Here is a 57671-nt window from a genome sequence, read left to right as displayed (position 1 = left end):
CGCCGAGTCCGCCCGCGATGCGAAGTGTAAAGGTTCCATCCGGGTTTGCCATAAATCCCATATCGCGGAAGGCGCTGTGTACGGAATCATCCGCACCGTTGCTGAAGGCTACTTTTAACTTTCTCGGCATGTGGATCTCGCCAGCAATAGAGAGCAGGTACTCTGCCGCTGCCTCCGCATACGGTTTTACATCGAATGCCTCACCTTTCTGCACGCCGGAGAGAGGACTCATCATGATATTTCTCGGATTGTCTCCACCGCCGCCTCTGCTGTAAATCTCACTCGCGATGGCTTTCTCCATGAGGACCGGAACCTGCTCTGCTTTCAGGTTGTGGAGCTGCACGGTCTCACATGTAGTGAGCTTCATAAGCTCCACACCGTAATCTTTCACTGCCTCGGTAAGAAACTCCAGACGTTTTTCCGTCAGGTTCCCGCCTGCCATTCTGAGACGCAGCATGTGCTTTGACGGATCATGCTGTGCATAGCTTCCGAATCCACCGGAGATTCCCTTGTATGCCTTACGGTCGATCTCTCCCTTATCGAACTTCTCGATCGTTCCAACAAATTCATGGATCTGTTCACGGAACTGTTCTTCCCATTTTTCGTTCATCATAGTTGTTTTCTCGCTTTCCCCTTTTTATAAAACGCTTATCTCTTCCACAGTTGTCTCAAAAACATGCCGGAAATCCACGGCGGAACAGCTTCGTATCTTGTATACAATAAGCGCTCTATCATTTTTTAATTTTTCAATTATTCTTTCCAGTGTAAATGATGCAGATGTCCTTCCATCGTCATCTTCTCAAATCCGTTCTGCCGTAACGCCTCATAGAGCACGATCGCAACTGAATTCGAGAGATTCAGTGACCGGATATCGCCCCACATCGGGATCCGGATGCAGTTTTCACGGTTTTCAATCAGGATCTCCTCCGGAATCCCACGGCTCTCCGGCCCGAACATGATGTAGACATCCGGGTCATAAGGAACGTCCGTGTATACATGCTCGCCCTTCGTGGTCGCCATATAGATCTTCGCCCCCGGATTTCTCTTTAAAAAATCCTGATAATCGCTGTACACTGTTACGTCCAGCTTATCCCAGTAATCCAGCCCTGCCCGGACTAAATGCTTCTCGCTGAGCTTAAATCCCAGCGGCTCGATCAGGTGCAGCTTCGTGTTCGTCGCCACACAGGTGCGCCCGATATTTCCTGTATTGGCCGGCATTTCCGGCTCGTATAATACGATATTCATTGTTGATCTTCTCCTGTCATGTCTGCCGCTTTCCGCTTTCCACGATCACTCAGAACTAATGTCAGCAATCCGGATTTTCTCACGAAATATAAGGTGCAGACATATAAAACCCCGGCCCGACCACCTTCATGATCAAGCCGGGGAACTGTATTTTACATGACCGTCCGCTCAGCGCACAATCACAGCATCCATTTATTTCGCATCATTCAGATGTCTCTTCACGAACCGCTCCATTCTCTCGAGGGCACGTTTCAGATCATTTAAGGAGTATGCATAGGAAATTCTTAAATATCCCTCGCCGCAGTCACCGAATGCGGTACCCGGAACAACGGCAACCTTCTCCTCCTCCAGCAGCTTTAACGCAAACTCATCAGAGGTCATTCCGAACTTCTTGATGCTCGGGAACACATAGAATGCGCCCTGCGGTTCATAACAGTCAAAGCCCATATCACGGAGTGCCTTCACGAGATAACGTCTTCTCTGGTCGTATGCGCTCCGCATCTCAGCTACATCTTTGTCTCCGTTTTTTAATGCCTCGACCGCAGCATACTGGCTTGTCGTCGGTGCACACATGATCGCAAACTGGTGGATCTTTAACATCTGCTTCAGGATCAGCTCCGGCGCACACGCATATCCAAGACGCCATCCGGTCATCGCGTAGGATTTTGAAAAGCCGTTGATCAGAACGGTGCGCTCCTTCATTCCCGGGAATGCGGCGATCGTACAGTGCTGTCCCTTATAAGTAAGCTCTGAATAGATCTCGTCGGAGATAACAAACAGGTCTTTTTCGATACAGATCTTCGCGATCTCCGCCAGATCCTCCGGCTCCATGATGGATCCGGTTGGGTTATTGGGGAACGGAAGGATCAGAACCTTCGTTTTCGGTGTGATCTTCTCGAGTAGTTTTTCCTTTGTAAGACGGAATTTATCTTTTTCTTCGAGCTGGATCGTAACCGGCACACCGTCAGCCAGAACCGTACACGGAGTGTAGGAAACATAGCTCGGCTGAGGGATCAGAACCTCATCCCCCGGATTTAACATGGCACGGAGAGCAATATCGATGGCTTCACTGCCGCCGACCGTGACCATAACTTCCTTATTATAATCATACTCTACATCAAAACGTCTCTTTAAATAATTACAGATCTCGATCTTTAATTCCTTTAAACCTGCATTTGAGGTATAAAAAGTCCGTCCCTTTTCCAGAGAGTAGATTCCCTCGTCCCGGATGTGCCACGGAGTATCAAAATCCGGCTCACCGACACCAAGGGAGATCGCGTCCTTCATCTCGCTCACAATGTCGAAAAATTTACGGATTCCGGATGGCTGGATCGATACGATTTTATCTGATAATGGGTTTCTCACGGTGTAATCATCATCCTTTCATCTTCTGCCTTACCGCACATAACTGTTCCATGATCTTTATACTTCTTGAGGACAAAGTGTGTCGCTGTGCTGAGGACCGAATCCATCGGTGACAGCTTCTCCGATACGAACTGCGCGACCTCTCTCATCGTTTTGCCCTCAATGATCACGGTAAAATCAAAGGCGCCGGACATCAGATATACAGAAGTCACCTCACTGTACTGGTAGATGCGCTCCGCGATCTTATCAAAGCCCATTCCTCTCTGCGGGGTTACCTTCACCTCGATCAGAGCGATCACTTTCTCATCACCTGTGTTATCCCAGTTGATCATCGTGTGATAACCGCAGATAATGTTCTCCTTTTCCATCTCCGCGATCTCATTCGCGACGGCTGCTTCACTCTCACCCAGAAGGGCGGCCAGATCCTTTAAATCAATTCGGCTGTTCTTTTCAATGATCGCCAAAATTTTTTCACGCATAATTGTTCCTCCTCATTGCATCTATCATTCTTTTCCAGAAGCTGCATCCGTAAGCTTCCGGATCTCATCTGGTGCCGGTCGTTCCAGAAATCCGGTCGTTCCGATCCCGACCATTTTTCTGGCGATCCCTTTTTCGACTTTACCGATCACTGCAGACGGGATTCCGGCTTCACTCAGGAGCTTCACGGCATCCCCGCCGTTTTCCACTGCCATCAGGAGACATTCCCCCGATGAAAGTCTGTACGGATTCAGGTCAAAGAGTTCACAGATCTCAATCGTCTCCTGAGCCACCGGGATCTTCCTCAGTTCAAAGGAAATCCCCTGCTCGTAAGCTCCCGATATGGCCCAAAGGGCGGCCAGTATGCCGCCCTCCGAAATCTCTTCCCATTCTCCTGCACCGCAGGCGTTCAGCATCTCCGGAGTCAGCTCTGATTTTTTATCTGCCTGCTCCCGGATCCGTTTGACAAACCACTCCGGGAATCGGGCTGATATCTCTTTTTCTTTTGCCGACAGAGCCGCCTTCACACCGTTTTTTCCGACAGTTCCTGCAACTACCAGATCCTGTCCCGGCTTAAAGATCCCAGCTCCGTTGGGTTCGCGCTCAATTTTTCTCATGATTCCGGTCTCTTTTCTATGCGGCCTAAGCCGCGTTCTCTCCCGCCTGGGCACTCATTCCCGGGCCGTAGTTCTCGCCCGGCTGCGGTCCGGCTGTCTCCGGGGCCGCGGTTTCAGGCGCCTGTGTCTCCGGCGCTGCTGTCTCTGCCGGGGCCGCAGCTTCCGTTTCCGCAGGTGCTGCCGGGGCCACAGGTGTTGTCTCTGCCGGAGCCGCGACTCCTGTACCTACGCGGTAAACAGTCTTTGACGCGTTGTATGTGTCAGAATTCAATAAAGTGCGTTCCTGTAACTGTCCATCTACATAGACGCACTTATATAATTTCGATTTTAATCCCGTATGTCCGGATTCCACCTTCACGCGCTGGCCTGCCGGGAGACTCGGGTCCTGGATCTCCTGGGTAGGGGACGGTGTCGTGGAAAGCGTCTCAGACTCAAATGCCAGAGTCCTGTTCGACGGTCTCGTCTCTTTTCCGTAGATCGTAAAGGTCAGGGTCTTTCCCTTGGTATAGCCCTCGACGTAGATCGGAGTATCATATGGGTTCTTTACCTTAAGGTCTTTATAAGTTCCGGCGATCGCCGCGTCCATGGACGGCTTTACATAGCTGACGGACATGGAGTGGTTCTGTCTCTGGACGATCTCAAGCTCCGCATATAAGGACGCGTTGTAGAGTGTCGTTGAGATCTGGCAGACACCGCCTCCAATGCTGTCAACGGACTTGCCATTTTCGTAAGCAGTTGCCGTCTTGTATCCATTTTCCAGTGTAAACGGATGCATGCACTCATATCCGGAGAGCACTTCGCCCGGCATCAGCACATGTCCGTTGATCTTTCCTGCACCCACCGCAAGGTTTGTGGAACGGGACGCACCGCTTGTCGCAAAGCTGGTGGAGAATGTTCCGAGAACATCCTTGATCGTCGCGAGATCTTCCTCTGTCACCTTCGGCTTTTTAACGGTCACAGACGCCTCCACCCGGATCGCATCCGTATTTTCGCTGTTTAACGCCTCGTTGAGAGCCGCTTTTGTCGCATCCATATCGACAGCCAGACCTTCTTTTGAAGGAGTGATCTCAAATTTTCCGTCTTTTCTTGTGATCGTCGCGTCAACGGCACCCGCCACCGCGGAACCGCATTTCTCGGATACAAAGGAAGATACCTTATCCTGGTCCACGGAGAGATCCAGCTCGATCTTCACCGGATTTACCTCCAGGTCTTTCTTTTTCATATACCGCTTTACAAGGTTTCCCTTGAGCTCCGTCCCCTGAATGGCCTCAGCTACCTCATCCTGGTTATCCCAGGCGACGCCAAGGGTCTGCGCGTCGGACTTCGCCTCCGCGCCGTTTACCACAAGCGTGATATCCTGATTTAATTTTTCATTTACATAACTCTCAATCTGCTTTTCGGCTTCCTCTTCCGTAAGTCCGGAAAGACTGACGGCTCCAACAGAGACCCCGTCCGGGATCCGTTCATCTGCCAGTGTGAAAACCGGGGCAAGCCAAACAAGTCCGGCGCTTAAAATCGCCGTCATGCCTGCGATCCACACATTTTTCTTCATTCTTTTCTCCTCACTGATATCTTCCTGATGCCTGATAGATTTTGGGGCTTCAGCCCGTCACGATTAAAAAATAGAAAGAAGGGAGCCGAGGACCATCGGCACTACCATTGCGAGTACAACTAATACGATTACGATGGTAGAGAAAATCTTTCTTGTCTTTTTATTATTCATGTTAAACACAACATTCACCTCTTCTTGCTTTCCATTCCGGTTACAGCCCATGCCCTGAGCAAACTGCATCAGATTTTACTGATGTTCCGCATTCCAGATCAAAAAGTCCTGGCTGCCATATGCTGTAACTCATTCCGAACTATATTCACTAATATTCATTTTCTCAGGGTTCCGGAAAACTATCCCTGTTTTTTCGCATTTTCCGGGATTCTTCCATACTGGAAAATAATCTTGTCGATCATCCGGGATATCTCATTTCCGGACATGTGATCGATCTCGACAGTTATGTCTATTCTATGATATTTTAGTAAATCCTGCAAGTGTTCTTTTTGCCTTTTCGACGCCGTCCGTTCCTTTTTTGCCTTATATTGGAGCATTTTGGCAGTGAAGAGTTCCGGACGTTCTTTGCCAAACCTTTTTTTCAGTTCCTGGTATAGATTGTGGGCGGCATAGGCATCGGAAAGTGCCCGGTGTGCCGTATCCTGGGTAACCTCAAAGTACGCGCAGGCGGCACTCAGATTCTTCTTTTCCTCCCCCGGCATCAGATACCGGCAGAGTTTCAGTGTATCGACCCCGTATTTCTCGAATTTCCGTTTCTGGTTCACTGCGGCCTGTACGAGGAAGCCGTAGTCAAAAATGATCTGGTGGCCGAGAAGCGGGAGGTCTTCGGTGAAGGCCAGGACCTCATCCAGGATCTCCTCGATTCCCGGTGCATCCTTCACCATATCATCAGTGATCCCCGTCAGCTCCACGATCCGCTTCGGGATCTCCCGGTGCGGATTTACCATAGTGTGGTAAGTGTCCGTCGTCTCACCGTCGATCACCTTCACCATGCCGATCTCCGTGATCTTTTCGTGACGGGCACCGATGCCCGTCGTCTCAAGATCCAGGGCGACATAAGAATTTATCATTTCATCTGCCATGTCTGTTCTCCATCTTTACTTTCACTGCATCATCACATATCTGCACAATTTTCTTCATATCCGTGCTCGTTTTGCTGGCACCATCCGGCTTCCCTTCCGGTCATACCGGAAGCGGACTGCTCTGGCGTTTCCTGACAACGGATCCCGATTTTTATAATCAAACAATACAAACGTTCCATCTTCCATATGTTCCAGATGAGCCATTTTCGCCATCTGCTTCGAATCAAATCCCGCATAGTCCGTAAGCCACTGAGGACTCTCTTCCTCCGCCATGAAGAATTCCCGCACTTCTTTCTTGTATGGGGACTGGTCACTGGCAAAGGACGGGCGGCTCTTGATATTTTCGCGGACATAGAGGTCGTACATCAGGCTGTCGCGGAAGTCAGCTAGTGTCAGTTTTACTGCTGTTTCTGCAGCTATCACGCCGGTTTTCTGCTCCATTCCTGCCGGTTCTTCTGCCGCAGGCGTGCTCTGTTCCACTTTAACCTCTTTTTCCTCTAAAAATCTATAAAGGATCTCATACCTTGCCAGCCTGCTGTGACTGATCCCTGTCAGTCCGTTCTTCTCATAATATTCCGCCAGACTCGTAAAAATTTCCGACGGCCGCGCAAATTTCTTTTCCAGCAGTTTCATGGTTGCCGGGAACTGTCCGCTGTTGTAGTAGACCTCCACCATGTCCTCCACGCCCTTCAGCCGGATCACATCGCTGTAGGGCAGCCACTTCGTGGAAAGGACTTCGTATGGCGGAATTCCCCGGTATTTCAGATCATATGCCGCGACCTGCTCTTCCATGTAAGAGCCCTTCAATACTTTTAAGAATCCCATCTGAAGCTGGTCCGGACGCATCCGGTAGACATCGTCGAAGGAGCGCATGAAAGACTCATAATTCTCATAGGGAAGTCCCGCGATCAGATCCAGGTGCTGATGGGTGTTCCGGTAATCGTAGACCCGGTCCACCGCCTGTTTTAGTTTCACAAGGTCCATGTGTCTGTGGATTTCCTTGATCGTATCCGGGTTTGTGGACTGGACACCGATCTCAAGCTGAATCAGCCCCGGGCGCATCTTTCCGATAAGTTCCAGTTCCTCCTCATCGAAGATATCCGCGGAGACCTCGAAATGGAAGTTTGTGATCCCATTGTCATGTTCCACGAGATAACGCCAGATTCCTAACGTGTGATCCCGCTTACAGTTGAAGGTTCTGTCCACAAACTTGACCTGTGGAACCTTGTGGTCCAGGAAAAACTGCAGTTCCGGGAGTACCAGGTCCAGACTCCGGAAACGCACGGTTTTATCAATGGAAGACAGGCAGTAGCTGCAGGAGAACGGGCAGCCGCGGCTGCTCTCGTAGTAGACGATCCTGTTCTCGAATCCAGCCATATCGTCATAGTAGAACGGGATCTCATCCAGGCTCAGAAGGCGCTGGGGACCACGTTCCACGACCTCGCCGCTCTCAGCGCGGTAGGTAATTCCCGGAATGTGATCTAAGTCTAAGCTTGCTGCACACAGTTCTTCCCTTTTCAGATACGCCCGCACAAGCTCCGTAAACGTCAGCTCGCCTTCCCCGCGCATCACGCCGCAGACATCCGGCTCCCTGGTCAGCACTTTTTTCGCGTCATAGGACACTTCCGGTCCGCCGAGCCAGATCTCCACCTCCGGCAATACTTTCTTCACGTCACGGACGATCTCCATGATGTAGGAAATATTCCATATATAACAGGAAAAGCCGATAAAATCCGGCTTTCTCCTGTAGATATCCTGTAAAATTAAGTCCATCTGGTGATTGATGGTGTATTCTCCGATCTCGATATCCGCCCACGGGATCTTCGTCCTAGCAAAGGCGCGCAGACTGTAGACACCCGGATTCGAGTGGATATATTTGGCGTTGATCGCCGCCAGCAAAAATTTCATTCGTTCCTCCGTTATACCCGGTACTCGATCTTACGGCCTGTCGGGTTGTACTGGTAATAGCGCACACCCGCCGCATTCAGCATTCTCTTGGATGCCCGTGTGGACGCGTCGTTCGCGTACTTATCGCTCTCGTAGACGATGGTCTGGATGCCCGCCTGGATGATCGCCTTCGCGCACTCGTTGCACGGGAACAGTGTTACATAGAGCTTGCTGCCTTCCAGACTGCCGCCGCGGTAGTTTAAGATCGCGTTCAACTCACTGTGTGTCACATAGAAATATTTTCTATTATACGGATCCTCGTCTATCTTATCCCACGGGAACTCGTCGTCGGAACAGCCCTTCGGGAATCCGTTATAGCCCATGGACAGGATCTTGTTGTCCTCGCTCACGATGCACGCGCCGACCTGTGTGTTCGGATCCTTGGAGCGCATGGCAGAAAGCTTTGCAACTCCCATGAAATACTCGTCCCAGGTAATGTATCCGTTTCTCTTTTCTGACATAGATCGTCCTCCATTTCATATATGTAACTGCCCAACGCTCTCACAGTTACGGGTAAAATCCATTTCTCATTTTAATTGATTGTACTTTTGCCTTTACTGCAGCCACCGCAGCAAGCGCAGGCCTTCCAGCAATTTTATATGTTCACAATATGATATCCGGCTGCCTTGCACAGGCGGTTCATGATCGCCTGGCCGAGCTGGTCTTTGGAAAAGCTCTCGGAGAAAATGCAGTCAACCTTTCTGGCATCGAAATCACGCAGAACTGCAAACAAGTTGTGGGCCACCGTCTCCTCGTGTTCCCGGCTTCCGATCACCTCGAGGTTTCCGCCCTGGTACATGTCCTGACTCTCCTCGGTGCAGATGATGCCGACTTTCTTTCCCTCTGCTTCCGCTTTCTTTGTCTGCTCATTGATGTAGGCAACGACCTTGTCCATGTCGCCTTCCACCAGTGTCATGTCCGCCTTCGGGGCATAATGGCGGTACTTCATTCCCGGCGCCTTCGGCTTGATATCGCCGCCGACCGGTCCTAAGATCACTGGATCGATATCCACCTGGCCCAACGTCTCACGCAGCATCTCAATGGTGATCGCGCCCGGGCGGAGAAGTGTCGGGATCTCGCCGGATACATCCACGATAGTGGATTCCACGCCGATTCCCACAGCGCCGCCGTCGATGATCATCTCGATCTTTCCGTCCATGTCCTCGATGACATGTTCCGCCTTTGTCGGGCTCGGTCTTCCGGAAGTGTTGGCACTCGGTGCCGCGATCGGAACACCAGCGAGATGGATCAGGCAATTTGCTACCGGATCCACCGGCATGCGGACCGCAACGGTATCAAGACCGCCGGTGGTTCCGTAAGGTACGATGTCCTTTTTCGGGAAGATCATGGTCAGCGGACCCGGCCAGTACTTTTCAGCCAGTTTCCGGCCCGCCTCCGGGATCTCCTTCACGATCGCCGGAAGTTCTTCCATACAGGAAATATGGGCGATCAGCGGGTTGTCGGACGGACGTCCTTTTGCCGCGTAGATCTTCTTTGCCGCTTCCTCATTCAACGCGTTGGCACCAAGGCCGTAAACGGTCTCCGTCGGGAACGCCACGAGACCGCCGTTTTTCAAGATCTCAGCCGCCTCTAAAAGCCCTGGATTCTTTTCCAGCGTCTCTCTTGTCTTCTCTTCCTCTTTGATACGAACTACTTTTGTATTCATGTTCTGCACTCTCGATTCTATTACTCAAATGTCCAGAAAACCTGTGTTTCTTCTATACGGTTTCCCATTTTTACGCTCATGCGGCGGTATCGCTGTGGCCTGCCGCGTAATGATAAAGGTGCTGCATAAAACCGCAGCACCTTACTTTGTTCAATTGCGTATTCAGTTTAGCACATGAAAGTTATGGTTGCAACAGATTTCCGGCGGATTTACAGGCTTTTCCGGCATCGTTTCCATTCATTTCAATTTTTCTGTTCTTCTTAATATTGCTGTAATAATGATCTGTCCACCGGTTTCTCAGCACTTTTTACTATTTCCTGAAACAGTGCCTTAGTCTTTCCACTTTCTGATCTCTTTCAGCCCTGAAAGGATCGACTCCACAAAGCTGTCGTAGATCTGGTTGCCCTTCTCCGCCGTCGCCCCGCTTGGATCGCCGCCGATTCCGATGGGCTTTCCGTCCTCGGTCTCCCACTCTTCTGAAACCCAGCCAAGAGTGATCGGGCCATATACGGTGAATGTCTTGTTTCCCATGAACTTTCTCGGGATTCCCGCCTCGGAGGTCTCCAGCTTTACTGTCTCCGGGCGCTCCGCGAGAACCATGGATGTCTCCATCTCACCGCCGTGGAAATCCCAGATATTTCCAGGTGTCACAGTGTCTTTTACCGCCTGGTTTCCGAAGAATGCGCCACAGTTGATGATAAATACGGCGATTCCGAGCTCACTTCTTACCTCCCTGCTTAAGACCTGGATGATCGGGGAGTTTCCGCCGTGGCAGTTCAAGATTGCGATCTTCCTGAATCCGTGATGCGCCAGGCTTTTGCAGATGTCGTAGAGAACATGATAAAAGGTATCCGGCTTTAAGGTGACAGAACCGCAGAAGTTCACATGTTCCGTGCTGAGTCCCACCGGGATCAGCGGAAAGATCAGCATCGGATAGTCCGGGATCTCCCGGTCTAAGGCCTCTTTGATCCGTCTCGCCGTTCCCTCCGCGATGATCTCGTCTGTACCCAGCGGACACTGGTTTCCGTGCTGTTCCAACGCTCCCACCGGGATCATGACCACCGTCTCGTCCTTGTCGACCTGTTCCATTTCCAGTCTTGTCAGTTCATTATAATATCTTACCATTTTATTTTCTCCGTTTCTTAAGTCATTGCCGCTTCACTATCTCATTTCGGTCGTTATCCGTCAAGTACTGCTGCCACCTGCCAGCGCTCACTTTTGTGCCTGCGCAGGCTTTTGCTCACTTCTCACATAAATTGTAAGTCCCCCGAGGCAGACACGGCTTTCGCCGTCTCTATCCCGGGGGAATCTCCCATTTCAGGTGTTATGCCGCCGTATTTTCAGTTTTCTTTTCTCTGTGAACCCCTGCATGGATGATCACGCTGACATGCTTATATACAAGTGCTGTTACGATCGCGTTCAGTCCGCATTTTACAAGGTTGAACGGAACGATCATGAAGATCGCGAATGTATACAGGTTTGTAACTGCCGGGTTGATCTTTGTTCCCATTGCGATGATGTTCTCGATTCCGCCGAAAGCAACTTTTGCGTAGAACGGAAGTGTGATCGCGCAGTTTACGAATACAGCGCCGACGATAGCACAGATGACACCGGCAGCGAGAGCGACCATAGCGGTCTTTTTCGTTTTATGTCTGCGGTAGATCAGGGCAGCCGGTACGGAGAACATGCAGCTTCCAATGATGTTTCCGAGCTCGCCGACATAGTAAGTGCTTGTTCCGTTTAAGAGCAGCTTTAAGAGGTTCTTAACGATCGCGATCAGAGCTGCCTGGGCTGGTCCCATGGCAAAGCCGCCGATCAGTACCGGGAGCTCCGCGAAGTCCAGCTTGTAAAACGGCGGTGCAAACGGAACCGCCACCTGGATCGTCTCCAATACGGCTGCGAGTGCGCTGAACATGGCGATCAGCACGAGATTTCTGACACTTAATACTTTGTTCTGGTTCATAATGTTCCTCCTTGTACTTGTTGTTCTTCTGTTACAAGGAATTGCTGTGCAGGATTGCCGGCTCACACGGACTCGTGGGGATGATTCCCTGTCCATGTAAATAAAAAGACCCCGGACCATTGAAAAAGTCCGGGGCTTGAATGAACTACTCCTGTCATACAATTTCTTCTCTCATCCAGACTATACTGTCGGTTTTGGAATCTCACCAAATCAGCTGCTTTCGCAGGTCGCGGACTATACCGCCGGTGGGGAATCGCACCCCGCCCCGAAGAACGATATTTATTTGTTCGTTAACAGAATATCACATTTTGCTTCATACTGCAATATTTTTTATTCTTAGCGGAAATGTCCATAAGACTGTCCTGCCGCCATACCACCGCGGAGCTCTGCCATCTCGCTGACTGTCACGAGCTGGTAACCTCTTCTCGTGAGTTCAGGAATCAGCGTCTCTGCCGCAATGACGCTCTGCTCATAGAGATCATGCATCAGGATGATATCTCCATCCTGCACCTGTCTGAGAACTGTGTCGATGGTGTGCTGCGCGTTTCTCGTCTTCCAGTCCAGTGTATCCACGGACCAGATGATGGACGGCATTCCAGCCTTTGCGAGGACCGCCTTACTGGCATCATTGATCTTTCCTCCCGGCGGGCGGACACCTTTCGGCGCGTTTCCGCCTGCTGCCACAATGGCATCGCGTGTCTGATTTAAGCTCTGTAATATCTCTCCCTCAGACATTCCTGTCAGATATGTATGTGCCCAGGTATGGCTGTCTGTCTCGCATCCGAGATCCGCCATGCGCTTTACGGTAGACGCATAGGACGCAACTCGGTTGCCCACCATGAAGAATGTGGCTCTTCCGCCGTTCGCTTCCAGGGAATCCAGGATCCGGGGCGTATACTTCGACGGACCGTCATCAAAGGTCAGGGCAACCATCGGTCTTGTCGGGTCAACGCTCTTTCCATTCGGGCCTTCCGGTACCTCCGCACCTTTTCCCGTCACCGTTACCCAGAGACCATCCACACGGAGTCCCTGTCCTTCGGTTCCCGCAGTCTCCCCGTTCTTCACCAGAGTTGTCCAGGAGCCATTCTGATATACAGAGTAATAAACATCATAATTCTCCGCAAGCTGTCCGGTAAATGCCATGCGGACCGCTTCTAACGGCATATCTGTCTCGGTGCTTCCATTCGGAGTCATATTTTCCTGCCAGGAAAGCCATCCGCTTCCGCTTAAGTTCACCTGGTAAGAAAGCGTGCCGCTCATTCCCTCAGGTTGTCCCTGAAGGCTGGCGCGGATCGCCGTCACATAGCTTCCGGTTCCAGCACGCGCTGTTTTGCTGTCACCATGATACCCACTCCAACCGGTTCCATGCTCATAAATTCCGTAAACTGCGCCCATATCCGCCGCATATGCCGGATCACCGGTGATTCCCACCGATGCAGCGCAGATCAATACAGCCGCCAGCACCGTGCGGACTGCCTGTCTGATCTTCTTCCAATCCATAAGTTCCCCTCTTTTCCCAGTGATCTTCTCACCATATTGATCGTATTTGTAACTGTTCCATACCTTCGCAGCTACTCATGCCCATATTTTAACATGAAACTGAGAATAAAGGTACCTCTTCCAGACCTTTTTCGTAAATTTCAGAAAAACGTCAGAATTATAACAGAAATCATATTTTAACACTTGCGCACATCATAGCGCGAGCTTGCCTGATCTGCATTTTTTTTATATAATGTAGTATGACTTACAGGGGTTATTTATCGAAAGGAGTAACAAAAACATGATTCAGAATCTGAATGAAGAATTATTTTCCTTTATCAAAAAGAGTCCGACCGGTTTCCATGCTGTTCATGAACTGGCAAACTACCTGACCGAGGCAGGCTTCGAGCGCCTCGCTGAGGGCAATACCTGGAATCTTGCTGAGGGCGGAAAGTATTTCGTAACCCGCAACCAGTCCGCGATCATCGCATTCAAGGTATCCCGCAAGGATTATTCCGGCTTCCATATCGCGGCAAGCCACAGCGACTCCCCGACCTTAAAGATCAAAGAGTCTTCTGAGATGAACATCGAGAACCAGTATGTAAAATTAAATGTTGAGAAGTACGGCGGAATGCTCTGCGCACCGTGGTTCGACAGACCTCTCTCCGTTGCAGGACGCATTATCGTAAAAGACGGCAACCGTCTCACAACAAAACTGATCAACGTTGACCGTGATCTTCTCATGATCCCGAACCTCGCAATCCATATGAACCGTGAAGTAAACGACGGTTACAAGTACAACATCCAGAAAGATATGCTTCCATTATACCGCATGAGCAATTCCGGAAAGGCATTCAAAGAGATGATCGCTGAGGAGGCAGGCGTCTCCGTTGACCAGATCAAAGGAATGGACCTCTTCCTTTACAACCGTATGGAAGGTACTGTATGGGGCTGCGACGGCGAGTTTATCTCTGCTCCGCGTCTTGATGATCTCCAGTGCGCATTCACGTCCACAATGGCTCTCTTAAACAGTGAGAGCGACCGCTGCATCCCGGTCGTTGCCGTATTTGACAATGAGGAAGTAGGAAGTGGTACAAAACAGGGCGCCGGCTCCACATTCCTTTACGACATTCTCCGCCGCATCAACCGCAGCCTTGGAAGAACAGAGGAAGAGTACCTCACGTCCCTCGCTTCCAGCTTCATGGTATCCGCGGATAACGGACATGCCGTACATCCGAACTACGCTGACAAGACCGACCCAACAAACCGCACCTACTTAAACGGCGGTCTCGTGATCAAGCACAGCGCAAACCAGAAGTACACAACAGACGCTGTTTCCGCAGCTGTTATGCGCTGCCTCTGCGAGCGCGCAGGTGTTCCGTACCAGGAGTTCTTAAACCGTTCCGATATCCTCGGCGGCTCCACTCTCGGAAATATCTCCAACGCGCAGGTTTCCTTAAACACGGTAGACGTCGGACTTCCGCAGTTAGCTATGCATTCCCCGTATGAGACTGCAGGCTCCAAGGATATGGCCTACCTGGAGAAAGCATTTGAGGAGTTCTTCAAATCCGCGATCCGTGCTGAGGGCGACGGTACGCTTGTACTTGAGTAATTCTGATAATAAAATCTGCCGGAAATATTCGTGTTTCCGGTGGATTTTTTATCCTTCCAGTCCAGATGACCGTGTGGAACGTTTCTTTTTTCCTTCTGCCGCCTGGAAAAGCAGTTTTTCCGTCCCAATTGGTAAAAGAATCATAGCATATTGAACTTTTAAATGCCATATCGGATCGTTAAAAACAGGTGGACCTTTTTTGTATAATATGACAATTTTATTTCTCTTCATTTGTACATTTTTCCTATCTCATTGCTTCTTATTCAGGTACTCCATGATCCCCATATGAATCGTATATGCCAGCTTATCCTGGTACTCCCCGCTGTTTAAAAGCGCTGCTTCCTTCCGGTTGCTTAAGAATCCGCACTCCACGATCACGATGGGGCATTTCACATGCAGAAGGAGGTAGTAATTGGCATTCGCCTTCGGAAGTCTCCGGTTCTGGTCCCCCAGGACATAGTCAAACCGGTCCTGCAGGATCTCCGCCAGCGCCTTTCCCTTTGACGAATCCCGGTAATAGAATACCTGTCCGCCAGAGACGGATTCCTCGTGATAGCTGTTCTGGTGGATGCTGACCACAAGGTCCGCGCCGCTCTCCTCAATGATCTCACACCGTTTCTTCATGTCCGCCATCTTTTTCCGGCTGTCCGTTTCGGAATAAAGTCCCGTGTCCGTCTCCCGCGTCATAATGACCTTCACATCATCCTGTTCCAGGTACGTTTTCAACCGCTCCGCCACAGCCAGGTTGATATCTTTCTCCAGGCTCCCGTCGACTCCAACCTTGCCGGGATCTGTTCCGCCGTGTCCGGCATCGACCACCACCACCGGTGTCTCTTTTATGTAGGCGTCACCGCTCCCCGTCACATGGATACTTCCATATTTCACCGCCATGACCACCATGGCGAGCAGGCATATGCCGAGAACCGGCTCTATCACTTTCTGCTTCATGCTCTGTTTCCCCGAAAATCCGCTCTTCATAATACTCTATTTCATGGGGGACCCGTTTATGTGCGGATTTTCCTGTCTCCGTTCAATCCAAAAAAGTTCTGGATTCTGGCTTCCGCTCTTATCGCCATCATCAGCTGAATCCCTATATTTCCCTCAGTGTTTTCAGATTTTTTTCATACACTTTCCTGCATTGACACATCAATATGCCATCTGTATAATAGAGTCAGACAACACGAAAGGTCAGGTTTTTAACATGGCAAATGAAAAACTGAAATTCGTCTGCGATTACATGGAAGGCGCCCATCCGGCTATCATGAATGAGCTGCTCTCCACAAATATGATGCAGACTTCCGGGTACGGTCTCGACGAGTTCTCTGAATCTGCCCGGGATAAGATCCGTAAAGCCTGCGGTGCTCCAAATGCGGGAGTCTATCTCCTCGTGGGCGGAACCCAGACAAACGCTACCGTCATCGACGCACTTCTCCGCTCCTATCAGGGCGTTCTCTGTGCGGAGACCGGTCACATCGCAGTCCATGAGGCCGGTGCCATCGAATTCGGCGGACATAAAGTGCTCCCGCTGCCCCATACATATGGAAAGATCACAGCTGCCCAGGTCACCTCTTATATGGACACCTTTTTATCTGATGATAACCATGAGCACATGGTCATGCCGGGCATGGTCTATATCTCCCAGCCGACGGAATACGGAACCCTGTATTCCCTGGAAGAACTGACCGCCCTCAGCGAGACATGCCGTAAGTACCATCTCCCGCTCTATGCGGACGGCGCCAGACTTGCCTACGCTCTCGCTTCCCCGGAAAATGACGTAACATTAAAGGATCTTGCGAAACTCTGCGATGTCTTCTACATCGGCGGAACGAAATGCGGAGCGCTCTTCGGCGAGGCGGTCGTAATCCCGGATCCGGCGCTGATCCCGCACTTTTTCACGATCATAAAGCAGCACGGAGCGCTCTTCGCGAAAGGCCGCATCCTGGGGATCCAGTTCGATACCCTGTTCACAGATGATCTGTACCTTCATATCGGGGAATCCGCCCTCGACTGCGCAGCCGCGATAAAATCCGCGTTAAAGGAAAACGGTTACCAGTTCTTCCTTGAGACTCCGACAAACCAGATCTTTATTATTCTGGAGGACGAAGTCCTGCACCGTCTGGAAGAGCAGGCGGAATTCAGCTTCTGGGAAAAATATGATGACTCCCATACCGTGATCCGGATCGCCACAAGCTGGGCGACAACGAAGGAACACACTGACGCGCTGATCGAGCTTTTAAAGATGAACCGGGCTTGACCTGATGCTCCCGTACAGCGCCTGGTTCCGTCCAATATTACATATTTCAGGAGGTATTTCCATGACAGACAGACAACAGCTGATCGTAAACAACGTAGATACCGTAAAACAGCTCATCCTCGACGCAGAGCGCTGGATCTGGGCTCATCCGCAGACCGGTTACACCGAGTGGCAGGCCCACGACTATCTCGCAGAGAAATACGAGGCACTTGGATACACACTCGTCAAAGCCGGAAACATTCCGGGCTTTTACACCGATGTTGAGACAGGAAAACCGGGACCAAAGGTAGCGATCTTCGGTGAACTGGATGCCCTCGATATCGCGAACCATCCGGAATCCGTAAATGGAATGACCCACTGCTGCGGACATAACGCCCAGTCCGCTGCACTTTTAGGAATCGCAGCCGCATTGAAACAGCCCCACGCCCTCGACGGTCTCTGCGGATCCATCCGCCTCGTTGTCGTTCCGGCCGAGGAGATGATCCAGCTTGCATTCCGTGAGGAACTCCGCCAGAAAGGCATCACCAAGTACAACGGCGGTAAGACCGAATTCATGTACCGTGGTCTCTTAGACGGCGTCGACATGGCCATGATGGTTCACGGCATGACAAAGGGATCCAGCGTCAACGAGGACGGAGATACCGACCTTGACTTTCAGGCACTGCTCGGAATGAACGGATGTATAGCGAAAAATATCCGCTACAAAGGAAAATCTGCCCATGCAGGCGGAGCTCCTCATATGGGAGTCAACGCGGAGTATGCCGCTATGCTGGGTCTCCAGGCATGCAACGACCTCCGTGAGACATTCCAGGAGAAAGATACGATCCGCTTCCATCCGATCCTCATGGGCGCAAACTGCGCCGTAAACATTATCCCGGATGAGATGAAGATCGAGAGTTATGTCCGTGGAAAATCCTTAGAGGCGATCAAACGCGAGAATATCAAGGTAAACCGTGCGCTGACCGGTGCCGCACTGTCTATGGGCGCAGGCGTTGAGCTGAGCGACCGCCCTGGTTACGCTCCGGAGTATCATGATCCGACATTCATGAAGCTGGCTGAGGACTGCTGCGTGGCACTTTGCGGAAGAAAGAAAGTTGTCTTCGACTACAACGGCTGGAGCACCGGTTCCTCCGATTTCGGCGATGTCACCTGCGTAATGCCGGGCGTGCAGATCAACGCAGGCGGCGCTGTCGGCACTCTCCATGGCATCGACTTCCAGATCACCGATCCGAACCGTATGTGCGTAAACGCGGCAAAGGTTCAGCTTTTCCTCGTAGATGCCCTGCTCTCCAACAATGCCGTGACCGCGAAAGAGATCATCGCCAACTACAAGCCGCAGTATCCGTCCATCAAGGCGTACCTTGACGCCATTGATGCGCTGACACTTGATAAGGATGCTGTTCGATATGATGAAAAGGGAAACGCGATTGTAGATTTCCAGAACTAAGCAACCCAATTTCCTTCCGGGCAGCGCAATGCCACCGAACATTTCCCAAAAGCATTGTCTGTTCATTTCCAATCATATACAGCTTATATAAACGTCCGTCGGAGATGTCCTATGTCTCCGACGGATTTTTTGCTTTTCCTCCTTCCTTTCCCCATCAACAACGTATTCTCCAGTTTTCTCTTGCTCTTTTTGTTTCCTGCGATAAAATACTTTCAAAAACAGAAAGGTATGATAATACTATGAGAAAAACTGCTCTTCCCACAGACCGTCTTTCTGAAACGGCCCGTCAAAAACTCTCCAAGTTCGAAGCGTGGCTGCTCCGGAATGGAAAATCTTACCAGACGATCCGTTCCTATCTCTATACTGCCAGGCATTTTCTTTCCCTGTACCCCGAAATCACACATGACAATCTGATGCTCTATAAATGCTATCTCATCGACAGGTACAAGCCCAACACCGTAAATTTGAGGATCCGCGCAATGAACTGTTTTATGGAATTTCTCGAGCTTCCTGACTCCAGGGTCCTTATGGTCCGCCTTCAACAGAAACCATTTCTGGAAAATGTGATCAGCCAGGCCGACTATGAGTACCTGAAAAAATGTCTTCTGCGTGACGGAAAGCCTACCTACTACTTTGCCGTGCGGATCATGGCCGCCACTGGCGTGCGGATCAGCGAACTTCTCCAGATCCGTGTGGAAGATATGATCCGCGGTCAGATGGACCTGTACTCAAAAGGTGATAAGATCCGGCGGATCTACTTCCCGCAAAATGTCCAGGAGACCTGCCTGCTGTGGCTTCAAAACGAAAAGCGCACCAGCGGCAGCTTATTTTTAAACCGTTTCGGAAATCCGATCACCACAAACGGGATCCGGGATCAGCTTAAGGTTTTTGCACTTCGATACAATCTGGATCCATCTGTCGTACATCCCCATGCATTCCGGCATCTATTCGCAAAAAAATTTATAGAACAATGTGATGACATTGCGCTTCTGTCCGATATTCTTGGACATGAGAGCATTGAGACTACCCGCATTTACCTGCATAAAAGCAGTACTGAACAGCAGGATCTCTTCAATCAGATCGTAAACTGGTAAAATTCCTGCTGCTCCGTTATTATTCAAAGGATATGTTATGAAAGAACTTCCAAAAGACCAGGAAAACCTGGCAGAATCATTTAGATCATATTTAAGAAAAAAGAATATGTCTGAAAATACCGGAGACGCGTATGGACGGACGATCAGGCAGCTTCTGTCCATCTATCCCATTCCAACCGAATCTCTTCTCCGGAAATACCGGAGTCTTCTGATTGCCAATTACCGCCCCGCAACGATCAATCAGCGGATCTACGCCGTAAATCATTTTCTTCTTTTCCTGGAGGAAGAACAGCCGGAACTCTATCCCGACCTCGCCAGTTTTCGACTCCATGCGGTAAAAATTTCCCGCGACACCTTCCAGGACTCCATTATCACAAACGAAGACTGTGAGACGCTCCAACGGAACCTGAAAGCAGAACACCACGACTTCTGGTATTTCATCGTCCGTTTTCTGGTGACCACCGGTGCCAGGGTCAGTGAGCTGGTGCAGATCAAGGCGGAACATTTAGCCTGCGGGTATCTTGATCTCTACTCCAAAGGTGGGAAGATCCGCCGCATCTACATCCCGGATTCCCTCTGTCAGGAGGCAAAAGCCTGGTGTGACCGCCGCGGTATCACCTCCGGCTTTCTTTTTGTGGGAAAAAATGGACGCCCCGTGACGACCAGAGGCATCCATTCCCAATTAAAACACTATGCAGTCCGGTATGGCATCGATCCTGATACCATGTACCCTCATTCTTTCCGCCACCGGTTCGCGAAGAATTTTCTGGCTCGCAGCAGCGATATCTCTCTATTGGCGGATCTTCTCGGGCATGAGAGCATCGAGACCACCCGCATCTACCTCACACGTTCCAGCAAGGAACAGAAACTCCTGCTGGACAAGATGGTGACCTGGTAGGTCCGGCGTAAATGCGCCATTATGATCTTAGTTCCACTGGATGGAATCCCACGCGGCAGAATCCTCAAACCCCAGTTTCCAGCACGCGACTCCCGCCAGATCGTTCTGACGGACCACGTTCATCTTTTCTTTCAAGGACCGCTCCTCCTCCATCCAGAGGAACCGAGCACCGTCATTTGTCTGTTTCTCGCCATAATATTGGGCGGTATCCGCCTGCCAGGTGAGTTCCACCTGGTTATTGTCTGCCCACTTCTTCGCATCCGCGATTCCCATCGCCTTGGAGGTGATGGATCCGTCCCCGGCTTCGATCCAGAGTCTCGTGTAGAACGGAACGGCATTGATCAGCTTCTCCTTCGGGACATCCTCGAGCATTCCGGAGATTCCATTCTTCACGTAGCTGATAGAGGACACAGAGCCCGGCTCGCCGCCCGCAAAGTGCTCATCATATCCCATCATAATCACATAATCCGCAACAATTCCCTGTTCTTTCAGGTTATAGAAGCTGTTGTATCTCGCCGGAACATAGTTGTCCACGGACAGGACAATACCTTTCTGGCGGCACGGGATCGATAATTCCCGGATAAATTCGATATAATGGACGCCCGCCTCTGTTTTCAGGCTCTCAAAATCAAGATTCAGACCATCCAGGTCATATTTTTCCGCATCCGCGATCAGGCTGTCGATCAGCCTGCGGCGGGTGGCGGTGGATGCTAACAGCGTCTCCGTCTGGACATCGGCACTGAAGTTATCGATCAGCGCCCATACCTGGAGCCCCTTTGCATGGGCCTTCGCCACATAATCTTTGCTCGCCAGTGACCTATAGTTTCCGTTGTTGTCTGTCAGGGAAAACCATGTCGGGGAGATCACGTTCATCCCTTTTGTCTTTGCCACAATGCTGTCAAAGGTATTGTTTCCGTCCTGGCTTGTTACCTGGTGCCAGCCGAGAACGATCTTTCCGCTCATGCTGGTATTCTTGTATACAGGAGCTGTGAAATTTCCGGAAAATTTCTGGCTCTCCGCGGCTGCCAGGCGCTTATTTTCCACATATCCGATATTTCCGTCGGAAGATGCGACCTTGGACCATTTCTCCATCGTATCGAGAACGGTCACCGTATCGTCCTCTGCGAGGTCTGTGAGGATCTTACTCTTTACGCCGCCTTTTACTCGCAGACTTCCAGCCTTTTTCACCCGCGCTATATTTCTTGTTCCCCAGTCATTGATCAGGACACGTCTTCCATCCCCGGAGTCAAAGGTCTGGATCTGCACATCCGTATAGTTTGCGATCAAACCCAGCGTCAGATAGACCTCATCATCTTTTACAAGAAGCAGCGGAGCGCCGTTGGCCCCCTTTGTCTCCGCGTCCGCATAGACGATCTGGTCCGGGAGCGCGTATACGAGAAGGTCTTCCGTGCTGTCCCAGTAGAACCGCTCATTAATGTGGTCATTCACCCAGGAGACCGGCAGATACGTCTGTCCATTTTCATAGATTCCTGTCTGCTCCTGCCGCTCATAGTTATAGAGGATCGCGGTCTCATCCCCGGACACATCATAGACTTCCGCGAGATCCGCCCGCTCTTTCGTCGGCATATACCGGTCCAGTACCTGGAAACCGACAAATCCCACGGCGATCAGGATGATCAGACCGACAGCAACCAATACAGGAACTACTTTTCTCATTCGTTATCACTCTTTCCGCACGCCGGTTCCCAGAACTCTGCGTTCATTTCCGTCTCTCACCGGCGGCATGCTGAATCGTTATTTATTACGGATGATCCGGCAAGGTATACACAGATCGTATACTTTGCCGGATCTTCAAGATAGCTTAAGTATACCACAACGCGGAATGTCTGTCTGTTAACTTTTTGTAACGAATTGTTGTCAGCAGTCTTACGAATCATCTGGCAGAACGATCCCCCAGCTGTTGAATCTATATTACTTCGTACATATAACCTGGTTCATTTCCGTGCGATTTACTGCTATCCAGTACCGCCAGATCCATTCTATTCGGTATCCTCCGTCTTTCCTTATTTTCTCGTTCTTCTCCTCCGACCTTTCGTCTCCATGATATCCGCTTCGCTTAGATAGACCTTATCAAACCGTATCTCCTTCAGACCGCCGCCTTCCGCCTGGACATAATCTCCCATATAGAACATTCCATCCTCACGAACTTCAAACAGTTTCTCCCATTCTCTCTGCCCGGAAAGTTTTCCGTCCATGTAGATCGGGATTCCTTTTTCCGTGTACCGCTTAAGTCCATTCAGATAGCGCGTCATCTCCTCGACACTTCGATTTTCCGAGTCATACGTTCCGCTTGCTGTTTCCATACCCATATACACCTTTCTTTTCTTCGTGCCGCATATCTATGGCATGCACGGTCTTATCGATGCTCTTCATTGAACGTTCTCCCTCTGCGCTGTCGATTTTAAGTTATTAAATGCCTCTGTTCCCGGCTTTTCCGCGATGACTGAAGAAGGTTATACTGTGACATGTTTTTCCCCGCTGCTGTATTCTTAGCCGGTCAGATCTCATTTATTGTGACATTTCTGAGTATCAGGCTTTTCCCTTTATAACGGTTAGGGAAATCGTCCTTTTATGTCATTTTTACAGGATACGCTGAAAAAATTCCCCGCACTCCTTCGTGACCAAGAAGGCATCCGCTGAAAACGGAATCCGTTCTGCATTGATCCGAAATCTTCTCGAGAATTCTCTTCTGGTCTCCTCGCTTCCAAATACCGCGAGACTCTGCCAGCTTTTTTTCTGTTTCGCTCTCTGTTCCATCTCGAATTCCCGGAAACTCTCCTGCTGCCACTCCGTAAAGGAACCCACCAGGAACTTTTTATCGCATCTCCAATATAATTCGTTTGCGCCATCTTTGACCGATCCGAAATCGATCAGGATATCGTCATATCCCCTCTGAAGCACCTCCTTCACAGCCTCCGGCCCTGCATACTTATAATAATCCGCATCCAGTACCCTGTATGGATTTTTCTGTCCCATCTGCCCCGTGCAGACGTATTCAAGCTTTTCTAAGTCCCCCGACTCATTAAATTCCAGCAGTATGGCTTTCCTTCTGAGGTATCCCGCGAGATAGTTTGTCAGCATGATCGAAAAATGGGTGCACCCCACCCCGGTATTGCTCCCAGCGATTCCGATCATTCTGCATCGCTTCTCCTGAGTCTCTGTGATAATTTTTTTCTTTTCCATCTGGTTTCCCCTGTACCATCGTTCCATAGATCCCGGTAACAGGTGTTGGCAGCTTTATCTTCTCTGAATGGATTTGAAAAGAACGGAAGAAAGAAATAATGAATATCAGATAAAACTTTTGGAAGTTTCAGACGTGCTTTTTTCTCCATATGATTGAAGAGCAGGATCACATTCCCACGGCTTTTTAAGATCTTCGCCGCATTCACAGTCCTGTCGATCTCCCACCATTTTCCCCCGCATACAAGAACATAAAAATCTGCTTCCGGAAGTTTCTCTTCCGGGCGGATCACTCCCACATCCTTTATGATTACTGGAAAATAAAGATATGGCAGCTTCACAGCTTCGCCATAATAAGGCCGGATGCTTCCGCATCCGATTCGATATACGCCGGTCCGGTCCGTTTTGATTCCCATATTTTTCGCAAGTGTGCGAACCGCAGACGTATCATAAGCTTCCTGATATAAAGCCGGACACCCATTCCGGGTCAGAAAATGAGACATTCCGAGAGCCGCATGGGTTGTTCCGATCCCCGCTGCCGCCCCGGCAAAAACAACGATTCGAGATTCTGCTGCCTGTTCCTTCAGTTGATTTTGCAGCTCCTGCAGCGTTTCCTGCAGTTCATCCGCACTCTGGTAACGCGCCTCTTTCTCCTTTTCCATACACCCGCGGATGATCCGGTCAAACATCCTATATTCCGGTTCATTCCTGTATTCCGGAACACTTCCCGGCGCATCCCCACGGCTCATAAAGTAGAGCAGCGCACCGATCGCGTACACGTCCGTCCGGCAGTCCAGTGGTTCCCCTGTGTACTGTTCCGGTGCCGCAAAACCGATCGTTCCGTACCGCTCACCAAACGCAGCGGCATCTGACGCGTATTGTGCATGATCAAAATCCGTCAGACGAAGGACTCCATTGCACACCAGCAGATTTTTGGGCTGCAAGTCTAAATATAAAATAGGATTTTCTGCTGAATTCATAAACTGAATGATACGGCAGATCTGTATTCCAAGATCAGCTGCCGCCTTAACCGACAAGCTGCCCAGGCGTTTTACCAGGGCATATAAAGATTCGCCTTCCAGATATTCTTCGATCAGATAACTGTATCCGGTATCTTCCTCCACATCGTAGACGATGGGGATTCCCGGATGTCTCAGTGTTTTCAGAAAAAGTGCTTCTTTTCTAAAAGTATCATAATCCGCCAGGGATTTCGGGACTACTTTTACCGCCCTGTATTCTTCCAGCTCAACGTGATACGCCAGATATACAGTACCGGATCGCCCGTTTCCCAGCTCTCTGCACAACCGATACTTGCCAAACAGAACGCGCTCGATAAACCGTCACACCTCCTTCCGGCAACACAACCTCTTGCGACTATTCTAATATACACACTCCCGCTTCAGACCATCTTGTAGATGTCAAACTGATTAAATTTTAATAAATTTCCCTCATACGATTGCAAAAACTGAATAGGATATAGTATATTATAAATGTAAAAATGCGGTTTTCTGCCCTCTTATAATGGGAATTACAGCATACCGCGAATATTTTGATTTTAACCAGACAGGAAGTGATCCTATGAAAATAGAACGTATCAATGAAAATCAGATCCGCTGCACCCTCAGCAACTTTGACCTGAGTGTCCGGAATATGAATCTCGGCGAGCTGGCCTATGGAAGCGAGAAAGCCCGTAATCTTTTCCGCGAGATGATCCAGCGCGCCGCAAATGAGGTCGGTTTCGAGGTCGAGGATATCCCGCTTATGGTCGAGGCGATCCCGATGGCGAACGAGAGTGTTATGCTGATCATCACAAAGATGGAAGATCCAGAGGAACTGGATACCCGGTTCTCCAAGTTCTCACCGGAAGAGGACGAGAATGATAACGGATGGGGGAATCTCACCGCGGAAGTGCTGGAAGGCGCTGACGGCCTGATCAATATCCTGACCCAGAGCGGAATTTTAAAGCCGGAGGGAGAAAAAGCTCCTGCGGCACCAGCTGCAACGGCAAATGGACCGCAGGGAAAGGAAGAGTCGAAGAATCCGGCTCAGTTTACAAGGATCTACCAGTTTTCTTCCCTCGACCTCGTCTGTGAAGCCGCACGGCAGACCGGTGCTGTTTTTAAAGGAAACAGTGTTCTCTACAAGAATCCGGAAAATGGGGTCTTCTACCTGATCCTCAAGAAGGAAAATGACAGTGAGAGTTCCTTCAACAGAGTCTGCAATACTCTCTCCGAATACGGAACAAGATTAAAGGGCGATGCCGCTGCGTCCGGCGCTTACTATGCGGAACATTATGATCTGATCGTAAAGAAGGACGCGCTGAAGGTGCTGCAAAACTTATAATCTGACTTCCCAATTGATCAATATTTAAATAGAGCATCTGTAAAAAGCTGCATTCCACAGATTTATACAGATGCTTTTTTATGTGCAAAGTCTGTTTCCAAAATGTCCCCATGTTTTTCAACATACAGAATTTTTATGGCACATTGCTCCATATATGTCAAAATGGAAAAAGGACTGCAGCCGGGAAAATTCTCCCTGACCGCAGTCCTTCTTACATTCTCCGACCTTTCGCACAGTCGGCAAACCAAAACTCTCTCGAGCGGTCACATACATTACTGCTGCTTCTGAGCCAGATACTCGTTAATTACACTTACAAGTTTTTCTACCGGAATTCCGTGAACCATGCAAGCCTCTTCCAGAGACTCCATCTGAGAAGACGGGCATCCGATGCAGTGCATTCCAGCGCCCATTAAAATCTGAGCCATATTCTCATCAACCTGAAGAAGCTCACCAATGAGCATTTCTTTTGAAATCTGCATGATAAATCCTCCTTTCACCTTCGAAATCTGCCGCGGGCAATTTTCTACGATTGTTTCCGGCATAACAGGCATACTGCCCTTATGCCAGCATATCGAGAGTATAATACTTTTTTCGTTTCTTGGCAAGGTGGTTTTGCAAAATCTGCTGGTACAGCCGCATCATGCAGTTACAGTAAACGGGCACTCCATACCCGCGTACAGTAACCATCATGCATTCCTGTATGATATGGTATTTCCAGTTTAGAAAATGCCTGTCCGCATATGGTGACCATCATGAAATACTTTCAGCCGAATGACAGCCGGGTTGATTTTTGTCTGCAAAGGTAAGAATAGACTAACTCGAGTTGTGACTGTCTAACCGCATGTTTACTGGATTTTTGTTCCTCATTAGGTACATTTTTTCACAATTTTCCCCTTGAATAATTTAACCGTTTATTATAGAATGAAAGAAATAAATAAAGGAGGTATTTTGTCATGGCATATGTAATTAACGATAGCTGCGTTAGCTGCGGTACTTGTGCTGGTGAATGTCCGGTAAACGCTATTTCTCAGGGAGATGGACAGTACGTAATCGATGCTGATACTTGCATTAGCTGCGGTACTTGTGCTGGTGTCTGTCCGACAGGCGCAATCAACGAGGGTTGATCACAAACGCAAACCAATACATAAAAGCCGTTGTTCTATTCGAACAGCGGCTTTTTGATTTCTGTGGATTCTGATCCAGAATCCGGATCTTCGCGAAAGGGGTTCTCATTTTTGCTCTCATCAAAGCTTATTCCCATTTCTCCCAAACTTTCTCTTTCTGAAGATCGACGGCAAAAACGGCGCTTTCGCCGCCGCAGCTTCCGCCCTCCCTTTATTCTCCTTCTGATAAAGCCGGATCGTCTCATCCAGCTGCCGGAACCGCTCTTCGTCCCGCTCATCTGCCACCCGCATCAGGTAATCGATCTCCTTTAACACTTTATCGTTCACCATCCGGCTGATATCCTGGCTCAGCTTCTCGTTGTTCTCCTCGATAGCCTGTCCGATCATCTGGGTAAGAAACTCCCTGAACTGCTCCGCTTTTTCCCGGTTCATGAGTTCCGCGGCTTCCCCCGGATCCAGCTTTTCCAGATCTCTCTTCTCCTGCTCCGTGCATTCCTTCAATGCCGTCATAACATCCTCCTCAAGAACATCCGTGGGTGCCACCGATTCCCCCTCCGCGTCCAGCGTTTTCGCCAACGCTGTCTTGATCGCCTTTAACTGATACCCCTTTTCCTTCAATTCCTTGATCTGTTTAAAAAGACGGATATGAAAATCCGTATAATACCGATGTCCCATCTCGTTGCGAGGGATGTTCATCTCCAGTTCCTCCTCCCAGTACCGAAGTACATGAGATTCCACATCAACCTTTTTCGAGGCATCGGAGATCAGATAATGTGTTTCTGACATGGTCGTCCTCTTCCTTTCACATGATTTTCGTCACAGTTCGAAATTTCTGCCATGAACCGCAACGATTGTTCGACTCTGTTTGATCCAGTTTCTCAGCATGTCCACAGACTGCCGCATGCCTGCAAAACCGTTATCAGATTGCTAATAATATATGTGAAGCCATGTCCCAATATGACAAAAACGCCCGCTTCCGATGAAATTCCTTCAAATTCCATTCGAAAGCAGGCGCTTGACCATGCATTTACTGCTGCTCCTTCGCAATATTCACAAACCGGGTCAGTTCCGGTTTCCAGCCAAGATATACGGTTCCGATCGGGCCGTTACGCTGTTTCGCGATAATAACCTCCGCCGTGTTCGGGTTATCCGTATCCTTATTATAATAATCGTCACGGTACAGGAACATCACAACGTCGGCATCCTGCTCGATGGCTCCGGACTCTCGAAGATCCGAAAGCATCGGTCTGTGATCCGTTCTTGTCTCACAGGCACGGGAAAGCTGGGACAGGGCGATCACCGGGACGCTCAACTCCCTCGCGATGGCCTTTAAAGATCTTGAGATCTCAGAGATCTCCTGCTGACGGTTGTCTCCGTTCTTTCCGCTGCCCGACATTAACTGCAGGTAGTCGATCATAACGAGGTCGAGACCATGTTCCAGCTTAACCTTCCGGCATTTGGAACGAAGTTCCATGATGGAAATACCCGGCGTATCATCAATTACAAGCTTGGAGCTTCCGATCGTACCGATTCCTTCCACGACAGCGTCCCAGTCCGCATCCGTCAGGGTACCGGTACGGAGCTTCTGGGAATCCACGTTGGACTCCATGGACAGCATACGGTTTACCAGCTGCTCCTTCGACATCTCCAGACTGAAGATCAGGCAGGTCTTCTGTCTCCGGACCGCGATATAGTCCGTAATATTCAGTACGAACGCCGTCTTACCCATAGACGGGCGGGCAGCGATCAGGATCAGATCCGAAGGCTGGAGGCCGGACATCCGGTAATCGAGATCGATAAATCCGGTAGGAAGACCCGTTACCGTGGATTTTGAGCGGGTCGCCTGCTCGATCTTATCAAGAACGTTCAGCGCAACCTGACGGATCGGCACGAAATCACCGGAAGCGCGGCTTTCCAACAGGTTGAAGATCTGCTTTTCCGTGTCCGCTAGGATCACTTCCAGACTGTCCTTTCCGGAATAACAGTTGTTGGCGATCTCCTCGTTGATCCTGATCAGTCGGCGGAGAACCGCCTTTTCATGGACGATCGTGGCATAGGAGCGCACATTCGCGGAAGTCGGAACCGTTGCCAGGATATCGCGGACAAAATCCAGGCTGCACACCTCCGGCGGGACATCCTTTTCCTTCAGTCTGTCCTGAAGCGTGACCAGATCCACCGGTTTTCCCTCATTGAACAGCTCCACCATCGTATCAAACATGATCCCATACTGACGCTGATAAAAGTCGTCCGCAACCACGATCTCCGATGCCGCGATGATCGCATCCCTGTCCATCAGCATGGAACCGATCACCGACTGCTCCGCCTCAACGCTGTGCGGCAAAACCCTTTTTACTAACGCTTCTTCCATCTGTCCGATTTCCTCTCTGTACGTCTCTGTCTATAACTTCGCACGGCTTCTGCATATATTTCTGCAGAAGCCGTTTTCTTTCTTACTTTGCAGGCCGGAACCTCTACCTGGTTTCCTGCCCTGAATTTCAACTGTGCTGTCCGCGTATTGCGCACGCGGCAGGCATTCAGTCTTTACGCCTCAACGACCTTCACGCTGAGTCTTGCTGTTACTTCCTTGTGGAGCTTGATCGGAACCTCAAAGCTTCCGATGCTCTTGATCGGCTCCGGCAGAACCATCTTTTTCTTATCGATATCAAGCTTTAACTGATCCTTCGCCGCCTTCGCGATCTCCTTTGTGGAGACGGAACCGAACGCGCGTCCGCCCTCGCCGGCTTTGATCGAAACGGTTACGGACATCTTATCGATCTCCTCCGCAAGCTTCTTAGCCTCCGCAAGCTGCTCTGCCGCAACCTTCTCCGCGTTTGCTTTCTGGAGCTTTAAATCGTTTAAGTTCTTGGATGTCGCCTCAACACCAAGCTTTTTCGGAAGGATAAAGTTTCTCGCATATCCGTCATTTACCTTTACGACCTGGCCCTTTTTTCCAAGTGCCTTCACATCCTCTAATAATACAACTTCCATCTTAAATTTCTCCTTTCTCCAGCATCATATCAATGACGCCTTTCACCTTCTCCTTGGCCTCCTCAACGGTAGCGCCCGGGAGCTGTGCGCCTGCGATCGTTCTGTGTCCGCCTCCGCCCAGCTTTTCCATCATGACCTGGACATTGACTTCGTCGATCGATCTCGCGCTGATATAGATTTTGCCTTCATATGGGGTCAGAACGACAGATGCCTTCATTCCCACAATGTCAAGAAGCTCATTTGCAGCCTGTGCGCCTACTACTGTCGGGCTCTCCACGCCCTCTGACGGGCACACGCTGATGGCAAAGCATTTCTTATAGACCTCTGCCTGACGGACTGCCTCGGCTCTCGCCTTGTAGTCCTCCATACTGTCACGGAACAACTTCCGTACTCTCGTCACGTCCGCTCCGTTTCTTCTAAGGAACGCCGCCGCCTCAAAGGTGCGGACGCCCGCCTGATTTGTAAAGTTGTTCGTATCGATCACGATTCCCGCGTACATAGCGTCCGCCTCCGGGGATTTGATCCGGATACTGTCAGCAACATACTGTAAAATCTCCGCAACCAGCTCACAGGCAGATGACGCGTAAGGCTCTACATAGGACAGAGTCGCGTTTGTGATGATCTCGCTGGACTGACGGTGGTGATCGATGACAACGATCGTCTTCACGAGTTTTAAAAGGTCCGGTTCTTCTGTGATACTCGGGCGGTTGACGTCAACAACGACAAGCGCCGTATTGTTATCCACGATATCCGCGGCCTCACTTCCCGTGAGGAACAGGTCCTTCGGATAATCGCCGGTCTCAAAGCGTTCCATCATCGGACGCACCGAGGAGGTCACTTCATTGATCACGATATGTGCCTTCTTATTCAGAGCGGATGCGATCCGGTACATTCCGATCGCCGCGCCAAAGCAGTCGATATCTCCGATCTTATGTCCCATGATCAGAAGGCAGTCCTTTGTCTCAAGAAGCTCCCTGAGGGCATGGGCTTTGACGCGGGCCTTGACACGGGTCGTTTTCTCTAACTGCTGGGCCTTTCCGCCGTAATACTGGATCTTTTGGCCGCATTTTACTACCGCCTGATCACCGCCGCGGCCGAGGGCCATATCGATCGCTGTACGGGCATAATCATAGTTCTGGCTGTAGGTATCGCCGTTCATTCCGATACCGATACTTAAGGTCACCGCCATCTCGTTTCCGATATTGACGGTCTTTACCTCCTCAAGCAGTCCAAACCGCTCTTTTTCCAGACGCGGCATATAGCACTGCTTGATCGCGAAGAAATATTTGTCCTTTTCCAGCTTCTTTACGATACCGTTGACCGCCGAAATGTACTTGTTGATCTTTCGGTCGATCAGGGCCGTTAAGAGCGATCTGCGGACTTCCTCGACGCTCTCCAACGCCTCATCATAGTTGTCCAGATAGATCAGGCCCGCGACCATCTTCTGGTCTGTGATCGCTTGCTTGTAGTTGTAGAGCTCTGTCTCATCATAGAGATATACCGCAAGGATCTGCTGCTCCGTCTGCTTCTCCGGGATTCCGGAGGCAAGTTCATCCGGGCGGATCGTCACGCGTTTCATACTCACGCGGTATTTCGATTCCCCATAGATCACATGGACTTCCATCGCATTTTCCATCTTCTCGAGGGATTCCACTGTGATCTCCTTGAAGAGCATTGTCAGGCTTTTCCCTGCGCTCTTCTCTTCTTTGGTCACCGCCTCAAAGGCGCGGTTCATCCAAAGGATCTTACCATCCGTGTCCGCGATCGCGTAGGGCAGCTCCAGAGACGCCAGAAGCTGTTTCTGGCTCCAGCTGTATGCCGACGCAAAGGACACCAGACTGCCGAGAGCCCGCTTCTTTCCGTACATATACAGGGTTCCGGCACACGCCGCGTAGATCACCGTAAATGCAAGCATCACGAATCCCGCCTTGCGTGAGATCAGGTTGACCGCAGCTCCCGCAAGGATTACCAGTGCCGTTAAAAATACCGGCCACTGAAGGTAAAGCTGCAGAATATGGCTGACCTTTTTATCATCTTTCATTCTTATCTCCTATCCGCCGCCCGGTAAAATGGGCATAGCAAGACCATAAAAAGAATGTGCCTTGACACATTCTCGCGCCGAGCGCAGTCGCTTGTGATAGACTCTTCTTGCGCGAGTGTGCATTTGACACGTTAGTGCCTTTTTATGCATGGAGAAATTCAGGCAGAATTTCTCCATGTATCAGAACCGACTTTGGGGATAGTATACCATAGATACAGGCATTTGTCCATGATCCGCTTGGGGCGGACATGGCACTGCGGTCTATGAAATTCCTGACGTGGATAGCAGCGACGCGGCTTCTAAAACCACCAGTAGCGTAAAATAGACTTTATAGATCAAAGAATTTGTGATAGAATAATATAGGTGCCACCATAACGGTAGGCGGTTTGGCCCTCTTCGCAGAGGGCATGCGTAACCCTCTGATACATAGTGAGAGGAGGGTGATGCCATATGGAAATCTTAGGTATTGTACTTGCAATCCTGAGCTTCGGAGCAACTTGCTTCAAGGCAGGATATTCACTTGGCAGAGACATCGAAAAAAACGCAAAAAAATAACCGCCCAGTCCTCGCAAAACTAGCGGTTATTTTTTAATCCATATTTTCGAGGGCCAAGCCGTCTATCGGTGGCACTTCTCTTATCTATAATATAACATCTCTTCTTTAAATATTCAAGAGGTCTTTCTGCGATTTTCCTGTAACACTTTTCCATGCTATTTCCGTTAAAATCTTGGATATTTTCAAAATCAGTTGATAAGAGGACGGGATTTAAGTATAATATAAATGAGCCAGAAAGGTTTCCGTGTGGCGACACATGAAAGCTGTACTCCGGCTGGGGAGGGTAATTACCAGCACTTTATGATACTCGGCAAGGCATCGAGGCTGACAGCCAGCATAAAACTCGCAATCATAAAAAATGCGTCGGATAACTTTGGTTGTCCGGCGTTTCTGTTACCCAAATACCGTTGATAGGAAAAATCTAATGAGGAAAAAGATCGATAAGAAAGAGATTGCAAAAGAAATTTGTAAAGCCGCGAAGTTATACAAAACCTCTTTCCTGCAGGAAGTTCGCATTTGTGTTTAATGAAGAAAATAAAGTTATAAGGCAACTATCAATCAATACTTTACGAAAGGATTTTCATTTATGAAAGCAACCGTACTCAGCGACAACATCCCCGCCGAAAATCTCGGCTGTGAATGGGGATTATCAATTTTTATTGAATATCATGGGAAACATATCCTTCTCGATGCCGGGGCATCCGGACTTTTTCTGACGAATGCTGATGTGCTTGGACTGAACATGAAAGACGTGGATTTCGGAGTTCTCTCCCACGCGCACTATGACCATGCAGACGGAATTCCGGAATTTTTCAGGGTAAATTCGTCCGCACCGTTCTATTTTAGGGAAACCACCGGAGAAAACTGCTGCAAAGGTGTCTGGAACTATAAGAAATACATCGGTATTCCAAAGGGCATGTTAAAAAAGTATCCGGACCGGATCAAGCTCGTCTCCGGGGACTTTTCCCCATGTGACGGGGTTTATCTGATTCCACATAAGACTCCGGGACTGGAGAAAAAAGGAATCCGGGAGCACATGTACCTGAAGGAAAAACGGCGCTGGAGACCGGATTCCTTCTCCCATGAGCAAAGTCTTGTCTTCGACACACCGGACGGTCTTGTGATCTTCAACAGCTGTTCCCACGGCGGCGCCGATACCATTATCCGTGAGGTCACCGCGACTTTCCCGGATAAAAAAGTAAAAGCCCTGATCGGCGGCTTCCACCTCTACAATAAGACCGACGCAGAGATCCTTGCCCTCGCCGAAGGGATCCGCTCCACCGGTATTTCTGAAATCTACACCGGCCACTGCACCGGAGATCATGCCTTTGATCTCCTGAAAGAGACCTTAGGAGAATCCGTTCACAAGCTGCATGCGGGGCTTGTGATGGAGTTTTAGTATGTCCCGGTCTGCAAATGCAATGCAAGCGCTAACCTTTCAATCACGGATTGAACAAGGAAATCGAACCGAAGAACTTGTAAGTAAAAACGGCACTGTTTAAAACGGTGCCGTTTTTGCTTGTCTTGTCGTTTCAATAAATTCTATTTCTGTAGCTGCTCCAATGCCAATCCGATCAGCCTATCCGCTTGATCTGCCATGAATAGTGGAATATTCAACACATCATCATCCAGTTTCAGATTGTCCAATGAGAAACGGATGCGGAGCTTGACCTTATCAGGGAACAGCTCCTTGAACTTCTTCATACTCTTGCTGGTTGTGTTGGCTTCGGATTTGACCTCCACGGGGAAGATGTCGTTCTCCCGCTGAATGAGGAAATCCACTTCGTAAGGCGGGTTGTTCTGGCTCCAATAACGGGGCATGACTTCAAGCTGAGTAATTAAAGTCTGCAACACAAAGTTTTCGGCTAATGCGCCTTTGAATTCAGTAAAAAGGCGGTTCCCTTCGCCAAAGGCAGTGGGGGCTAACTGCGCCAGACGGCGGAGCAATCCCACATCCACCAGATAAATCTTGAAAGCAGACAGGTCATCGTAAGCTGCAATCGGCAGGCCGGGAGCTGAGCTGCGATAAATTTTATGCACCAGACGGGCATCCACCAGCCATTGCAAGGCATCCTCGTACTCACGGGCTCGTGCACCTTCCTTGACCACTTTATAGATGAACTTCTTGTTCTTTCTTGCCAGTTGAGAAGGAATGGATTTCCAGATCATTGAGATTTTCGGGAACTCGCTGAGATCAGGATGTTTGGCAAAATCACGCTCATAGGCTCCGATGATTCCGGACAAGGCTTCCTGCATGGCAGAAACATCCCGTGCCTCCGTCCACATCAATACCGGCTCCGGCATACCACCGGTAACATAGTACATCTTCAGCTTCTCATATAATGGATTAAAGAAGGCGTCAGGAATAGGTTCAAGGGTGTCCACCTGTTCCAGATACTGTGCCAGATTTTCATCACCGTTGGCAAGCAGGAATTCATTAAAGGTCATCGGGTCAATCTGCATAAAGTTGACCTTACCTACCGGAAAAGAGGAAGGTTTCGCCAGAGCAATCCCCAACAGAGAACCGGCGCAGGCAACATGGTACTGCGGTGCATTCTCACAAAAATATTTCATGGAGTTAATGACTTTCGGGCAGTCTTGTACTTCGTCAAAGATGATGAGGGTCTTTTCCGGTACTATCTTTTGACCGCTTGCCATCATAAGGTTTTGTAGAATCCGCTCCACATCCTTTGTTGTCTCAAAAAATTGCTTATATTCTTCATTTTCATCGAAGTTAAAGTAGGCTGTATTTTCATAACAGCGTCTTCCGAACTCTTTCAGAATCCAAGTCTTACCCACCTGACGTACGCCCTTCATAATTAAGGGCTTGCGGTAGGGAGAATTCTTCCAATCCAGCAGTTTTTTTAAGATAAATCGTTCCATAGAATCACTCCTCACATTTTTATTGGAGTTTTATGCTTTATAATCACACTTTTATTATATGTGAAATTCATGAAAATCACAAGCACAATCACATAATTATTTAATTTTAATGCCATACAATCACACTTTTATATAAAATAATGAAGAATAGTTTCTATAAAAATAGCCATAGCCTTCGGCAGGATTGCTTATGATGCGCAAAAGAAGTATGTCATGCTTTGCATGATGCGCATATCGCAGCAAGAATGCTTCGGCATTCTTGAATACATCTTATCATTTCTTTTCCATTACGGATAGGGAAGGAAAAAATCAGTAACACTATAATTTATTCTAACCTCCTGCAGAACAGAGCCCTGTCCTGACAAAAACAAACTCCGCACAGTTTCTCGTGCGGAGTTCTTGTATTACCCGTTTTTCAATTGTTGTTCTCTACCCGATCAGGCTCATTAAGTATCCTACAAATGCGCCGCCCGGTGTTCCAATGATATTGCCGAGAAGGGCCATCAGGATACCGATCGGAACCAGTGCGCTGCTGTATGCACCTGCAAGTACCGGCGCTGTCGCAGTTCCTCCGACATTCGCCAGAGAAGCAACCGCACAGGTAAAGATATCCAGTCGGATCAGCTTTGCAAGGATTACCATAACCGCTATATGGATCAGCAGGATCAGGAATCCGGCAGCCAGCCATACCGGTGCATTTCCCATAGCAGAAATATCTGCTCTGGAAGCGATCATTGCGATGACAATGTAAAGCATGATATTGGAAACTTCTTCCGTTCCCTTAATCTTTCCAAAAGGAGTCATTGCTACGATCAGACCTACAGCTGTTACAAGAAGAACTGTCCAGGTTGCCTTATCAAAAACAGGCAGAACAGACGCAACCATAACACCGGCATCCTTGGACAGAGAGGATATAAAGAAGGATACGCCGATTAAAAGAAGCATGTTTTTCCAGGTAAGAGGTCTCTTGTCCTCCCTTGCCTCTTTTTCCAGAGATGCTCCTACTTCATCGATCAGACGTACATCTGCCTTTGTCCAGGAGTTGAATTCCTTAGAGAAGTTGATCACCCACAGAAGGAACATAACATAGATTACTGCACAAACCGAATCCATTACCAGCGAATATGCCAGACTTTCTTCACTTACATCCAGAATTGCCTGAATCGCCAGCATATTACTGCCGCCGCCTAACCAGCTTCCGCACAGTGCTGCAAGTGCTTTCCAGCTTTCCGGACCCAGTAATTTATGGAAAATACCATAGCTTACTACAAAACCAACACCGATTGAAATACTCGCTGAGAAGAAACCGATCAGCATTTTCGGTCCTAATTTAATGATCTTTTTCAGATCACAACGCAGCAGCATTAAAAACAGCATTGCGTAGAGTAACGGATTTTTGATCGATACGTAAATGGCTGACGTATCCTGCAGATCCCATACTTTCATAGTACATAAAAGCATCATGCCCAAATAGATCAGAACGATCGGCGGTGCAAATTTAAAAAAGGTCTGTGCGCCTTTTCCCCGCAGGTACACGGGAAGATTGACCAGAATTGCTGCTAACAGCATTAAAGTGGCCAGATAGATAAATCCATCATGAATCATTTGAAATGCTCCATTCCGCCACCGGATATCGGTGGGCTTTATTTTCTTATTCAGAACAAGTCAAAACGGGCGGTTGAAATTTTCAGCTCCCCCTTCCTTCTCCTTTTCGATACCTTTTCACAAACCGCAAACCAATGTGGGAACAGCATAGCAGTGTACTGTTTCTCCATAGAATTTCCTCAGAAGGCTAAAAAAAGGGTCCAGAATTATGTTCTGGACCTTTCAATGACCTCTCGAATAGTGTACTGCCCTTCCACATTGCTGTTTCTTTTTTTGACTTTTCCTCTACGTAGTATAAAGGGTGTCAGCAAAAAAGTCAATTTTCAGACATAAATATCCTTAAATGTAATTTTCATGCAGCTCCTTATTGCAGCTTCTTATATTTCCCAGTTTTCGGGGAAAAATTTCTTTTTTAACAAATCACCTGACATACTAATGGATGCCTTAATGGTGAGACTTCAGGAAATTTTAAATCTCAGCGATGAACAACTGACTGTATTTACATATTATTTGACATTGATTCCGAAATCATTTTCCATATCGGCAGGGATGTAAAATGTTTGTTTGACATTTATGCCGAAAACAAATATTGCAATTCATCGAGGATCGCTGGAAAAGATAGTAGACGTAAATGGAATTATTAAGTGTTCTTATACATTATATGCCCGTAAGAACACCCACGCTGCTTTTCACACGGGATTCTGACGAATTCTCCCCTATCTATTGACATAGCGCCCTAAATTAAGTTTGAAAAACGGCACTGCCTCTTTCTCAGATGTAAATACCGATGGAGCAGTGCCGTTCCTATTTTTTATTTCATCCAGGCTCCATTCGAATCTACTTTGTATCCGTCTGGAGTGACTGTATTCACGAACAAATGTCCCTTATTCTGACCAGAAACTGGTTCTAAATAATACCATTTTCCATCAATCTTCTTCCAGCCTGTTTCCATTCTGCCAAACCAGCCATCAGAAATCGGATTCAGATAGAAATAGCATCCATTCCATTTCAACCAGCCAGTAACCACATAGCCATTCTTGTCAAAATAGTACCACTCTTTTCGTCCCAAATATTCCAGTTCGCACCATTCATCATGTGGCCATGTACCATCTATTCTCTGATACCACCAGCCTTTTTCATTCTTTATCCACTTTCCTGTTACTCCTCGTTTCGGTATATAGGAGGTATCATCACTGTCATCTGAACTATCCGATCCACTATCTGATGCCCCTCTTACCGTAAATTTGGCAGTAAAGTTCTGCTCTTCCAATACTCTGAATCGGAACTCAAGTTCTTTTGATACACAATTGCCATCTTTATCATACCAGCCGACAAAACGATATCCACTATCTGGCTTTGCTGTTAATTTTGCAAAATCACCACGAATTGCAGCTTTGCTTCCTTCAACAGTGCCATGTCCTTCTGCCGAAGCATTGATCAGATAACTTGTCAATGTATCCTGATATTCAGCCAACTCAATCTCTGTATTTTCTTTCAGAAGACGATATGAATTATGCTCTTCACCATTATAGAACATTGATTCCGTAATTCCATAGAAATGATCCGCCTGGTTAAGTGTCACAGCGCGATAGTCCGTCTTTCCAATCAAACCCGAACCATCTGACGCAAACTCAGCAACAGAATAATCCATAGTTCCTGCAGCACGGGCAATAATCTCCAGTTTATATTTGCCACTCTGTGGAACGCCAACGATCTTCTGTCCCGCAGAATCAACATATACGTCGATTTCATCATCCGTCACATTTTGCACCTGATCATTTACAATTTTCCCGACCATATTGTCGTTTTCATCGTAAATAATAATATCTACCGGGCAGTTGGTTGCGTATCGGATTCCGCCTTTATCATAGAACTTATGGTTTGGATCTGTATCCGTAACTTCCGAAAATCCACTCTTTTCTCTGTCGTAAGCACCATCAGGTCCATAATACCGGTAGTCTTTTGGTCCAATTTCGATCCGGCTGTTTATTACTTTCCGGCCACGATTTACTCCTGAATTTGAATCATAATAATATTCTTTGCCATTGATCTCAATCGGTCCAGTCTGCATTGCTCCACGATGATCCTTGTTATGTTCTGAGCCATCACCGGTGCTGAAGTAATATTCCCCTTCTCCGGTTTCATCCGTGATCTTCTGTGTTCCGACTAAAACCCGACCATTCTGATCAAAATAGTACCGTTTGCCATCAATGTAGGCCCATCTGTTTTCTATGTAAAATCTCTCATCCCCATCTGTTGCATAATAATATTTTTCTCCAGATTCATCCCATGAACCGGCAAATGTCAGTGAAGCAAACTCATCTTCAAAATAATTTAATGGCGTGATTCTCTGAAGCTTGTCAATTTCTTTCTGTAAAAAATCCACTTTAAATTGCTTCAGACCATCTCTGCTATATATAGAGTCATACACTTTTTTCATATTCTGATATCTCAAAATTGTTATGCATCTCATAAATTCAAAAGCATTTAAATAGTCTGCTAAGCTTTCTGAATCTCCATCTATTAAAAGTTTTTCTTCCTTTTCCCGCAGAACATCATATGCTACAGTATAAAGCATCTGCGTTTGTGCAATCGTATTAACTGCTTCCGGTCTTCCGTCGATAGTCTGGATCGTAGTGATAGCTTTGCTAAGTCCCTTAAGTAACGGTAAACTTCCTTCGCCGAGATCTTTTATAACATCTGCTACAACCTTAGACATATTGTATTTTGTATTTTCTTTGAAATCCCAACCTGTCAACGGTCTTTTTTCCCCGGTCAAAACTTCATTCCATGAATTTCCCTGCTCTATTACCGCAAAGCAGGTATCAAATACTTGAAGTTTTATCCGTTCTTCATAATTATTTCTTAATTCTGAAACAGCATTCTTTAAATTCTGGATATTTTTTATCTTGCCAGAATCAATCTTATCGATTGACGCTTCCAACTCATTCAGATAACTTATTTTTTCTGAATGATCCCGAAGCGCATCTGACCAACCGTTTACCTGTTCCATGATTGTATCAAATAATTCATAATTCTTTGCTGCAACAATGCCTAAAATTTCTTCAGCATCTTCTCCATTACTCTCTTTTTTCTTTACTTCTTTCGCCAATTCATTAAATGAATCCGAATATTTTTCTTCGTTTTTCAATGCATCACTAACTTTTTCTATTATGAACTTGATATACCCCCTCTCATCTTTAACTTCGTCCCAAGCTTTAGCAACCACCTTCGGATCCGTCCACAGTTCTATACTGTCGTCTATCTTTTCTCCCTCTACCGCAAACTTTACGTCCAGTACTTTTGCCAGAATTTTTCTGTTATTTGACTCTGTCATTAAATACTCAACATTTATGTCATCAATATCTATAAAGCCGAGTTGTTTTGCCAACCTCAGGAATGCATCCCCCGTCAGTTTCATCCAACCATCATCGATCTTAGCTGAAAGAATATACGAAAAATAATTCATATCATCCATATATGTTGAAATGAACGAATATCTGCTCAGTACTGTCGATGGACGGATATGCGACTGATTGTATTCTTCTTTCAAGATTCCGTCTAATCCTTTATCTGGAATGCACATTCCATATGGATATAATCCATCTTCATCTTCGCAATAATACAAGCCATCATGCATGCCCGTCATAACATAGCCATTTTCATTAAATTTCCATCTACCATTGAAAATTACACCGTTCTGATCCGTGTAATTTAACTTATAAATGCCTGATTTCAGCAACTGGCACTGATTATTCTCAAGAATATAATATCCAACTTTACCATTTTTAAATTTTACCCAGCCTAACTGCTCATCGCTGTCTGGTATATCTGGATTGTCTGGCTGTTGCGGAACATCATTTTGGAATTGAAGGACTGGATATGGGTATGTTTCCTCCCCCATTACCCAAACATTATCAAAATCAAATTCCTCAAAAGTGCTCTGTTCTTCCATCTCACTCAAAGTTACTTTTACAACATTGTCCATCCGTTCATTTTTATTTCCTACGGCTGTATTAATATAATAACACTTCTTATCGACTGCACGTAAAAGTAATGCAACTTTTCCATCTGTACCTGTCACTGCAGATACACCATTTTGGGTATATCCAATAATATCTCCAGCATAAGATTTTTTGTCATTTGATTCAGTTTCTACGCTTCCAATATTATAGCATCTGCTAATAGATCTGGTTGTCTGATTATCATATCCAATAATTCCACCCGCATATCCTGTTACCACTTTTACGTTGCCTGCATTATAACAGTTTTCAACGAAAGAGCTATAAAGCTCACCAACAATTCCTCCTGCTACACCCCTATCAAGTCTTGAGTCTGTATATACCGCTTCATAATTGACACACATGCTAACTGGTAATGCCATTCCAGATGCTCTGCCTGTAATTCCGCCCGCAATAATTTGAGATGAAGCAGTTGCCGTTATATTTCCAGAATTAACGCAGTTCTTCATCTGGTTCCTTGTTATTCCTGAAATTCCTCCTACATATGATGCACTCGAAAAATTCCCTGATGAAACAACATTTACACTACCTGCAAATATACTATCACTTATTTCATATGCACTGCCGGCAATTCCGCCCAATGTCAGCCTTGAATATGTACTACCCTTTATCGTAGAATTATCGGCTTTACAATTTTTTATAAATGATGTTCCTGAAGTCTTTCCGGAAAAAGTACCCACATTCATAGCAGGTATTTCCAAAGTTGTTCTTAAATCTATTTCACAATTCTGAGCTACGCAATTTTCAACTGATCCGCCCGTCAAAGAAGCCGCTAATATACCAACATCAATAGACGAAATAGCATTATTACTTATATGATCATCGTCTACCTCAAAAACAGAATCTGTAATTTTCAAATTCTTTACAGTTCCCAATAATTCTGTAAATATGCCATATCCAATATTTAAATTAGAATCCCTATAGCTTTTCCCAGCTTTCAAGCTTAAATTTGATATGCTAAAATTCTGTCCATCCAATGTTCCTGTAAATCCACGGAGTTTTTGCTTTGTGTCTTCACCAATCGGTTTCCAGCTAAAATCAGACATATCAATATCATTCATTAATTTATAGTTGCCCGCCAGATCATTCTGTATGTTCTGCAAATCTCCTGCCGTATAAATCGGAATCCATTCCTCTGCCTGCGCCACCGCAATTCCATAAACCGAGAACCCTACCGACTGGCAGCTAATTTCCTGATCTCCTTCTACTGTCTTCGGAACAAATTCAGCAACATCTTCCCCATCTTTCACATGGAAAATTTCTGACTCATCGACTTGTTCCCCTGTCAAGGTATTCTGGAGTTTAAATATTACCTTCACTCCATCAGACGGTTCAAACTCTTCACCATCACTCCAGAATGAAATATCATAAGCATAAATCTGGTCAAGTTCTTTTTGGTTTTCCTGCATTGATGAGCGCACAGAATCTGTGATCTCAGATCCTAAATCGACCTTTTTCACCTGGATCTGTGTGTTTTCCGGCAGAATGACATCCTGTGAATCTATCTCAACAATGATTCCATCTTCTGTCGTAAACTGTTTTTTTAATCCTGTTGTTTCAGTTGGTTTATTTGTTGTATTTTCTGTTGCCGCATTGCTTGATGTCATAAGCTCTACCGCGTTGCTGGGTGTCAATAAACCCAACTCATCCCACAAGCTGCTCTCTTCCTTCTCCACATTGGCTGTTTTGTCCTGATTCGTATTTTCAAACGCCCAGGAAATTCCGCTGTTTCCAAATATGGTTCCTATGGACAAGCTTATTGCCAGTCCCCATGCCAGATATTGTTTCTTCATACAATTCCTCCCTGTGGTCCACTTTTTTCGTTTAAACACAAATTGTAGTATAACAATTGAAGAAACTAAAAAGCAGGGGTGCAAAGATTCCACTTCACACTCCTGCTGTCATTTTCTGTACAACAAATAAACTCCTACCCCATTTCCATCTTGTCTATTATTATTATTTCGACTATAATGGAATGGCATAGTAGTGGCGCAACCATTGTGAGAAGTGTCCCTTAAACACTTTTCACATCTGCAAGGGTGTTGGTAGCACCCTTGCAGATGCTATGCTTTTTAGTTTTCTATGTTCATTCTAACACGGACGTAAAACATATTCAACTATATTTATCTATGTTGCTTTCCCGATTATTTATGCAATTTATGCTAAATTGGCGATGCTGGAAACGAAATGTCCCATACGAAATACGCCAATAGAAAAAAAGCCCCTGTGTGATCTCTCACATAGGGGCTCGAATGATGCTTCAAATTAATTAGATAAAACCTTACTTTATCAGTGAAAATCCTTATTCTAAGGAATTATTCACATGTGTACGGCATAAGAGCAATATGACGTGCTCTCTTGATAGCTACTGTTAAAGCTCTCTGGTGCTTTGCGCAGTTGCCTGTGATTCTTCTCGGGAGGATTTTTCCTCTCTCGGATACGTATCTCTTTAACTTGTTTACGTCCTTGTAATCGATCTCGCCGTTCTTATCGCCGCAGAATACGCAAACTTTTTTTCTTCTATGCATGCCGCCTCTTCTTACTCTGGAAGAATCGGACTTGTCACCTTTATTGAATGCCATTTTAAATTACCTCCTGTTAGTTTCGTTGTCTGTAACCGTCCAACACCTGTCCGGTCACGTGCAAACTCAGTCTACTCACAGCGAATTAGGAGTAACGCACTGTATTGTCTCAGACTGGTATTTAGTTGAATGGAAGTCCTTCGTCCTCGACTCCATCCGGGATATTCATAAATCCGTCGCCGATGGCACTGGACGGAGCAGGTCTTGTCCCCTGCTGGTAGCCGCCGCGGTTTCCGCCGCCGTAGCTGTTGCCGCCGCCAAAGCCGCTGTTATCGCCGCCCTGACCCTTGCTGTCAGCGAATTCCTGGTCATCTACAATAATATCTGTTGTATAGACCTTCTGGCCATCCTTATTTACATAGCTTCCGGTCTGGATTCTTCCGGAAACCAGTACACGCATGCCCTGACGGAAATATTTCTCCGCAAATTCACCGGCACGATCAAAAGCTACGATGTTGATAAAATCGGCCGTCTGACCCTGATCGCCGTCCTGGCTTCTTCTGCCTCTTCTGTCAACTGCAAGCGTATATCTTGCGATTGCCATGGAGCGCTCGCCCTGGGAATAGCGTACTTCCGGATCTCTGGTTAATCTACCCATAAGGATAACTCTGTTCATATTCTCACTCTTTCTTTATTAAGCGTCCTGTCTTACGCAAAGATAGCGAACAACCGGCTCCATAATACGGATGTGAGCCTCAACCTCGTTCGGGCAGTTTGCCTCACCCTCGAAGTGGATGAAGTAGTAGAATCCCTCTTTGCTCTTCTGGATCTCGTATGCAAGTCTCTTCTTGCCCCATTCGTCCACATCAACGATATTGCCGCCGAAACGTGTGATATAGCCTTTCACTTTCTCAAGTGCGGCTGCTCTCTCGTCATCTTCAAGTTTTGCGCTAAGAACAACTGCTAACTCGTATTTGTTCATAGTTTCATAAACCTCCTTCTGGTCTTCCGGCCCCCGATTTTCAGTATCAGGAGCAAGGATTTTTTACATGTCACAGGTAATAATCTTAGCAAAAAAGAGCAGGAAATGCAAGCACTTTTTGCCTGATTTCCTGCTCTTTTTATACTTTTTTCATTTCCTACCGTCTTTCACACCGGCGGGAAATCCTGCGCCGGTCGAAATTTGGTGATCCGGCCTGTTTTTCAGAAGTTTTATCTGAAATTACGCCGTTTTTCTCGAAAAGATCCCTTTTACTTTATCGATATACGGCTTCGTCCACGGAATATTTCCAAGCAGGACGAATAATGTACAAATCGAAAGAACGATCGTGATCGGATGTCCGAACATCGCCATAAACGGGTTGTCGGAGGACGATGCCAGGGACACGGCCTGACGGAAGTTGGAATCCATCATCTTTCCGAGTACCATCGCAAGGATCAGCGGGGCAACCGGATAATCGAACCGGCGCATCATGAATCCCATCAGTCCGAAGAAGAACATAAGTCCCACATCAAACAGACGGTTGTTGCACGCGAAGGAACCGATCACACAGAGGCTCGTTACCACCGGGATCATGATGTTCTTCGGGATCGTAATGACCTTACAGATCCTCGGGGCAACAATCAGTCCTAACAGTAAAAGCGCAAAGCACGCGATGATTCCCGCTACTACGATCGAGTAGAAGGATTCTTTGTTCTGGGTGATAAATAACGGACCCGGCTGTAATCCATGGACATAGAATACGGAAAGGATGATCGCGGTAACTGCGTCGCCCGGAACCGCCAACGTCAGCATCGGGATCAGTGCACCGCCGATACATGCGTTGTTGGAGGACTCACTGGCCACGATTCCTTCCACCGCACCCTCACCGAAGGGAACCTCCGGCTTCTTTACGAGGCGCTTCGCCTCATTGTACGCGATAAAGGATGCCACCGGTCCGCCTGCTCCCGGAAGAGCGCCGACTAAAAGACCGATCGTGGATGTATATAAGGAAAGCTTCCAGCTCTTTAAGATCTCTTTCAGGCTGACCTTCGCCTTTTCCATCGCAAGGACATTCTGCTCCTGCTTCATGTTGTATACAACAGAGAGCACTTCTGCAAAGCCGAAGAAGCCGACAAGCGCCGGGACTGTGCTGACACCGCCCGCGAGGTTCTGGATCCCGAAGGTCAGGCGCTTTGTTCCCATCAGCGGATCCAGTCCGATCATGCTGATCACAAGACCGATCATAACGCTGATAAGACCCTTCGCGTAGTTCTTCGTGCTGACGGAACCGACTGTCGCAAGTCCGAAGAGAGCCAGAAGGAAATAGTCCATCTTTGTAAATTTGATCGCAACTCTCGATACCGGCTCCGCTAAGAGTCCCAGAGCCAGAAGGCCAAATAAGCTTCCGATAAACGAGTAGATCGTTGCGGTAAAGAGTGCCTTGTAGGACTGACCCTTTTTCGACATCGGGTAGCCGTCCAGTGTCGTTACGACCGATGAAGGCGCACCGGGGATATTGATCAGAATCGCCGATACCGCGCCGGAGAAGACTCCGACTACATAGACACCCATGATCATCGCCAGGGCATCTGAATGTTCCCAGGTATAAGTAATGGATACGAGAAGCGCGGTCGCCATGGACACGGAAAGTCCCGGGATCGCTCCTACAAACAGACCAGCCACAGAACCAAGGAGAACCATAAGGATAAACCGCGGATCGACCACGGATAACATCTGCATCATTTTCCTTTCTCCTTTCTATGGCAGAAGCACATGTAAGAATGTGCGGAATGCAAGGCTTAAGAACAAGGTGGTTCCGATCGGCACGAAGACAAGGACCGGAATTTTTCTGACACCCATAAAAATCATCATGGCGATCAGGAATACCACCGTCACAACCTCAAATGTCGAAAATGTATACGCAAAAGATAAAATTCCGATGGTGATATACGGAATTTTAATGAAGGCGAGAGCCGCATAGTAGATCGCACAGAGGATCAGGGCGATCACGACCCAGCGCCGCTTTTCTGTTTTTCCTGCCTTTTCCGGCTTCTTGTCATCCGGATTTGCGGCAGCCTTTTTCATCGCCGTAACTCCCTCTCCGACGATCCATAAGGACAGACCGATCATGGCGATCGCCACGATCAGCGGAAACAGGTACGGGGACTGTGCCCAGCTTTTGTTAAACCCTTTCGCGTAGGATGAAAGAGAATACGAGAGCAGCACAAGGCCGCTCCCGCAAAATACAATTCCTTCGACGATCAGCGAATGAATCTTATTCTTCATTGATTATTCTCCAATTCTCTTGATGCCGAACTCTTCCGGACTCTTCTCGGCAACACCGTTGTCATACTGTAACCAGCAGATTACGGATTTCCAGTTGTCATAGAATGCCTGGATCGATGCGTCATCTTTGTACTCGTCATATACCGGATCCGCTGCGTTCTGTTTTACGAAGTCGGTCCACTCCGGATCTGCGAATACCTTCTCAGATGCTGCCTTTAATACATCAACGACCTCCTGCGGTGTATCGTTATTTACAACGAAGGAAAGGAGTGTGTACGGGATATTTAAGTACTTTTCAGCTTCCGGAACTGTCTCTGTAAACGCCGGGATATCCGGGTAAGCGTCCATTCTCTTATCGGAGAATACTGCTAACGGTTTCACATCGCCGCTCTCGATATAGCCGCCGAGTGTGGAGATATTCGGGTTTGTGAAGTCAACCTGTCCGCCGATAACACCGAGAAGCGCGTCGTTACCGGAGTCAAAGCTTGTCATAGCAACTTCATAGCCGAGCTCTTTTAATACAAGTCCCTGATTGTGTCCGCTTCCTCCAGGGCCGGAGTGGGACATTGTGATCTTTCCCGGATTTTCCTTGATCGCATCAAGAAGCTCCTGCAGTGTGTTGTACTTGGAGTCTTTTCCGACTACAAGAACCTTCGGATCACCAACTAACGGAGAGATAACGGTGAAATCATCGTATCCGAGGTCGCAGATATTCATGGTTCTGTAGGTTCCCATCGTCTCCGCACACACAAGAAGTGTGTAGCCATCAGACGGCTGCTCTTTTACGAACTGGCTTCCGATGGATCCGGACGCGCCGCCCTGGTTTGTAACGGTAATCGGCTGTCCTAAATATTTTTCAAGCAGGACTGCAAGCTTTCTGCCCCAGGTATCGGTTGTTCCGCCTGCACCGTAAGGAATGATCATTGTGATCGGTTTTGTCGGATAATCTGCGGTCGCAACAAGATCGCCGGCAGCCTCTGCGGTTGTCTCGCTGTCTTTTGCTGCTTCTGCAGTTGTCTCAGCTGCTTCTGTTGCTGCTGCGGTCGTCTCGGTCTTGGAAGATGTGGAGACACTGCATGCAGTCATGGACAGGCACATCATAGCGGCCATGCCCAGTGCAATCATCTTTTTCATTGTGGTACTCTCCTCTTTTTTGTATTTGCGATGATTATTATAACACAGGTTATTTCGATATTCAATATAAAAACTTTTACGCTTTAAAGTTTTTATGTATATATCGCGTTAAACCGATAAGTTTTTCATAAATTCCTGTCTTTTTATGAATTTCGTGCATATCGGACAGCCTGTTATCCGATCAGTCCCTGGATCAGGATCACCAAAATCAGCACCGGAAGAACATACCGGAAATAGATCTTCGCCCAGTTCGCCCCCGGCATCTTAAGTCCCGCTCCCTTGTTTGCCTCCGCGAGATACTTATCATATCCCCATCCCCACTTGCTCACGCAGAATAAGAGATAAACAAGGGATCCAAGCGGTAAAAGCAGGTTACTGACTAAGAAGTCCTCAGAATCCAGAACATCTCTCGCGCCGATGATGTGGAGGTTACTCCATACATTGTAGCCCAGAACACAGGGCAGGCTGGCGATCAGCACGAAAATACAGTTGATCACGGAAGCCTTTCTTCTGCTCCATCCAAAGTTATCCATGCAGCTGGAAAGCAGATTTTCAAACACGGCGATAACAGTTGAGAAGCTTGCCGCCGACATAAATAAGAAGAACAGCATGCCCCAGATCCGTCCGCCTGCCATGTTGGCAAACACATTCGGAAGTGTGATGAAGATCAGCTGCGGGCCGGCATCCGGCTGTACACCGAAGGAAAAGCATGCCGGGAAAATAATCAGTCCGGCGGAAAGGGCTACCAGCGTATCAAGGCCGCAGATCCGTACCGCCTCACCTGCAAGCGTATGTTCCTCGGACATGTAGCTCCCGAAGATCTCCATTGCCGCAATGCCAAGGCTTAATGTAAAGAAGGACTGGTTCATGGCCGCCATGATCACCGATCCGAGCCCGACCTCCGATGCGCGTTTGAAATCCGGGAGAAGGTAAAAGCTCAGTCCCTCTTTCGCGCCCGGAAGGATCAGGCTGTGTCCCGCAAGCACCAGGATCAACAATAGCAGCGCCGCCATCATCCATTTTGTGATCTTCTCAAGACCATTCTGAAGACCTCTGCTGCAGATAAAGAATCCGACAACAACGGTCACAGCCATCCAGAATCCCATCTCACCGGGATTGCTGAGCATATCCCCAAATACTCCCGCGACTTGATCCGCATTCATTCCGGTAAATGTTCCCGTCGCGAACTTCACGAAATAGCTGAGCATCCAGCCGGATACGGTCGTGTAATACATCATTAACAGATAACAGCCGAGGATACAGAACCAGCCGTGTACATGCCATTTACTGCCCGGCTTTTCCAGCGCCCGATACGCACCGACCGCGCTCTTTCGTCCCGCACGTCCCACCGCAAGCTCCATCGTGAGGACCGGAACGCCCATACACAACAGGAACAGCAGGTAGAACAGGACGAACACGCCGCCGCCGTTCTGTCCCGCTACATACGGAAACCGCCACACATTTCCAATTCCGATCGCACAGCCCGCGCTTACCAGTAAAAAGCCTAAACGTGAGCCAAAATTTTCTCGTTTCATAAGCATAACTCCCCTCTTACAGCTGCGGCCCGCGCCTGTCTTATCCGCAGCTCTTATCCTGCTGGCGTCACTGTATTCGGTATTGTACAGTATGTTCCGTTTGGGTAACTGTTTGGAACGTATCTGCCCTTGTACCGCCATCCAGCATCAGTAGTCTTATGATACCGCCCGGTAAAAGGATTTGCAACCGCGCATTTTGTATGATATCATAAGAAAAACTTATGTTTTACGAAGAGTAACGATGCTTCCCACAGAGTGGGGCGATTTATTCCTATTTTTTAGGAGGAGCTTATGAACACAAACCAGCTGCGCTACTTCGTGACCGCTGCTGAATGCCGCAGCTTCACGAAAGCCGCGGACCAGTTTTATATTACCCAGACTGCCATCACCCAGCAGATCCGCGCGTTAGAAGACAGCCTCGGCGTCCCGCTCTTTGACCGGTCGAGCCGCCCGATCTCCCTGACTCCGGCCGGAAGCGCATTTCTAAGTGATGCAAGGTCGATCCTCGGCCGCATTGATCAGGCGGTAAACCGGATTCAGGAGGTTTCAACCGGTATGGTAGGAACCCTGCGGATCGGATATACAAAAGGCTTTGAGCGAAGCAATTTTTCCAACTCCCTGCGTTTCTTCCATAATAAATATCCAAATATTCTTGTTTCCTGTTACCGCCGAAACACCGATCTTCTCGCCGCGGGGCTATTGAAGGACGAATATGATATTATTTTTACCTGGGACAGCACGGAGCTTGTGAAAAACGAGTCCATTGAATATCGGCTCATTGAACGCAGTCCTCTGATGGTCGCTGTTTACAGCAATCATCCACTTTCCAGGCGGGAATCCCTTCAGCGGTCAGAGCTCCACGGCGAACGCCTGCTGTTCATGACCCCGTCCAGCACCGGGGATTCCGTCAGTGACCTCCGCTTCTACGAGATGTATGAGCAGGCCGGATATCATCCGGACATCTTCTTCCGTTCCAACGATGTGGAGAGTATTCTCATGATGGTATCCATCGAGGAAGGGATCTCCATTATTCCCTCCTATGTGACGCATAAGCTGACAAATGCGGAAAACCTTGTGTTTATCCCGCTGATCGGCGAAGAGGAGGTCGTTGAGATCATTGCGGCGTGGAAAAGATCCTCCGGGAATCTGGCGCTGCAGCAGTTTTTGGGGCATTATCCATTGTTGAAGTCGGAGTAAAATATGTGTCGGCAGACTCGCCCGCCCACGTTTTAGGAAACCGCTTCTGCTATTCCCGGAAGCTTTGTCCTCACTCTTATTGCCTTTCTTCTATATTTATGGTATTTTATATGTGCTTTTCATTTACAGACCGACATTGCCGGCTCATTTGATACCCGGTGCGGTATTATCAAAAACGCAGAATACTTTCGCCAGAATCAGCAGACCTTTCGAGAGGAACCAGACATGACACCAGAACATCCAATTATTTTATGCGGCTTCACAAGCAGCGGAAAGACCACTATCGGGAAACTTCTCTCCGAACAGCTCGGTCTCCCCTTTTACGATACGGATCAGATGCTGATCGAACATTACAAGATGACAATCCCGGGGATCTTCGCAAAAGGCGGGGAGTCTTTGTTCCGGGACTATGAACATGAGATCGCCCATCAGGTATGCGGCCTCGGCCCGTCCGTGGTCTCTACCGGAGGCGGAATGCTGACCTTTGACCGGAATGGGGAGATCCTCGAAAAGAGCGGCACGATCTTCTATATCGACCGCCCGTTCGAGGACTGCTACCGGAACCTTGCGTTACACCCGGAACGACCGTTATTTAAGAACCATACAAAAGAGGAAATCGAGAATACCTATCTCACGCGACGCGGGTTATATAAGAAATATGCAAAGTACGATATCCCGAATACCAAGGGGCCGCAGGACGCGGTTGAGAAGATCTGTGCGCTTTTATAGTTGCCTCCGAACTCAAAAACCAGCCACATGTTTTCCATTACGCTTCCCGCTCTAATGGATCCCATGTGGCTGGTTTTTGTTTTTCAAGTTTCCTTTATTTTACTTCCGTCCCATCCGGTTTCCTGAGTCCTCTGGTATTCTTCTCCACCAGCCGTCTCGTCACCATGACCATATGGCCGCAGCCCATGCATTTTAAACGGAAGTCTGCGCCCACGCGCAGGATTTCCCATTCCTGACTGCCGCAGGGATGCGGTTTCTTTAATTTTACGATATCGCCTACTTCATATACCATTCTCTATGTCTCCTGTTGCCTGAAACCTGTCTTCTCAAACGATCTCTTATTTCTTACAAATTTTCACGCTTCATACGGTTTCTGCGTGTTGATCCTGTTCTAAACTCTTTTATGCCAGGATCTCGTCGATCTTTTTCAGCTCATCCTCCGAAAATCCCGTGCACCCAAGCGCCGCAAGACTGTTATCCAGCTGCGAAACTCTGCTTGCGCCCACCAGGACCGTTGTCACCTCAGGGCGGCGTAAGATCCAGGCGATGGCCATCTGCGCCAGCGTCTGTCCACGTTCTTCCGCAAGTTGGTTTAATTGTTTGATTTTTTCTAATTGTTCATTAGAAAGGTACCGCTGTGCCACCGTCGTTCCCTCACGGGATGCGCGGGAACCTGCCGGGATCCCCTTCAGGTATTTATCTGTCAATGCGCCCTGAGCGAGCGGGGAAAAGCAGATACAGCCCACTCCGTTTTCATCAAGCGCGGAGAGTAAACCGTCCTCCACCCAGCGCTCCAGCATATTATAGCGCGGCTGATGGATCAGGCACGGCGTTCCGTTCTCCTTTAAGATCCTGACCGCTTTTCTCGTCTCTTCCTCTTTATAATTGGAAAGTCCGACATAAAGCGCTTTTCCGCTGCGGACGATATCGCTCAGTGCTCCCATCGTCTCCTCGATCGGTGTCTCCGGGTCCGGTCTGTGATGGTAGAAAATATCGACATAATCAAGCCCCAAGCGCTTCAAACTCTGGTCGAGGCTCGCCATCAAATACTTTCTGGAACCCCAGTTTCCGTAAGGTCCCGGCCACATATCATATCCGGCTTTTGTTGAGATCACGAGCTCATCCCGGTATGTACCAAGACAATCCTTAAGCGCCTGACCGAAATTTTTCTCCGCAAGGCCGTTTGCCGGATGTCCGTAGTTGTTCGCAAGATCAAAGTGTGTGATCCCGCGGTCGAATGCATGGCACAGGATCTCCTCCTGATCTGTAATCGTCTTTTCCAGTCCGAAATTCTGCCATAATCCCAGCGCGACCCGCGGAAGCTTTAAACCGCTTCTTCCACAGCGTTTATACTCCATAGTCTCATAACGATTCTCTGCTGCCTGATACATAGTTTCTGCCTCCTGTTTTCTGCGCTTTTGCCGCGCGCTTTATATGTGCGCCCATTCCAGCCTATGTATTATGTTCAAACTTACTGCGGCATTCATCGATCATTCTAAACAATATTTGTTTATACTCCGACTGCGTCCCCGAGAACCTCCCCGATCGGCCCGCTGATCACGAGATCCGCGCGGTTATCCATCGATGTCACGGATTTATTGATGAGGACCAGCTTATGTCCCCGGTAATAATCGATGAGCCCCGCTGCAGGATATACCGTGAGGGACGTTCCGCCGATGATCAGCACATCCGCATTCGCGATATATTTCACGGATTTTTCGATGGTCTCCTGATCCAGACCTTCCTCATAGAGGACTACATCCGGCTTGATCGTTCCGCCGCAGGTACATTTCGGGACTCCCGTAGAATTTAAGATTGCATCCAGTCCATAGAACTTTCCACAGCGTGTGCAGTAATTCCGCAGTACGGAACCATGGAGTTCCAAAACCTCCCTGCTGCCCGCTTTCTGATGCAGTCCGTCGATATTCTGTGTTACGACTGCCTTTAATTTTCCCATTTTCTCTAACTTTGCAAGTGCCTTATGAGCTCTGTTCGGCTCCGCGTTCGGAAACAGCATCTTGTTCCGGTAGAATCGGTAAAATTCCTCCGGCTTTCTCATATAGAAGGAATGGCTTAAGATCGTCTCCGGCGGATAATCATACTGCTGGTTGTACAGTCCGTCCGTACTCCTGAAATCCGGAATATGGCTCTCCGTGGACACGCCGGCACCGCCGAAAAATACGATATTGCTGCTCTCATCCAGCCACTTTTTTAATGTTTCCCGCTCTGTCATGACAGATCTCTCCTTTCTGTATTCAAGAACGTCTCGGCATTCTTGCTGCTCGCCACCTAAAGAGGTGGGAGTCATCTCACATCTGATATCATGCGCTTTTCTGCTTTGCTGTCAGCGGATCATGCACCGTTTGACCCTGATATCATTTATACAACTTCATCTAAGAACACTCCGTGAAACGGCTCAATATACTCCCCATACGGAATCTTCGCCACCTGCGCCGGTGTCCGGTATCCAAACAGCCACTCGGTAAGCTCCGAGATCGTCAGGACCTCCATTTTCCCCTTTGCGATAAACCGGGATTCCTGGATCATCCTCGAGCCTTCCTTTGTCAGCTGCCACAGCCATGCACCCTGATTCTGCGGTACGAAGAGATCGTTGATCCCGATCTCCACCGTCACTTCATCCTGCGGACAGTTCTCCGCTAACCGGATCGTCTTTACGAACTCCGGCATGCAGACGATACGCGCCATGATCGCCGGCTTCCGTCCCGCCTCGCTCCGGTAATGTTCTCCGGTGTAGAGATAACGCATCTCCCGTTCCTTTAAGCCCCACTCACTCTGCATTCCGATAAACCAGTCATCGTCATAGAGCAGTGTGCAGGTTCCATTTTCGCTGGCAAGCTCCTTCTTCATCCGCTGTAAATATGCCTCATCGCGGATCGCAAAGACCTCATATTTTCTCTTTAACCAGGCAGTCTGCCACTCCGCCAGATCTGCACCCAGCGTCTTCAGGTTACAGGGCTCTCTGTGGATGTGGGGATTATATTTGAGGACCCAGCGCGGCTGATCATAAATATACCGGAAATCGTAGGGACGGTACAGGGACTCTCTTGCGGGCATCAGAAACGTAAACGGCATCCGTTCTTCCTGCATGTCCCGCAGCATCGCCAGCATGAGACTTCTCATGTATCCCTTGTGGCGCCCAGCAACCAGTGTGGAAACGCCGACGATATAGTCGCACACAGCCCCACTTCCCCGCATATAGATCCTGTACGGGTTCCGGTGGAGCATGGATACAATCTCACCGTTCTCCTCCCGGACAAGTACCTTGTTGTCCTTCATTTTTTCCTTAAAATAATAATCACAAAATTCCGTGGAATCTTCCGGGAACGCCTCTCTCCAGAGATCCAGGCATCTTCCCTTTTCTTCTGTCTCCAAATACCGTATCATACTTTACTCCGCGCTCTGTGCCTCAAAATCTAACTGTTTAATCCGATACTTTCTCGCGAAATCCATCGGCGCATAGGACATCTTCGCCTGACGGAGTCCCGGGAGTCCCATATCATCCTCACGGTTTACGATCTCCGCCTCGGGGAATTCATGGATCAGGAACTGCTGGTTGATCATCTGGTAAAGTCCGCGCATCTCCGGGTTCGCCTTTTCGATGTGGATGATCGCCATCTTTTCCTTACTATTATAGCTTCCGATGGAGAACGCCTCCAACCGGTCATCCACATAGATCCCTCCCATGCGGACCGAAAGCATCGAGCAGTTCCTTAAGATCTCGTGGATTCCTTCCACTTCATAATCCAAGTGTCCCTCGACCTCCTGGCCTTTTCCCTCTCTCCATTGATCCAGAAACTTCCAGATCTCGCAGCCGTCCGAACAGCAGAGCGTCCGGTACTCATATCTTCCTTCATATGCTTTTTTGAACGCGTTCAGGTTGTTTTTCTTCTTGTGGAGCGCCTTTCCGGCCAATGTCTTCAACGCCTCCGCGCTGTAAAGGTAGTCCTTTGCATCCGGAAGCTCCGTTACGGAGTAGCGGTCCGCCGGGAGATTTAAACAGTCCACCGCCTCCTGGTCCGCCAGATAGATCTCAAGCGGCAGATGAAGATTATCGTTGAAATACTGTTCGATCTCTTTAAAGTAGTGGGGCATATCTTCGATGGCGCACACAGGAAGAGAGGCATACATCTTTCCTAAAATCTTCATGATCCAGAGAACTGCCTTGTCATCTCTCTCGCAAAAGTGGACATGATAGTAATCCGCCCAGAGGAAATTGTCAAGCATCACACTGTCACAGGTATTGTCGTGGCGCCTTCCATAATACTTACTGAGTTCCGCAAAATTCTCGGCGCCCAGCTTCTGAAACTGTATATCCATATAATTGTTTTTTCCCTTTCTAACTGCCGCTCATCTCCGGCAGCCGTTCCCGGTCTTTCACAGGAAATATTTTTCTGTTCTTATGGTTCCCTTGTTTTTTACTTTTTATAGTTTACCACACTTCCATAATAAAATGAAGCAATTTGTTTTTCGGCAGTTTTACTCAGAAAATCCAGTAAAATTAGGCTTTTTCGCTATTGACAATTCGAATCTCATGAGTATAATCTAATTTAGATGATACCGCAATGCGAAACTTAGTTCCGTATTATGGAACTCGGTATTAAGACTCAATATGATTTGATTATTGACTAAAACTGAATTTCCTAAATTTATAAAGCAAAAAAGGAGACAGGAATCATGAACGAAGTTTTAGAGAAGATCCAGAAAATTGGTATTGTTCCGGTTGTTGTACTTGACGATGCAAAGGATGCAGCACCGCTTGCAAAGGCACTTTGCGAGGGCGGTCTTCCGTGCGCTGAGGTTACATTCCGTACAGCTGCAGCAGAAGAGTCCATCCGTATTATGGCAAAAGAGTTCCCGGAGATGTTAGTTGGCGCAGGTACTGTTCTTACAACTGAGCAGGTTGACCGTGCAGTAAACGCAGGCGCAAAATTCATCGTAAGCCCGGGCTTAAACCCGACCGTTGTTAAATACTGTGTAGATAAGGGAATTCCGGTAACTCCGGGTACTTCCAATCCGAGCGATGTTGAGATGGCGATCTCCCTTGGCCTTGATGTTGTTAAATTCTTCCCGGCTGAGCAGGCTGGCGGAATCAACATGATCAAAGCTATGGCAGCTCCGTACACACAGATGAAGTTCATGCCGACAGGCGGAATCAACGCTAAGAACATCAACTCCTACCTTGCATTCGACAAGATCCTTGCTTGCGGCGGAAGCTGGATGGTTAAGAAAGACCTCGTAGCTGCCGGTGAGTTCGATAAGATCCGCGACCTCACAAAGGAAGCTGTTCAGACAATGCTCGGCTTTGAGCTTGCTCATATCGGAATTAACTGCGACAGTGAGACAGAAGCTGAAAAAACTGCTGACGCATTCGACGGTCTGTTCGGATTCACAAAGAAGGTCGGCAACAGCTCCGTATTTGCAGGAACCGCTGTTGAGGCTATGAAGTCCAAGGGACTTGGCTCCAAGGGTCATATCGCCGTTGCTACAAACTCTGTAGTAAGAGCTAAAAACTACCTTGAGATGATGGGCTACAAGTTCAACGAAGAGTCCGCTAAGTTCAAAGGCGACAAGATGACAGCAATCTATCTCGCAGACGAGATCGGCGGCTTCGCAGTACACCTTGTACAGAAATAAGTAAAATTGCACAACATGCAATTTTACGCTACGCAAACGTAGCGCAGCGGAGTTCGCGGTTCCCGTTACGCTGTGCAAACGAAACGAAGTGAAGTTCGCACTTCCCGTTTACGTGCATTACTTGATCATAAATTAACCTATTGTGCTATTTCAAATAAA

The 57671-nt window shown here is 48.2% G+C and carries 50 protein-coding genes and 1 riboswitch (1 of these 51 running past the window's edge); of the genes, 11 read left to right on the top strand and 39 right to left on the bottom strand.

The window, feature by feature from the left end; genetic code table 11:
- From DXA87_RS01845 to DXA87_RS01785, 13 genes are all read right to left on the bottom strand, one after another.
- A protein-coding gene (locus DXA87_RS01845) for a nitrite/sulfite reductase (RefSeq protein ID WP_117503097.1) crosses the window boundary here: on the bottom strand, positions 1–613 show its 5' end (the start). Its footprint begins 926 nt before the window's first position; 613 of the gene's 1539 nt are visible here — the first part of the coding sequence; its start codon is at positions 611–613; the stop codon falls past the left edge of the window.
- A 137-nt stretch (positions 614–750) separates the two neighbouring features.
- Positions 751–1245: a tRNA (uridine(34)/cytosine(34)/5-carboxymethylaminomethyluridine(34)-2'-O)-methyltransferase TrmL gene (trmL, locus tag DXA87_RS01840; RefSeq protein ID WP_117469015.1), complete on the bottom strand. Its 495-nt coding sequence runs from the start codon at positions 1243–1245 to the stop codon at positions 751–753.
- Between the two features lie 192 nt (positions 1246–1437).
- Entirely contained in the window at positions 1438–2610 is a 1173-nt protein-coding gene (locus DXA87_RS01835; RefSeq protein ID WP_117469014.1) for an aminotransferase class I/II-fold pyridoxal phosphate-dependent enzyme, read from the bottom strand.
- The gene (locus tag DXA87_RS01830) at positions 2607–3089 is read right to left on the bottom strand and encodes an Lrp/AsnC family transcriptional regulator (protein ID WP_015553011.1); all 483 of its coding nucleotides are present in this window, start codon (positions 3087–3089) and stop codon (positions 2607–2609) included. Before DXA87_RS01830 ends, DXA87_RS01835 begins: the two co-directional genes overlap by 4 nt.
- Before the next feature lie 24 nt (positions 3090–3113).
- Positions 3114–3704 carry an AIR synthase-related protein gene (locus DXA87_RS01825; RefSeq protein WP_117483522.1) on the bottom strand — a complete coding sequence of 197 codons (591 nt, stop codon included), beginning with the start codon at positions 3702–3704 and terminating at the stop codon, positions 3114–3116.
- A 25-nt stretch (positions 3705–3729) separates the two neighbouring features.
- Positions 3730–5256, bottom strand: coding sequence for a VanW family protein (locus DXA87_RS01820; RefSeq protein ID WP_117503096.1), 1527 nt, complete (start codon positions 5254–5256; stop codon positions 3730–3732).
- A gap of 350 nt (positions 5257–5606) precedes the next feature.
- Positions 5607–6350 (bottom strand): 3'-5' exonuclease, encoded by a 744-nt coding sequence (locus DXA87_RS01815; protein ID WP_015553007.1) that lies wholly within the window; start codon positions 6348–6350, stop codon positions 5607–5609.
- Between the two features lie 54 nt (positions 6351–6404).
- Positions 6405–8258, bottom strand: a complete 1854-nt coding sequence (locus DXA87_RS01810) for a B12-binding domain-containing radical SAM protein (protein WP_117503095.1) — start codon at positions 8256–8258, stop codon at positions 6405–6407.
- A gap of 11 nt (positions 8259–8269) precedes the next feature.
- The gene (locus DXA87_RS01805) at positions 8270–8758 is read right to left on the bottom strand and encodes a dCMP deaminase family protein (RefSeq protein WP_117469010.1); all 489 of its coding nucleotides are present in this window, start codon (positions 8756–8758) and stop codon (positions 8270–8272) included.
- Between the two features lie 134 nt (positions 8759–8892).
- Positions 8893–9963: an L-threonylcarbamoyladenylate synthase gene (locus DXA87_RS01800; protein ID WP_117503094.1), complete on the bottom strand. Its 1071-nt coding sequence runs from the start codon at positions 9961–9963 to the stop codon at positions 8893–8895.
- Between the two features lie 330 nt (positions 9964–10293).
- On the bottom strand, positions 10294–11088 hold the full coding sequence (locus tag DXA87_RS01795; protein WP_117503093.1) for a creatininase family protein: 795 nt from the start codon (positions 11086–11088) through the stop codon (positions 10294–10296).
- 199 nt (positions 11089–11287) lie between these two features.
- On the bottom strand, positions 11288–11926 hold the full coding sequence (locus tag DXA87_RS01790; RefSeq protein WP_117566743.1) for an ECF transporter S component: 639 nt from the start codon (positions 11924–11926) through the stop codon (positions 11288–11290).
- 159 nt (positions 11927–12085) lie between these two features.
- A riboswitch (FMN riboswitch) is annotated at positions 12086–12203 on the bottom strand.
- Positions 12204–12262: 59 nt separating this feature from the next.
- Positions 12263–13426 carry a polysaccharide deacetylase family protein gene (locus DXA87_RS01785; protein WP_117503092.1) on the bottom strand — a complete coding sequence of 388 codons (1164 nt, stop codon included), beginning with the start codon at positions 13424–13426 and terminating at the stop codon, positions 12263–12265.
- 280 nt (positions 13427–13706) lie between these two features.
- Here DXA87_RS01785 and DXA87_RS01780 point away from each other — a divergent pair, with 280 nt between their 5' ends.
- Positions 13707–15017: a M18 family aminopeptidase gene (locus DXA87_RS01780; protein WP_015553000.1), complete on the top strand. Its 1311-nt coding sequence runs from the start codon at positions 13707–13709 to the stop codon at positions 15015–15017.
- 48 nt (positions 15018–15065) lie between these two features.
- Here the strand turns inward: DXA87_RS01780 and DXA87_RS01775 are convergent, their stop codons facing one another.
- Positions 15066–15248 carry a hypothetical protein gene (locus tag DXA87_RS01775; RefSeq protein ID WP_117503091.1) on the bottom strand — a complete coding sequence of 61 codons (183 nt, stop codon included), beginning with the start codon at positions 15246–15248 and terminating at the stop codon, positions 15066–15068.
- An 18-nt stretch (positions 15249–15266) separates the two neighbouring features.
- The gene (locus tag DXA87_RS01770) at positions 15267–15965 is read right to left on the bottom strand and encodes an N-acetylmuramoyl-L-alanine amidase (protein ID WP_117503157.1); all 699 of its coding nucleotides are present in this window, start codon (positions 15963–15965) and stop codon (positions 15267–15269) included.
- A gap of 253 nt (positions 15966–16218) precedes the next feature.
- On the opposite strand from DXA87_RS01770, the gene DXA87_RS01765 reads away from it, so the two are divergent.
- From DXA87_RS01765 to DXA87_RS01750, 4 genes are all read left to right on the top strand, one after another.
- The gene (locus DXA87_RS01765) at positions 16219–17271 is read left to right on the top strand and encodes a beta-eliminating lyase-related protein (protein ID WP_117469004.1); all 1053 of its coding nucleotides are present in this window, start codon (positions 16219–16221) and stop codon (positions 17269–17271) included.
- A 61-nt stretch (positions 17272–17332) separates the two neighbouring features.
- Positions 17333–18718, top strand: coding sequence for an amidohydrolase (locus DXA87_RS01760; protein ID WP_158552991.1), 1386 nt, complete (start codon positions 17333–17335; stop codon positions 18716–18718).
- A gap of 239 nt (positions 18719–18957) precedes the next feature.
- Complete coding sequence (locus DXA87_RS01755) at positions 18958–19812, top strand: tyrosine-type recombinase/integrase (RefSeq protein ID WP_117503089.1); 855 nt, start codon at positions 18958–18960, stop codon at positions 19810–19812.
- 106 nt (positions 19813–19918) lie between these two features.
- Positions 19919–20710: a tyrosine-type recombinase/integrase gene (locus DXA87_RS01750; protein WP_347465567.1), complete on the top strand. Its 792-nt coding sequence runs from the start codon at positions 19919–19921 to the stop codon at positions 20708–20710.
- Positions 20711–20737: 27 nt separating this feature from the next.
- Here the strand turns inward: DXA87_RS01750 and DXA87_RS01745 are convergent, their stop codons facing one another.
- The 4 genes from DXA87_RS01745 to DXA87_RS01730 all read right to left on the bottom strand — a co-directional run bounded on the left by DXA87_RS01745 (position 20738) and on the right by DXA87_RS01730 (position 25215).
- Positions 20738–22387 carry a glycosyl hydrolase family 18 protein gene (locus DXA87_RS01745; protein WP_117503088.1) on the bottom strand — a complete coding sequence of 550 codons (1650 nt, stop codon included), beginning with the start codon at positions 22385–22387 and terminating at the stop codon, positions 20738–20740.
- Positions 22388–22734: 347 nt separating this feature from the next.
- Entirely contained in the window at positions 22735–23034 is a 300-nt protein-coding gene (locus tag DXA87_RS01740) for a hypothetical protein (protein WP_117469290.1), read from the bottom strand.
- 277 nt (positions 23035–23311) lie between these two features.
- Positions 23312–23914, bottom strand: coding sequence for a hypothetical protein (locus DXA87_RS01735; RefSeq protein ID WP_147324176.1), 603 nt, complete (start codon positions 23912–23914; stop codon positions 23312–23314).
- A complete protein-coding gene (locus DXA87_RS01730; RefSeq protein ID WP_158552990.1) occupies positions 23863–25215 on the bottom strand; it encodes a serine/threonine-protein kinase in 1353 nt (450 codons plus the stop codon). The genes DXA87_RS01735 and DXA87_RS01730 overlap by 52 nt, the downstream gene beginning before the upstream one ends.
- Before the next feature lie 274 nt (positions 25216–25489).
- Here DXA87_RS01730 and DXA87_RS01725 point away from each other — a divergent pair, with 274 nt between their 5' ends.
- The gene (locus tag DXA87_RS01725; RefSeq protein WP_117503086.1) at positions 25490–26254 is read left to right on the top strand and encodes an adaptor protein MecA; all 765 of its coding nucleotides are present in this window, start codon (positions 25490–25492) and stop codon (positions 26252–26254) included.
- Between the two features lie 272 nt (positions 26255–26526).
- Here the strand turns inward: DXA87_RS01725 and DXA87_RS01720 are convergent, their stop codons facing one another.
- On the bottom strand, positions 26527–26733 hold the full coding sequence (locus DXA87_RS01720; protein WP_015552988.1) for a DUF1858 domain-containing protein: 207 nt from the start codon (positions 26731–26733) through the stop codon (positions 26527–26529).
- Between the two features lie 474 nt (positions 26734–27207).
- On the opposite strand from DXA87_RS01720, the gene DXA87_RS01715 reads away from it, so the two are divergent.
- A complete protein-coding gene (locus tag DXA87_RS01715) occupies positions 27208–27378 on the top strand; it encodes a 4Fe-4S binding protein (RefSeq protein ID WP_117483534.1) in 171 nt (56 codons plus the stop codon).
- A gap of 120 nt (positions 27379–27498) precedes the next feature.
- On the opposite strand, the gene DXA87_RS01710 is transcribed toward DXA87_RS01715, so the two are convergent.
- From DXA87_RS01710 to DXA87_RS01695, 4 genes are all read right to left on the bottom strand, one after another.
- Positions 27499–28164, bottom strand: coding sequence for a helix-turn-helix domain-containing protein (locus tag DXA87_RS01710; RefSeq protein WP_117468996.1), 666 nt, complete (start codon positions 28162–28164; stop codon positions 27499–27501).
- A gap of 241 nt (positions 28165–28405) precedes the next feature.
- Positions 28406–29746, bottom strand: coding sequence for a replicative DNA helicase (dnaB, locus tag DXA87_RS01705; RefSeq protein ID WP_021905152.1), 1341 nt, complete (start codon positions 29744–29746; stop codon positions 28406–28408).
- 173 nt (positions 29747–29919) lie between these two features.
- Positions 29920–30366: a 50S ribosomal protein L9 gene (rplI, locus tag DXA87_RS01700; protein ID WP_015552983.1), complete on the bottom strand. Its 447-nt coding sequence runs from the start codon at positions 30364–30366 to the stop codon at positions 29920–29922.
- A gap of 1 nt (position 30367) precedes the next feature.
- Positions 30368–32407 (bottom strand): DHH family phosphoesterase, encoded by a 2040-nt coding sequence (locus DXA87_RS01695; RefSeq protein WP_015552982.1) that lies wholly within the window; start codon positions 32405–32407, stop codon positions 30368–30370.
- A 1141-nt stretch (positions 32408–33548) separates the two neighbouring features.
- Between DXA87_RS01695 and DXA87_RS01685 the strand changes: the two genes are divergently transcribed.
- On the top strand, positions 33549–34361 hold the full coding sequence (locus DXA87_RS01685) for an MBL fold metallo-hydrolase (protein WP_117503085.1): 813 nt from the start codon (positions 33549–33551) through the stop codon (positions 34359–34361).
- A gap of 143 nt (positions 34362–34504) precedes the next feature.
- Here the strand turns inward: DXA87_RS01685 and DXA87_RS01680 are convergent, their stop codons facing one another.
- The 10 genes from DXA87_RS01680 to DXA87_RS01635 form a co-directional block, all read right to left on the bottom strand.
- Positions 34505–35845 carry an ATP-binding protein gene (locus tag DXA87_RS01680; protein ID WP_117503084.1) on the bottom strand — a complete coding sequence of 447 codons (1341 nt, stop codon included), beginning with the start codon at positions 35843–35845 and terminating at the stop codon, positions 34505–34507.
- A 429-nt stretch (positions 35846–36274) separates the two neighbouring features.
- Positions 36275–37450: a DUF819 family protein gene (locus tag DXA87_RS01675; protein ID WP_015552977.1), complete on the bottom strand. Its 1176-nt coding sequence runs from the start codon at positions 37448–37450 to the stop codon at positions 36275–36277.
- Between the two features lie 811 nt (positions 37451–38261).
- A complete protein-coding gene (locus DXA87_RS01670; protein ID WP_117503083.1) occupies positions 38262–43265 on the bottom strand; it encodes a hypothetical protein in 5004 nt (1667 codons plus the stop codon).
- Between the two features lie 522 nt (positions 43266–43787).
- Positions 43788–44054 carry a 30S ribosomal protein S18 gene (gene rpsR / locus DXA87_RS01665; RefSeq protein ID WP_015552975.1) on the bottom strand — a complete coding sequence of 89 codons (267 nt, stop codon included), beginning with the start codon at positions 44052–44054 and terminating at the stop codon, positions 43788–43790.
- Positions 44055–44175: 121 nt separating this feature from the next.
- Positions 44176–44670 (bottom strand): single-stranded DNA-binding protein, encoded by a 495-nt coding sequence (locus tag DXA87_RS01660; RefSeq protein WP_021905147.1) that lies wholly within the window; start codon positions 44668–44670, stop codon positions 44176–44178.
- 18 nt (positions 44671–44688) lie between these two features.
- Positions 44689–44976, bottom strand: coding sequence for a 30S ribosomal protein S6 (gene rpsF / locus DXA87_RS01655; protein WP_015552973.1), 288 nt, complete (start codon positions 44974–44976; stop codon positions 44689–44691).
- A 240-nt stretch (positions 44977–45216) separates the two neighbouring features.
- Positions 45217–46719, bottom strand: coding sequence for a tripartite tricarboxylate transporter permease (locus DXA87_RS01650; protein ID WP_117468990.1), 1503 nt, complete (start codon positions 46717–46719; stop codon positions 45217–45219).
- Between the two features lie 15 nt (positions 46720–46734).
- Positions 46735–47262, bottom strand: coding sequence for a tripartite tricarboxylate transporter TctB family protein (locus tag DXA87_RS01645; protein WP_015552971.1), 528 nt, complete (start codon positions 47260–47262; stop codon positions 46735–46737).
- Positions 47263–47265: 3 nt separating this feature from the next.
- Complete coding sequence (locus DXA87_RS01640; RefSeq protein WP_021905144.1) at positions 47266–48396, bottom strand: tripartite tricarboxylate transporter substrate binding protein; 1131 nt, start codon at positions 48394–48396, stop codon at positions 47266–47268.
- 173 nt (positions 48397–48569) lie between these two features.
- Positions 48570–49931 (bottom strand): sodium-dependent transporter, encoded by a 1362-nt coding sequence (locus tag DXA87_RS01635; RefSeq protein WP_117503156.1) that lies wholly within the window; start codon positions 49929–49931, stop codon positions 48570–48572.
- A gap of 291 nt (positions 49932–50222) precedes the next feature.
- On the opposite strand from DXA87_RS01635, the gene DXA87_RS01630 reads away from it, so the two are divergent.
- Complete coding sequence (locus tag DXA87_RS01630; RefSeq protein ID WP_015552968.1) at positions 50223–51128, top strand: LysR family transcriptional regulator; 906 nt, start codon at positions 50223–50225, stop codon at positions 51126–51128.
- A gap of 225 nt (positions 51129–51353) precedes the next feature.
- Complete coding sequence (locus DXA87_RS01625) at positions 51354–51857, top strand: shikimate kinase (RefSeq protein ID WP_015552967.1); 504 nt, start codon at positions 51354–51356, stop codon at positions 51855–51857.
- A gap of 94 nt (positions 51858–51951) precedes the next feature.
- Here the strand turns inward: DXA87_RS01625 and DXA87_RS01620 are convergent, their stop codons facing one another.
- The 5 genes from DXA87_RS01620 to DXA87_RS01600 all read right to left on the bottom strand — a co-directional run bounded on the left by DXA87_RS01620 (position 51952) and on the right by DXA87_RS01600 (position 56195).
- Positions 51952–52149 carry a DUF951 domain-containing protein gene (locus DXA87_RS01620; protein ID WP_015552966.1) on the bottom strand — a complete coding sequence of 66 codons (198 nt, stop codon included), beginning with the start codon at positions 52147–52149 and terminating at the stop codon, positions 51952–51954.
- Positions 52150–52258: 109 nt separating this feature from the next.
- Positions 52259–53248, bottom strand: coding sequence for an aldo/keto reductase (locus DXA87_RS01615; RefSeq protein ID WP_117503082.1), 990 nt, complete (start codon positions 53246–53248; stop codon positions 52259–52261).
- A 119-nt stretch (positions 53249–53367) separates the two neighbouring features.
- On the bottom strand, positions 53368–54090 hold the full coding sequence (locus DXA87_RS01610) for an NAD-dependent protein deacylase (protein ID WP_117503081.1): 723 nt from the start codon (positions 54088–54090) through the stop codon (positions 53368–53370).
- Between the two features lie 146 nt (positions 54091–54236).
- Positions 54237–55262 carry a GNAT family N-acetyltransferase gene (locus tag DXA87_RS01605; RefSeq protein WP_117503080.1) on the bottom strand — a complete coding sequence of 342 codons (1026 nt, stop codon included), beginning with the start codon at positions 55260–55262 and terminating at the stop codon, positions 54237–54239.
- A gap of 3 nt (positions 55263–55265) precedes the next feature.
- Positions 55266–56195: a phosphatidylglycerol lysyltransferase domain-containing protein gene (locus DXA87_RS01600; RefSeq protein ID WP_015552962.1), complete on the bottom strand. Its 930-nt coding sequence runs from the start codon at positions 56193–56195 to the stop codon at positions 55266–55268.
- A 357-nt stretch (positions 56196–56552) separates the two neighbouring features.
- On the opposite strand from DXA87_RS01600, the gene DXA87_RS01595 reads away from it, so the two are divergent.
- The gene (locus DXA87_RS01595) at positions 56553–57512 is read left to right on the top strand and encodes a bifunctional 4-hydroxy-2-oxoglutarate aldolase/2-dehydro-3-deoxy-phosphogluconate aldolase (protein ID WP_015552961.1); all 960 of its coding nucleotides are present in this window, start codon (positions 56553–56555) and stop codon (positions 57510–57512) included.
- Positions 57513–57671: the final 159 nt, after the last annotated feature.

The sequence above is a fragment of the Desulfotomaculum sp. OF05-3 genome, assembly GCF_003435535.1.
GTDB classification, from domain to species: domain Bacteria; phylum Bacillota; class Clostridia; order Lachnospirales; family Lachnospiraceae; genus Pilosibacter; species Pilosibacter fragilis.
The sequence above is the reverse complement of the archived record's forward strand: the minus strand, read 5'-3'. Positions and strand labels throughout refer to the sequence as shown.

What these genes read in the sequence shown, in the direction of transcription:
- trmL (WP_117469015.1), bottom strand. Translation starts at nt 1,245, where the DNA reads ATGAATATCGTATTATACGAGCCGGAAATGCCGGCCAATACAGGAAAT.
- DXA87_RS01830 (WP_015553011.1), bottom strand. Translation starts at nt 3,089, where the DNA reads ATGCGTGAAAAAATTTTGGCGATCATTGAAAAGAACAGCCGAATTGAT.
- DXA87_RS01825 (WP_117483522.1), bottom strand. Translation starts at nt 3,704, where the DNA reads ATGAGAAAAATTGAGCGCGAACCCAACGGAGCTGGGATCTTTAAGCCG.
- DXA87_RS01820 (WP_117503096.1), bottom strand. Translation starts at nt 5,256, where the DNA reads ATGAAGAAAAATGTGTGGATCGCAGGCATGACGGCGATTTTAAGCGCC.
- DXA87_RS01815 (WP_015553007.1), bottom strand. Translation starts at nt 6,350, where the DNA reads ATGGCAGATGAAATGATAAATTCTTATGTCGCCCTGGATCTTGAGACG.
- DXA87_RS01810 (WP_117503095.1), bottom strand. Translation starts at nt 8,258, where the DNA reads ATGAAATTTTTGCTGGCGGCGATCAACGCCAAATATATCCACTCGAAT.
- DXA87_RS01805 (WP_117469010.1), bottom strand. Translation starts at nt 8,758, where the DNA reads ATGTCAGAAAAGAGAAACGGATACATTACCTGGGACGAGTATTTCATG.
- DXA87_RS01800 (WP_117503094.1), bottom strand. Translation starts at nt 9,963, where the DNA reads ATGAATACAAAAGTAGTTCGTATCAAAGAGGAAGAGAAGACAAGAGAG.
- DXA87_RS01795 (WP_117503093.1), bottom strand. Translation starts at nt 11,088, where the DNA reads ATGGTAAGATATTATAATGAACTGACAAGACTGGAAATGGAACAGGTC.
- DXA87_RS01790 (WP_117566743.1), bottom strand. Translation starts at nt 11,926, where the DNA reads ATGAACCAGAACAAAGTATTAAGTGTCAGAAATCTCGTGCTGATCGCC.
- DXA87_RS01785 (WP_117503092.1), bottom strand. Translation starts at nt 13,426, where the DNA reads ATGGATTGGAAGAAGATCAGACAGGCAGTCCGCACGGTGCTGGCGGCT.
- DXA87_RS01780 (WP_015553000.1), top strand. Translation starts at nt 13,707, where the DNA reads ATGATTCAGAATCTGAATGAAGAATTATTTTCCTTTATCAAAAAGAGT.
- DXA87_RS01775 (WP_117503091.1), bottom strand. Translation starts at nt 15,248, where the DNA reads ATGAAGAGAAATAAAATTGTCATATTATACAAAAAAGGTCCACCTGTT.
- DXA87_RS01770 (WP_117503157.1), bottom strand. Translation starts at nt 15,965, where the DNA reads ATGAAGCAGAAAGTGATAGAGCCGGTTCTCGGCATATGCCTGCTCGCC.
- DXA87_RS01765 (WP_117469004.1), top strand. Translation starts at nt 16,219, where the DNA reads ATGGCAAATGAAAAACTGAAATTCGTCTGCGATTACATGGAAGGCGCC.
- DXA87_RS01760 (WP_158552991.1), top strand. Translation starts at nt 17,333, where the DNA reads ATGACAGACAGACAACAGCTGATCGTAAACAACGTAGATACCGTAAAA.
- DXA87_RS01755 (WP_117503089.1), top strand. Translation starts at nt 18,958, where the DNA reads ATGAGAAAAACTGCTCTTCCCACAGACCGTCTTTCTGAAACGGCCCGT.
- DXA87_RS01750 (WP_347465567.1), top strand. Translation starts at nt 19,919, where the DNA reads ATGTCTGAAAATACCGGAGACGCGTATGGACGGACGATCAGGCAGCTT.
- DXA87_RS01745 (WP_117503088.1), bottom strand. Translation starts at nt 22,387, where the DNA reads ATGAGAAAAGTAGTTCCTGTATTGGTTGCTGTCGGTCTGATCATCCTG.
- DXA87_RS01740 (WP_117469290.1), bottom strand. Translation starts at nt 23,034, where the DNA reads ATGGAAACAGCAAGCGGAACGTATGACTCGGAAAATCGAAGTGTCGAG.
- DXA87_RS01735 (WP_147324176.1), bottom strand. Translation starts at nt 23,914, where the DNA reads ATGGAAAAGAAAAAAATTATCACAGAGACTCAGGAGAAGCGATGCAGA.
- DXA87_RS01725 (WP_117503086.1), top strand. Translation starts at nt 25,490, where the DNA reads ATGAAAATAGAACGTATCAATGAAAATCAGATCCGCTGCACCCTCAGC.
- DXA87_RS01720 (WP_015552988.1), bottom strand. Translation starts at nt 26,733, where the DNA reads ATGCAGATTTCAAAAGAAATGCTCATTGGTGAGCTTCTTCAGGTTGAT.
- DXA87_RS01715 (WP_117483534.1), top strand. Translation starts at nt 27,208, where the DNA reads ATGGCATATGTAATTAACGATAGCTGCGTTAGCTGCGGTACTTGTGCT.
- DXA87_RS01710 (WP_117468996.1), bottom strand. Translation starts at nt 28,164, where the DNA reads ATGTCAGAAACACATTATCTGATCTCCGATGCCTCGAAAAAGGTTGAT.
- dnaB (WP_021905152.1), bottom strand. Translation starts at nt 29,746, where the DNA reads ATGGAAGAAGCGTTAGTAAAAAGGGTTTTGCCGCACAGCGTTGAGGCG.
- rplI (WP_015552983.1), bottom strand. Translation starts at nt 30,366, where the DNA reads ATGGAAGTTGTATTATTAGAGGATGTGAAGGCACTTGGAAAAAAGGGC.
- DXA87_RS01695 (WP_015552982.1), bottom strand. Translation starts at nt 32,407, where the DNA reads ATGAAAGATGATAAAAAGGTCAGCCATATTCTGCAGCTTTACCTTCAG.
- DXA87_RS01685 (WP_117503085.1), top strand. Translation starts at nt 33,549, where the DNA reads ATGAAAGCAACCGTACTCAGCGACAACATCCCCGCCGAAAATCTCGGC.
- DXA87_RS01680 (WP_117503084.1), bottom strand. Translation starts at nt 35,845, where the DNA reads ATGGAACGATTTATCTTAAAAAAACTGCTGGATTGGAAGAATTCTCCC.
- DXA87_RS01675 (WP_015552977.1), bottom strand. Translation starts at nt 37,450, where the DNA reads ATGATTCATGATGGATTTATCTATCTGGCCACTTTAATGCTGTTAGCA.
- DXA87_RS01670 (WP_117503083.1), bottom strand. Translation starts at nt 43,265, where the DNA reads ATGAAGAAACAATATCTGGCATGGGGACTGGCAATAAGCTTGTCCATA.
- rpsR (WP_015552975.1), bottom strand. Translation starts at nt 44,054, where the DNA reads ATGGCATTCAATAAAGGTGACAAGTCCGATTCTTCCAGAGTAAGAAGA.
- DXA87_RS01660 (WP_021905147.1), bottom strand. Translation starts at nt 44,670, where the DNA reads ATGAACAGAGTTATCCTTATGGGTAGATTAACCAGAGATCCGGAAGTA.
- rpsF (WP_015552973.1), bottom strand. Translation starts at nt 44,976, where the DNA reads ATGAACAAATACGAGTTAGCAGTTGTTCTTAGCGCAAAACTTGAAGAT.
- DXA87_RS01650 (WP_117468990.1), bottom strand. Translation starts at nt 46,719, where the DNA reads ATGATGCAGATGTTATCCGTGGTCGATCCGCGGTTTATCCTTATGGTT.
- DXA87_RS01645 (WP_015552971.1), bottom strand. Translation starts at nt 47,262, where the DNA reads ATGAAGAATAAGATTCATTCGCTGATCGTCGAAGGAATTGTATTTTGC.
- DXA87_RS01640 (WP_021905144.1), bottom strand. Translation starts at nt 48,396, where the DNA reads ATGAAAAAGATGATTGCACTGGGCATGGCCGCTATGATGTGCCTGTCC.
- DXA87_RS01635 (WP_117503156.1), bottom strand. Translation starts at nt 49,931, where the DNA reads ATGAAACGAGAAAATTTTGGCTCACGTTTAGGCTTTTTACTGGTAAGC.
- DXA87_RS01630 (WP_015552968.1), top strand. Translation starts at nt 50,223, where the DNA reads ATGAACACAAACCAGCTGCGCTACTTCGTGACCGCTGCTGAATGCCGC.
- DXA87_RS01625 (WP_015552967.1), top strand. Translation starts at nt 51,354, where the DNA reads ATGACACCAGAACATCCAATTATTTTATGCGGCTTCACAAGCAGCGGA.
- DXA87_RS01620 (WP_015552966.1), bottom strand. Translation starts at nt 52,149, where the DNA reads ATGGTATATGAAGTAGGCGATATCGTAAAATTAAAGAAACCGCATCCC.
- DXA87_RS01615 (WP_117503082.1), bottom strand. Translation starts at nt 53,248, where the DNA reads ATGTATCAGGCAGCAGAGAATCGTTATGAGACTATGGAGTATAAACGC.
- DXA87_RS01610 (WP_117503081.1), bottom strand. Translation starts at nt 54,090, where the DNA reads ATGACAGAGCGGGAAACATTAAAAAAGTGGCTGGATGAGAGCAGCAAT.
- DXA87_RS01605 (WP_117503080.1), bottom strand. Translation starts at nt 55,262, where the DNA reads ATGATACGGTATTTGGAGACAGAAGAAAAGGGAAGATGCCTGGATCTC.
- DXA87_RS01600 (WP_015552962.1), bottom strand. Translation starts at nt 56,195, where the DNA reads ATGGATATACAGTTTCAGAAGCTGGGCGCCGAGAATTTTGCGGAACTC.
- DXA87_RS01595 (WP_015552961.1), top strand. Translation starts at nt 56,553, where the DNA reads ATGAACGAAGTTTTAGAGAAGATCCAGAAAATTGGTATTGTTCCGGTT.